Source organism: Flavobacterium sp. 9R, assembly GCF_902506345.1.
Lineage (GTDB): Bacteria > Bacteroidota > Bacteroidia > Flavobacteriales > Flavobacteriaceae > Flavobacterium.
This window is the reverse complement of sequence record NZ_LR733413.1, coordinates 1,976,239-2,033,909: the sequence shown is the minus strand read 5'-3', so window position 1 is coordinate 2,033,909 and position 57,671 is coordinate 1,976,239. Positions and strand designations below refer to the sequence as shown.

The following is a 57,671-nucleotide window of genomic DNA, read 5'->3' as shown; positions in this document are numbered from 1 at the left end:
TGGCCTTAGAAAAATACATCGCCGAAGTTAACAAAGGAAAATAATACATTCAACTTTCAAAATATAAAATCCAAATTCCAATTACTAAACGGAATTTGGATTTTTTTTATACCCTCAAATTTGATTTTAATTTCAAATCTAAACTAAAATCATTATTTTAGTTAAAAATTATAATATGAAAATCAATTCTCTTATAGTTGAAATTGACGGAATCGACAAAGAAATTTTGCGCTACCTGATGGAGGATGCCAGAAAACCTATTTTGCAAATTGCTAATAAAATTGGGATTTCGGGTGCAGCCATTCATCAACGACTGCGCAAATTGGAGCAATCGGGCGTAATTTCTGGGTCAAAATTTACGGTAAGCCACAAAGTATTGGGTTACAACACAATGGCTTTTGTAGGCGTTTATCTAGATAAAGCCGCCCGAAATTCAGAAGCTGTAAAAGATTTAAGAAAAATTCCAGAAGTACTCGAATGCCATTACACCACAGGGAACTGGTCTATTTTAATAAAAATCATTTGTCGAGATAACGAACATTTAATGCAACTTTTGAATTCAAAAATCCAAACGATAGAAGGCGTTTCAAGAACCGAAACGTTTATATCGCTAGAGCAGCAAATAGAACGACAAATACAACTCTAAAAACCTCAAATTTCAAATTCCAAATTCCAAATTCCAAGTAAAATAAAAAATTCCAACCTCAAGACTTCGAGATTGGAATTTGGATGTTATATTTTGGGATTTTTCTTTTACTCTCTTCTGCCTCCCATATAAATGGAAACATAGTATAACAAAGTCGCAATAGATCCCAAAGCTGCTACTACATAGGTTCTAGCTGCCCATTTTAAAGAATCTTCGGCTCCATCATACTCGGCGCGATTGAGCATGTTTTTATTTTTCAACCAAGCCAAAGCGCGATTACTTGCGTCATATTCTACTGGTAAAGTAACAATAGAAAACAAAGTGGTGGCTGCAAAAATCACAATCCCAATCAGCAACAAGCTCGGAAAGGTTTTAATCATTAGAATTCCTGCCAACAAAATCCATTGTACAAATCCAGAAGCAACACTCACAATAGGTACCAACTTAGAACGCATTTGCAACCATTCGTACCCCACAGCATGCTGTACAGCATGACCACATTCGTGCGCCGCAACAGCTGCTGCCGCTGCATTTCGCTGATTGTACACCGCCTCACTCAAATTGACTGTTTTATCTACAGGATTATAATGATCTGTTAATTGTCCTGGAGTCGAAATGACACGAACATCATAAATTCCATTGTCTGTAAGCATTTTTTGAGCAATTTCCGCACCCGACATACCATTTTGCAATTGCAATTTAGAATAGTGCGCAAATTTACTCTTCAATCTTGAACTTACTAACCAGCTGAAAAGCATAATGGCTCCAGCCAAAATCAAATAACCACTTCCCATATTTTTGTCTTTTAGTTTATATTTTTTGTCTCAGTTGTTGATAACAATTTACGAACCAAATTTGAAAAATGCCATTTTGACACGAGTTAAATATTCTATAAAAAAAATCCAAACTCCAATCGCTAAATAGACTGAACCCAAAAGTTTGGACAAATTTATAATTAATTTTGATAATGATGAGCTCGATATTTAGTCGGGCTCATTTTGTTTAAATTGGACTTGGTTCTGTCGTTATTGTAATAGTTTATATATTCATTCAATAAAACTGACAAAGTCCTAATCGGGGCATAAGTAGCTAACTTTGATCGAAGAGAAGGTTCACTTTGTCAGTTTGGTTGTTGATTAAAAGTAATTTAAATTTATTTAGCAAATCTAAAGGATCGCAGCGGCATCCTTTTGTGCAGCGATAGCGGAACAAAAGATATAGCGGAGAGCGGGAACGTTGCTGGCTGTAAATGCCTATTCTTTCGCTCCTGATTGGGATTATGGTTGATTAAATCGTTTCTGTTTTGATATTCCTTTTTTATGAAGAAAAGCTTCTGAGTAACCTTTGTTTTTTCAGAATTTGCAATTACAAAAATTTCTAATCCTACAGCGAAAAAAAAATTAACAGTCGTTTATGAGGGTCGAGTTTTAGGTCATTTTATAAATTTTTTTATTAAAGACAAATTTTTGTAGTGTATTCCTTTGATTTTCAGGTCGTAAAATTAGCATTGTACTATTTATTTTATTATATTTGAGTTAAGAATAATATTATTGCCGTTTGCCTTGATTTTACCAAATTTTTATTTTTTGCTCAAAAAGTCAATTCTAAATTAGTTTTGACTTTAAACGAAGCTTAAAAAATTTTAAATAATCTAATAAAACCTATATATTATGAAAATCACTATTGTAGGAAGTGGCTATGTTGGTCTTGTAACAGGAGCCTGTTTTTCCGAAGTTGGTATTAATGTTACGTGTGTAGATATAGACCGTAATAAAATAGACAAGCTTAACGAGGGAATCATCCCTATTTATGAGCCTGGACTTGAAGATATGATTACCCGAAATATGAAAAAAGGGCGATTACTTTTTACCACAAACATACAAGAAGCCTTAATTGATTCCGAAGTTTTATTTATTTCTGTAGGAACACCACCCGATGAAGACGGTAGTGCCGACTTAAAATATGTATTGGCAGTTGCGAGAGATTGCGGAAAATATATTAATGATTACTTATTGGTTGTAACCAAAAGTACTGTGCCTGTTGGAACTTCTCAGAAGGTAAAAGTAGCACTACAAGAAGAGTTAGATAAGAGAAAGGTTTCCATAAACTTTGATGTTGCTTCCAATCCCGAATTTCTAAAAGAAGGAGCAGCCATTGATGATTTCTTAAAACCCGATAGAATTGTAGTGGGGCTTGAAAGCGAAAGAGCTCAAGAGTTAATGAAGAGTTTGTACAAGCCGTTTACGCTGAATGGTCATCCAATCATTTTTATGGATATCGTTTCTGCAGAAATGACCAAATATGCTGCGAATTCTATGCTTGCCGCAAAAATTAGTTTTATCAACGACATTGCTAATCTTTGCGAAATTGTTGGAGCTGATATTAATAAAGTCCGCAAAGGAATTGGTTCTGACTCCCGAATTGGAAATAAATTTATATATCCAGGTATTGGTTATGGTGGGTCTTGTTTTCCTAAAGATGTACAAGCATTAATCAAAACGGCTGGCGAATACGATTATGAATTGCGAGTATTAAAAGCTGTAGAAGCTGTTAACAATGACCAAAAATTAGTGCTTTTTCATAAAATAATGAAGTATTTTAATGGAGATGTCAAAGGCAAAACCATTGCACTATGGGGGCTTTCTTTTAAACCTCAAACCGATGATATGCGCGAAGCGCCTTCGTTATATATTGTAAAAAATCTACTGAAAGCAGGGGCAATTGTAAAAGCCTACGATCCAATCGCTATTAATGAAGCGAAACATCATTTTGGAGACACCATTTCGTATTACGAAGACCAATACGAAACTCTTATTGATGCCGACTGTTTGGCAATTCTAACCGAATGGCCAGAATTCAAATTTCCAAATCTAAAAATTGTTCAAAAATTACTTCATAGACCTGCAATTTTTGATGGACGTAACATCTACGATAAAGACGAAATGAAACAAAACGGTTTTGATTATTTCTGTATTGGAGTGAATACTTCAAAATAGGTAAGCTCTCGTAAATAGTAATTCGGTTTTAAAAACACAGGTTATGGCAATGAAAAAAATTTTAGTAACTGGTGGTGCCGGTTTTGTAGGTTCACATTTGTGTGAACGTCTATTAAATGAGGGCAATGAGGTCTATTGTTTGGATAATTTTTTTACTGGACAAAAAAAGAATGTGGTTCATTTGTTAGACAACCCCTATTTTGAATTGATTCGTCACGATGTGACTACTCCATTCTTTATTGAAACGGATGAGATTTACAATCTCGCTTGTCCAGCTTCGCCAATACATTACCAACACAATCCTATAAAAACAATCAAGACCTCTGTGATGGGAGCCATTAATATGTTAGGACTTGCCAAACGAGTAAATGCTAAAATATTACAAGCATCGACTAGCGAAGTGTATGGAGATCCGTTGGTACATCCGCAGCCAGAATCGTATTGGGGACACGTAAACCCAATCGGGGAGCGCTCTTGTTATGATGAAGGCAAACGCTGTGCTGAAACATTATTCATTGATTACCACAAACAGAATAATGTTAAAATTAAAATCATAAGAATATTCAATACCTATGGTCCAAGAATGGATCCTAATGACGGAAGGGTTGTTTCGAATTTTATTGTTCAGGCTTTACAAAATCAAGATATCACTATTTACGGAAAAGGACAGCAAACTAGAAGTTTTCAGTATGTAGATGATTTAGTGGAAGGAATGATAAAATTGATGGATACACCAGACCACTTTACGGGGCCCGTAAATGTGGGAAATCCAAATGAATTTACCATTCTTGAATTGGCAGAAAAAGTGATACAACTAACGGGTTCAAAATCAAAACTGATTTACCAACCCTTGCCTTCTGATGATCCTATGATGCGTCAGCCAGATATAACGATTGCCAAAAAAGAGTTAGACTGGTCTCCAAAAATTCAGTTGGATGAAGGTTTAATTGAAACGATAAAGTTTTTTGAATCAATTATTTAGTTGAGTTTTGAGTGCTATTAAAATGTTGCTGTTATGAAATTATACAATCTTCAATTGGTTGAAAAAATGTGTCGAGGCAATCAAGAACAGATTGCAAAGATGGCTGAAGTATTTGTAGAACAAATTATAGATGCTATAAACGAGATAGAAACAGCCTACACAGAAAAGGATTTTATAAAAATCGTTAGACTATCACATAAGATAAAACCAACGTTAGCTTATTTTGGAACAGATCAATTAGCTGAAGAATTCCTTCTTACCGAAGATTTATTGTCTAATGAAATTACTGCACCAGAAGTTGATATGAAAATTGCATCTCTAAAGTTGATTGCACAAGAAGTGGTAGATCAAATGAAAAATGATTTTAATATAACGAATACCTAAAATTATGAAGAAAAAGATATTAGTAGTAGATGATGAAATAAGCATTTGCTTGTTATTGCAAAATTTTCTTTCTCAGGATTATGAAGTTATAACAATACACGACGCTGTGGAAGCCCTTCAATGGCTTGATGAGAGTCTGCCAGATTTAATAATAAGTGATATCCAAATGACAAATATGGATGGTTATGAGTTTTTGACTAAGGTCAGACAACGTGGATTTACCAAACATACGCCTTTTATTATGTTATCGGGTAAGTCAGAAAGTAAAGAGCGAATAAAGTGTTATAGACTGGGTGCTCAGGATTACCTGACCAAACCCTTCAATCCAGAAGAATTGGAAGAATTGGTCAAGAAAAATATCTACCCCATTCATTTTGCCATAGAATGGTGAGAACTTTAGCACTATTTGCAATTTAAATTAAGTCCTTATGAACTCAAATCTAACAATTTTATATATCGGTAGCACTGCAGATTATTTTAATCAAAAAGAATTTGAAAATTGGACTATAACTGTTTTAGAAAATAGTGTCAAGGCTACAAAATACCTACAGTCTACAAAAAAAATAGATGCTATTATTTGTGATTATAATTTGCCAGGCAACAATGGTTTTTTTCTATATGATTGGATTAGGGCACAAAGTGAATACGACGCTATTCCCTTTGTATTGCTTGTTAAAGATTTTAATCCAGATCTCTATAAAACAGCATTTAGAAAGCAAATGGATGATTTTTATGTGATTTCAAGTACAGCAGCAAGTGCTATTCTTAATAGAATTGAGTTCTTATCCCAACATAGAAAACCAAAACACAAAAAAGAAATAGTATTCGATTTCAGTGAGGAAATGTATAAAATGCCGCTTTCAAAACGCATATTCGACATTTTTGTAGCTTCATCGGTCCTTATTGTAGCTTCTCCATTTTTACTACTTGTTATCGCAGCCATTCGACTTGAATCCAAAGGGAAAGTATATTACATTTCAAAACGTGTGGGCAGAAAAACTTTCGATTTTTATAAATTAAGATCGATGCGAACAGGATCTGACGAGTTACTAAAAAAACTAGCAGCCGAAAAAAATCAATATAAAAAAGAAACGACAAAGGCTTCGGACAGCCCGTTGGATATTCCTTGTCCAAAATGTAGTGAACTACCCGATGGAGAAACTTGTTCTCCTATTATGTATTTAGACTCCTATGCAATTTGTGATTATTGGTTCAATGTACAAAAAAATGAAGCCGCCAAAAATAATTCAACTTTTGTGAAAATTGTAGACGATCCAAGGGTTACAAAAGTGGGTAAGTTTATCAGAAATACCAGTATAGATGAACTACCACAGCTTATCAATGTGCTAAAAGGCGATATGTCTATTGTAGGCAACAGGCCGCTACCCGTTTATGAAGCAGAAATGCTAACTGGTGATGAATTATCCAAACGGTTTTTGGCACCACCAGGAATTACAGGTTTATGGCAAGTTGAATTAAGAGGAAAAGGCGGAAAAATGTCCGAAGAAGAACGAATGCGCCTCGATAATGAATATGCGGATCAATTTAAAGGAGATAACTATTCCTTTTGGTACGATATGAAACTCATTTTAAGAACGATTCCCGCATTACTTCAAAAAGGTTCTGTGTAATAAATAAGATTTGATTCTTGTATACTTATGAAAAAACAAATTAAAATAATATCCATTATTAGTGTTTTTGTTTTATGCTTCTATAACACACAAGCTCAAACCGCTCAAAATAAAGATACTTTACTAACTGGTAACGAGTTTCACTTTCCGCCTCTAAAAGTGGTTTTAGATTCTGTATTGAAAAGAAATGCAATGGTCAAGTTTAGAAAGAATCACGTTGGTGTAAAAGAATCTACTCTAGCATCAGAGCGTATTTTTTGGACAAGAAATATTGGTGTACAAGTAGATGGTAGATATGGTACTTTAAATAATTTTTCTAATAATGATGATGGGGTTTCAAATACAGCTTTTTCAACATTGTCCACGCAATACAACTATAGTGTGGGGATGTATCTAAAATTTCCGGTGTTTGATATGTTAAACAGAAAGAATCAACTCAAACTAGCGAGACTAGAAATTGAAGAAGCCAAAAATATGACCAAATTTCAAGAAGATGAAATACGGCAAACGGTAATTAGGATGTACCAAGACGTTATTTTAAAGCAACGATTACTGCAAATACGATCTAAAAACTTTGGTAACGGAAAAGTAAATATGGAAATGGTCGAAAAAGAATTTAGAAACGGTGTGGTACCCGTTGCAGAATATGTGCGAATAACTAGTATTACTTCTAATCTTGAGGCCGATTATGAATCCGCAAAGGCAGAATTTATAATTGCAAAACAATTGCTCGAAGACATGTCAGGACTTGTATTCGATTTAATAAATTAAAAAAGAAAGATGAAAATAATTGATTTTGTACGATTGATTTTAAAGCATCTACTGCTCTTGCTACTGGTTCCAATTGTATTGGCTTCATTGGTTATATTGCTTACTAGAAATCCATCTTTTGAATATTCTTCTCAAACGGTTTTATACACGGGTATCGCGACAGGCTCTTCTATTGAAATGGATAAAACATTCAATTATCAAGCATCGAACGCAGCCTTTGATAACCTGATTAATATTATCAATTCACGTGAAACCCAAGAAGAAGTTGCCGTTAGGTTACTAGCTCAGCATTTGATGCTCCCAGAAGCCAATCCGAGATACATATCCAAAACGTTTTATGACCAATTAAAAAGCAAAGTACCAGCTTCCTTGTATAAATATGTAGTACACGAAAATAAACCAGAGTCTTCTTCAATGGAAATAAATGATCCAGATAAAGCATTATTTCCCCCTGAAATCAATAGAGCGGATTACGAAAAGACGGTTAAAAATTTAATGGCTTTAATGAAGAGTAGCAATACTAATTATGTATATGAACTATTGAACTACGGTAAAGATGACCATTATTCTCTTAAGGCGATTGCTACTGTAACAGCTATGCGAATTTCAAATAGTGATTTGATAAAATTAAGTTATACCGTTAATGATCCAGGGATTTGCCAACAAACACTTGCCATCTATAATCGAGTTTGTATTGTTAATTACAAGCACATTAAAGAAAATAGATCTGATGCAGTGGTAAAATACTTCGAAGCTCAGTTAGAAAATGCTAGACAAAAATTAGCCGCTGCTGAAGATATTCTTCTAGAGTTTAATAAATCTTCTAATATCATCAACTACTACGAACAGAGTAAGGCTGTTGCGGTAGTTAAAGAAGATATGGATGTCGATTACAATAAAAAAATAGCTGATTTAGCTGGGATTCAAGCATCAACTAAACGATTGGAAGAAAAGTTAAAAATTCAAGAGGCCATACAACTTAAGACCAATGCAATTCTGGATAAAAAGAAACAAATCGGAGACCTTAACTACAAAATAGCTTTAATCAAGGCGAGATTCGAATCGACGAATAATGAAAGCGATTTGGCAAAAATAGAAGAGCTAAATAAAAAAGCCGAAGCCTTATCTAATGATATAAAAAGAAATGTTGCTGAGTTGTATTCTTATCAAAATTCTATAGATGGTTTGCCTGTTTCTAAAATTCTTCCAGATTGGATAAATAATGTAGTCGAAGCAGATAATATTAAAGCAAAACTCAATATTATAAACGGACAGAATAAAGAGTTTCAGAAAAAATATGCCAATTATGCTCCAGCTGGCGCGACGATTAAAAGAATTGAAAGAGAGATTTCGGTATCTGAACAAGGCTATTTAGAAATACTTCACGGATTAAATTTAGCCAAACTCAAACTTCAGGACAGTGAGCTAACCTCCAATTTGAAAGCCATTGACCCTCCTTATTATCCTTTATCACCAAACCCTACCAAACGAGCGCTATTAGTTATTGCAGCGGCGATTTTAGGAGGTCTAATTACTTTGGCCATTATTTTTGTGATGGAGTATTTTGATGATACTTTGAAGAATGCTAAAATAGCCAGTAAAAAGTTAGGCTTGAATTCTTTGGGTATGATGCCTAAATTAATAGTAGACCCCGGAAGCATTAATTTACCCTACATTCAAAAAAGATTAATTGAAATCATTACACAAAATGTGTTGCAGTATTTTGTGACACATCCCTCAGAGAATAAAACAAAAACCATCGTTGTCTTTAGCACTCAAAAACAAGAAGGAAAAACGGTAATGGCAGGAAACATTGCCAAAACATTGAAAAATGAAGGCAAAGAAGTCGTGATGCTTACATATGAAGGCGCAAAAAAAACAGTAAAACAACACCCGAAGTTTTCAGGACTAAATAAATTTTTAGGCTATGCAGACCCTAGAATCGATTATGATAATCCATTTTTAGCCGATGTTTCTAGTTATCTAAACGAGACCGAGTATTATACTTATGCAATAAACAATACCTTTTATAACGCTCAAAACTATTCCGACATTTTAAATCAAAATGGCATTACGCTCAATTGTGCTCCCGATTTTGTAATTATTGAATTACCTCCTCTAATTGATTATATCTATCCAACGGAATTATTAAATCAAGCTGATTTGAATATCCTCGTATGCCGCTCTAATCGAGTCTGGTCAGATGCAGACCAATTGGCAATGAAAAATATAGTAGAAACAGCTGCTTCAAAAATTAATTTTATAATTAATGGAGTCCAAATCAATGAAATTGAATCCATTTTAGGGGAATTGCCTAAAAAACGAAGTGTATTGAGAAAGAAATTAAAAGCGATGTTCAAATTTCAATTTTTTTCTAAAGCCCAAATCTAAAATGAACTGATGAAAACGCTCAAAAAGATAGTGCGAGAAGATAATTTTCTGTCCTTGACAGGGAATCTTGTCATTGCCGTTTTAGGCATTGCAGGTTTTGCATTATTAGCGAGAAGTTTGTCTCTGGATGTTTTTGGGCAATGGGTGTTATTTATTACCGGCGGGTCTTTTGTAGAAATGTTTCGCTTTGGCATTACCAATAATGGTTTAATACGTTTTTTATCGGGAGCAGACGCTTCGTCTAGAATGGAACTTATTGGTTCTAATGCCTTAATTGGTTTGGTGGCAACTCTTGCAATAGCATTGATTTTGATTGTGTGCTATGTACTGTTCAATGACGTAATTAGTGCTTCTGGATATCATCTATTTTTTAAATGGTATCCATTATTGGCTTTTCTAAATCTTCCTTGGAATAATGCGCTAGTTGTCTTGCAAGCAGACAGAGCATACGGAAAAATACTGCTGTTAAAATCGGTGAATAGCGGCCTTTTCTTCTTAGTGATTTTAACTAATTTTTTCCTAGAGCTGTTGACATTAGATGAATTAGTAATGGCAATGCTTATCATCAACGCCTTGACTTCCTTCATAAGCATAGTTTTGGGTTGGGACGGTACAAAAAACATTTTCAAAGCCAACAAAAAGACCAATAGCACATTATTAAATTTCGGAAAATATACTACGTTCACCTTAATTGGAACCAACTTGTTGAGAAGCGCCGATACCATAATTATCAGTTTAAGTCCATTAGGGAGTGCCGCTGTCGCTTTGTATAGTATTCCATTAAAATTGACAGAATTACAGCAAATTCCACTGCGAAGTTTTGTGGCTACTGCTTTTCCTAAAATGTCTAAGGCAAGCGTTCAGGGCAAGGTGGAAGAAGTAAGAGATTTGTTCTACACCTACTCTGGAGCTTTAACGTATCTTTTTGCTGGTTTAAGTGTATTCACATTCGTATTTGCTGAATTCTTTGTATTAGTAATAAGTGGAAGACAGTATTTAGAAACGGATCCTCAAACGGGATTTAATGTTGTCAATATTGTTCGAGTATTTTCCATTTATGGGTTGTTATTGCCTATCGATAGAATGACAGGTATTGGTTTGGATAGCATCAATAAACCAAAAATTAATGCCATAAAAGTATTCGTGATGGTTCTAGCGAATATAATAGGTGATTGTATCGCCATTTTTATATTCCAATCGTTGTTGCTAGTGGCAGTTGCATCTATACTTTTTACTTTAATTGGCATTTGGATGGGAATGTATTTTTTAGACAAAGAACTGTCTTTGAGTTATAAAGAAATTTTCTCAAGCGGAATCGATTTTTATAAAAGCCTTATTCATAAAGTAAAGAGAACAAATTTGAAGGAATCATAAACACCTAATAAAAGTAAAGTGAACACGAACAGTAATAATATAAATCCCTTTGATAAAGCATCTGGTTCAGCTAGTTTATCTAGCCCGAAGGGACTTTTGTTATTGCTTGTAACGGTTGTGATCATCGCATTATTAATTGCGAAATTAAAAACAGTAGGAATAGGGCTTTTAATTGCACTACTATTTTTGGTTTTCTACCTGTACAAGTTGTTTTCAAATCCTATTCTGGGATTCTATACTGCTATTGGTCTGAACTTTTTGATACTTGGTTTAACTCGATATATAACTGGATTGCCTCTAGGTTTTGCAATAGATGGCGTAATGATTTTGACTTTTTTAGCGTTAATTTTTTCTAGATTTAGAGAAAAGGTAGATTGGTCTCCTGCCAATAGAGATATTACCATTTTTGCTGGGATTTGGTTATTGTATTGCATATTTCAATTGGTAAATCCAGAAGCCCGAAGTGTTGAAGCTTGGATAGCGGGTAGAGGTCTTGGATTTTATTTCTTTTTCTTTTTAGTGCTCACCTTTTTATTCATCGATACCCACAAAAAGTTAGACACGCTTTTATATATCTGGGGTGTTTTTTCAATAATTGCCAGCCTGCACGGAATGAAGCAGTTGTTCATTGGGGTAGATGAGGCTGAACAAGCTTGGTTAAATGCAGGTGCAGCGCAGACCCATGTGCTTTTTGGTAAATTAAGGGTGTTTTCTTTTTTTAGTGATGCGGGTCAATTTGGAGGAAATCAAGGGTATACAGGTGTTGTGGCTATTATTTATTCGATGACCAAAAAAGGTTTTGCTAAAGCTTTTTTTATAATCGTTGGAATATTAGGATTCTACGGAATGGTAATCTCTGGAACTAGAGGTGCAATCGGTGTTCCTTTGGGTGGACTTATGACCTTTTTCTTCTTAAGGAAAAACATCAAAGTATTGGCATTAGGGGTACTATTTCTAGCAATGGTTTTTGTTTTTTTCAAATACACTACTATCGCTAATGGAAATGACCAAATACGAAGAATGCGAACTGCATTTGACCCCAATGAGCCTTCTTTGCAAGTACGATTGAACAATCAAAAAATACTGAAAGCTTATTTGGCATCAAGACCATTTGGAGGAGGGATTGGGCATGCAGGCGACAAAGCACAACGGTTTTTGCCCAATGCATTTCTTTCTCACGTAGCTACTGACAGTTGGTACGTTTTGATTTGGGCAGAATTAGGAATTGTGGGATTGGTATTCCATTTGTTTGTTTTGTTTTATGTAATTGGAAAAGCATCCTACAAAGTTATGTTTACCATTAGAGACCCAATAACTAAGTTGAAAATGAGTGCGCTAATTTCTGGAATGGCGGGTGTTATGGCAGCTTCTTATGGCAATGCTGTTTTGGGACAAATGCCAACAGCCTTGCTCATATATGCAACTATGGCGATTATATCGAATCCAGAGATTTTTGAAGCCGACCAACAAAAAGAAGAACTTGAGTTGCGTACGGCACAAAATGTATAAAATTGAAATTACTATGTAAAGCTTAACTAATCAATCATTAAACCCAAAAAGCTATGTACTATAGAAATGTGAAAGATTTAAATAATATCATACTTCAGCGATTAAGTATCATTCCTCGTGATTTTGATTTGATTGTTGGTGTTCCGAGAAGTGGAATGCTACCAGCAAATTTATTGGCTTTGTATCTCAATAGGCCTTATACAGATATTCATTCTTTTTTGAATGGGCATATTTATAAAGCAGGTGCCAGAAGCCAGTTTTTTGATATTTCTGAATTTAAAAAAATACTTGTGGTCGATGATAGTATTGCCTCGGGAGCTGCTATGGTTGAGGTTAAAGAAAGCTTGGAACATCTCAAGGATCAATTCAATATAAAATATTGTGCCGTTTATGTCATTCCAGGAAAAGAAAAAATGGTCGATTATTTCTTTGAAGTGGTGCCTTTGCCAAGGTATTTTCAGTGGAATATTCTCAATCATACCACTCTAGAGAAAGCCTGCTTTGACATTGATGGGGTTTTGTGTGCAGATCCTTTGCCAGAACAAAATGACGATGGAGAAAAATACATCGATTTTATTTTGAATGCCCCACCATTGTTTATTCCAGGAAGCAAGATTGGTACAATTGTTACCTCACGACTAGAGAAATACCGCAAAGAAACCGAAACTTGGTTAGCTGCAAACAATATCAAATATAATGAATTGGTTATGCTGGATTTACCCAATATGGAAGCCAGACAGCGAGCCAACAGTCACGGCGACCATAAGGCAAAAGCCTACTTAGCAAAACCTTATGTGCTTTTTGTTGAAAGCGAATACCATCAGGCTGTAGAAATCAATAGGTTGTCCAAAAAGCCCGTTTTATGTACCGCTAATTTCGAAATGATATTCGAATCGGAATCTTTTATGTACAATCTTAAAAGTGGTAAGCACCTTCCTTTCTTGAGAAAATACGCTTTAAAAGCGAGAGATGTACTGAGAAAGTTCAAATAAGTAAATGAATAAAGCACCAACAATTTTTAATTAAAAATTTAAATTATGCTTCTATTTAATATCATACAAATTGTTTTGCTACTCCTTTTGGGTTTTGCAACCTTATATATTTTACTGTTTTCAATAGCAAGCTTATTTTATAAACAACAAAAATATTCCGATAACGGAAATATAAAGAAAATTGCTGTGCTTATTCCAGGTTACAAAGAAGATGAAGTAATTGTAGAAGTGGCCAATGCGGCTTTGCAACAAGAGTATCCGTCTACGCATTATGATGTGGTAATCATTGCAGATTCTTTTCAAGAAGAAACAATTTCAGCCTTAAAAACGTTACCCATAATCGTTATTGAGGTAAGTTTTGAAAAAAGCACAAAATCCAAAGCGTTGAATAAAGCTATGGCAACTCTCGAAAGGGATTATGATATAGCAGTGGTTTTAGATGCTGATAATGTGATGGCAAATGACTTTTTGAAGCAAGTAAATGCAGCATTTGAATCTGGATTCACTGCCGTGCAAGGCCATCGAACAGCCAAAAACACGAACAATTCTTGGGCTATTTTAGATGCTATTAGCGAAGAAATCAATAATAACATTTTCAGAAAAGGGCATCGTGTTTTAGGATTATCTTCTGCAATAATTGGTTCTGGAATGGCTTTTCAATATAATTATTTTAAAACCCTTATGGCAAGCGCTACCGCCGTTGGTGGATTTGATAAAGAAATTGAACTCAAAATGCTAAAAGAGGGACATACCATTGTATACCTCAATGATGCCATAGTTTTTGATGAAAAAATTCAAAAAGCTGAAGTGTTTGGCAATCAACGTCGCCGATGGTTGTCCGCACAATTGCATTACTTTAAGAAAGATATTTTGACTGCCACTAAACATTTATTACTCAAAGGCAATGTCGATTATTTCGACAAGGCAATTCAATTTATTCAGCCTCCTAGGATATTATTGCTCGGAGCCGTTATATTGTGCAGCGCTAGTTTTGTTCTGCTGAACTATTGGTTAGACAACCCAAAAGCGTATTCGAAGTATTGGGTGGTTTTACTAATTGCTTGTGTGTTGTCTTTTGTTTTCTCTGTGCCAAAATCCTTTTACAATCGCAAAACTTTAAAAGCATTAATGAGTTTGCCAAAAGGAATGTTGATGATGTTGTTGTCTCTACTAAAAATAAAAGGAGCCAATAAAACATTTATACATACGCAACATACATCAAGCTCTTCAAAATAAAGTTGTTGTAATTCAATAAGTTGTTTCAAAAAAACTATGGAAACATCAGAAAAATATAATCGTTTAGAAAAACTCGAAGCCATTCGTGGTTTTAGCGCATTATATGTGATGCTTTTTCACGTGCTGCCGCAAAAGATAAATCTATTTGGAATAAATTTGGGCTTTCTTTTTCGTTTTGGGTCAGAAGCGGTTATTTTATTTTTTGTTTTAAGTGGATTTGTAATCAAGTATTCTTGGGAAAAATCAGAAGATAAATCGTTTCGAAACTATTTTGGACGTCGTTTTTTACGAATTTATGTGCCTCTCTTTTTCATCTTTTTGATGGGCTATTTTTTAAAATGTTATGCCACTGGAAATTTAGCCGACCCAGAATGGAGCACTTTGTGGGGTAATATTTTTATGCTACAAGATGTGATTTCTCTGAAGCCCAATGTAATTGTACCAACCTATATGGGTAACGGATTGCTTTGGTCCTTATCGTATGAATGGTGGTTTTATATGCTCTTTTTTGCGCTTACAAAATACATTCGTCCCGAAAAAAAATCGTTTTGGGTAAGCAGTAGTATTCTTATAGCAACTGTTTCGTATGTCGTTTATCCTTTTATTCTAAATAGAATTGTAATGTATTTTGGAATTTGGTGGATTGGAGTAGAATTTGCCTCAATTTATATAAAAGGCGGTTCCTTTAGTTTCAAAGCTGTAAGTTCTTATATTGGTGTTTTAGCAATTGTCATTGCAGTATTGGTACTGAATGTATACTTGAATTTTTCATACACAAAAGTCTATAGCTACCCACTAGTGGCGTATCCTATCGTAGAATTACGGCATTTTGTTTTTGCGTTTTTAGTACTGCTTACTGCTCTGATTTGGAATGCATACAATTGGTTTGGTTTCAATACTATTTTTGGTGTATTCAAGTACTTCGCACCTTTTTCTTATGTAATCTATATTTCTCATCATTACCTAGTTGTCGAGGCTACTTACTTAAAATTTATAAACGATAAAATAGTAGAATATTCACTTTATATTATGGTGATGTTCTTGTTCTCTTATGTCATAGAAGTGGTGGTGTATACCACAATTAAAAATCAGCTCATAGGGTATTTTTCAGTTCAATCAATTAAAAAAGTAGCAGTATGAAAATAGGTATAGAAGGGCAACGCCTTTTTCGTAAAAAGAAGCACGGAATGGATATGGTAGCTTTAGAATTAATCAAGAACCTTCAAGAGCTAGACCATATAAATGAGTATTTCATTTTTGTAAAACCAGATGAAGATTCCTCTGCTCTTAAAGCAACTTCGAACTTTACGATTGTTGAATTGAATGGTGGACCGTATCCAACTTGGGAGCAAATTGCTTTGCCCAATGCTGCCAAAAAATATGGTTGTGATATCTTGCACTGTACTAGCAATACCGCACCTTTTTTTACGTCTATTCCGCTGATAACGATTCTTCACGACATTATTTATATGGAAAGTAGTTATTTGACAATACTGAGAAGTAGTGCGAGTACTTATCAAAAATTTGGAAATATATACAGAAAATTGGTAGTGCCTCGTATAGTGAAGAAGAGCAAAAAAGTGATTACTGTTTCTCACTTTGAAAAAAACAGAATTGGGGAGTTCTTTGGAATAAAAGACGATACAAAACTAGGGGCTATTTATAATGGGGTAAGCGAGCATTTTAAACCCATTACCAATAGAGAAGAACTCAAACGGGTTAAAGAAAAATACAATTTACCAGACCAATTTTTCTTTTTTCTGGGTAATACAGACCCTAAAAAGAACACAAAAGGAACACTAAAAGCTTTTTCCGATTTTTTAAAACATACAGCCTCAAATCATAAACTCGTAATGTTAGATTATGATAAAACAGAACTGAACAGTTTGTTGAATGAAATTAACGACCCCAATCTCATCCATCAAATTGTTTTGACGGGCTACGTAATCAATACTGATTTGCCAGCTATTTATTCTCAATGCGATATCTTTTTGTATCCATCACTACGGGAAAGTTTTGGGATTCCTATGCTGGAAGCGATGTCGTGTAACGTGCCTGTTATTACATCAAACACTTCATCAATGCCTGAAATTGCAGAAGATGCTGCCCATATTGTCAATCCGTTTCAACCAGAAGAAATTACAGATGGACTCATCACCATTCTAAATAATGAAGCCTATCGCCAATCGCTTTGTGAGAAAGGCTTGGAGCGCAGTAAACAGTTTTCTTGGAAAAATATGGCCAAAGAGTATTTGAAACTTTATGAAACCATCCATATCGAACATTCAAAAAAATCTAGACAATGATAAAAGGTAAAGATATAATAGTGGTAGGCATACAAGCCTGGGATATTGAAATAGGTAGTAATTGCAAGAATATAGCGTTGGAGTTTGCCAAACACAATCGGGTTTTATATGTAAATCCGCCTATGGATAGAGCTACAATGAGAAAAGACAAGCATAAAGAAAAAATTCAAAAACGAATCAGAATCAAAAAAGGTCTCGAGCCTGATTTATACGAGATTGGTAACAATCTGTGGAATTTATACCCCAAAAACAGTGTCGAATCCATTAATTGGTTGCCTATTGATAGTGTTTTTAGAATGTTGAACAGGAGAAATGCCCGATTATTTTCAGAAGATATCAAATCGGCGGCCAAGCGATTGAATTTTAAAGATGTCATTCTCTTTAATGACAGTTCGATGTTTTTAGGAAGACATTTGAAGGAATTTTTACAGCCCAAAGTCTATGCTTATTATATGCGAGATTATTTGGTGAAAGTACCTTATTGGCAAAAACACGGAGAACAAATGGAACCCGAAGTGATACAACAAGCAGATGTTTTATTGACGAATTCTGATTTTTTTGCAGATTTTGGTTTACAATACACGGCTTATAGTTATATGGTTGGACAAGGTTGCGATGTCTCTCACTTTAGTGACGATGAGGGTACGATACAAGTACCAGCAGAATTCAAAGATGTACCCTCGCCAATTATTGGCTATGTGGGGTCGCTTACCAGTTTAAGGTTAGATATCAATTTACTTGAATATATAGCCGAGCAAAGAAAAAACTGGAGCATTGTTCTCGTAGGGCCAGAAGACGATGATTTTAAAAAATCAAAATTGCATCAATTGCCAAATGTGTATTTTTTTGGGAGTAAAGATGGCTCAGAACTTCCAGCTTATGTAAAAGGTTTTGATGTAGCCATCAATCCGCAGTTGACCAATAACTTAACGATTGGCAATTATCCAAGAAAAATCGATGAATACCTTGCTATGGGAAAACCAGTTATTGCAACGCAAACCAAAGCAATGGAAATGTTTCGTGAGTATGTGTATCTGGCTTCTTCAAATGAAGAGTACATTACTTTAACCGAAAAAGCTTTGGAAGAAAACTCAAAAACTTTGGCTGAACAAAGAGCCAATTTTGCCAAAAGTCATACTTGGGAAAACAATGTTAGTGCCATCTATCAAGGAATAATTAAAGCAACCAAACACAGGATACAATGGGATTGAAAGAAAAAATAAAATCCAATGAAAAATTGAAAAAACTGGTTCATTGGTCCATACTTATTCCAAAGCAAACAAGACCTAGACTATGGATTAAGTGGTTCGTAAATCCTTTTTATCATAAAAAAGGAAAAGGAGCTATAATAAGATATCAAACAAGATTGGACGTCGTTCCGTGGAATAAATTTGAACTTGGAGAGGACTCTACTATCGAAGATTTTTCAGCCATAAACAATGGTGTGGGTCCAGTAATTATTGGAGATAGGACCAAAATAGGACTCAGCAACACCATTATTGGTCCAGTTACCGTTGGAAATGATGTACGATTGGCGCAAAACATTACCCTTTCGGGCTTGAACCATAACTATGAAGATGTCAATCGTCCCATTCATATTCAGGGTGTTTCTACAGCACCCATAACTATTGGAGATGGCACTTGGATTGGTGCCAACGTGGTGGTTTTGGCAGGAGTAACCATTGGTAAAAATTGTGTAGTCGCAGCAGGTAGCGTGGTCACAAAAGATATTCCAAACTATGCTGTCGCTGTAGGGAATCCAGCACGAATATTGAAACAATACAATCCTGAAAAAGAAATATGGGAAAAGGTCTAGCGCTAGTATAAATTTTAAGCAAGTAAAAATGATAACACTAAAGATACTATTCTGGATTTTGCTATCGGTGATAGTCTACACCTATGTAGGTTATGGCATTTTGTTGTATGCAATTATAAAAATCAGACGGTTTTTTAAGATGGGTGAAAAGCTAGAAATTGACCTTTCCTATGAACCCGAAGTGACCTTGTTTATTGCGGCTTACAATGAAAAGGATTATGTAGCTGCTAAAATGAAAAACACCTTAGAACTCGACTATCCTAAAGAAAAAATCAATATCGTTTGGGTTACCGATGGTTCCGATGATGGCACTCCTGAATTATTGAAAGGATACCCAAACACAACAGTCTATCATTTAGATGAGCGCAATGGTAAAATTGGAGCAATGAATCGAGGGATGGATTTTGTGAAAACTCCCATTGTTATTTTTAGTGATGCCAATACCAATCTCGGGAAAGAATCCATTAGACGCATCGTAAACTTGTTTAGCAATCCAAAGGTGGGTTGCGTTTCTGGTGAAAAACGAATTGTTGACAAAGAAAGCGATGTCGCCTCTGGTGCAGGCGAGGGTATTTATTGGAAATATGAATCGGCATTGAAAAAATGGGATGCCGAATTGTACTCAGTGGTAGGAGCAGCGGGAGAACTTTTTGCTATCCGAACAGCCTTATACCGCCACGTTGAAAAAGACACTTTATTGGATGATTTTATCATATCACTAAGAGTTGCTCAAGAAGGCTATACCATTCAATATGACCCTGAAGCCTATGCTATCGAAACCGCTTCGGCCAATGTGAAAGAAGAATTTAAACGCAAAGTTAGAATCTCTGCGGGAGGCATTCAATCTATTGTGCGACTTCGTTCTTTGCTGAATGTTTTTAAATACGGAACACTTTCCTTTCAATACATATCGCATCGCGTTTTACGTTGGAGTTTAACTCCTTTATGCCTCATTCTTCTTATTCCTGTTTTGTCAATATTAGCCATCAACGAAGGGATTTTCTCTTTTGGTTTGTATTCCACCTTGTTTTGGTTGCAGTTGCTTTTTTATGCCCTTGCCTTGTTGGGTTGGTTTTTAGAAAATAGAGAAACCAGAATCAAGATTTTGTTTGTGCCGTATTACTTTTTTATAATGAATGTATGCGTGGTTTTGGGCTTTTTTAGATATATGAAAAAATCACAATCGGTAAACTGGGAAAGAGCACAACGAGCGAGTTAGTACCGAATGCAATTTGTAAACCATTAGATTTCACTTCAAAAAAAATAAAATTATGAATAGAAGAAAAGCTATCGGCGGAATTTTAGCCCTCACTGGAATTGGGATTGCTTCCTATACGGGAATTCATTTTTTTTATGCGAAATCCAATAGAGGACAACTCCCTAATTACAAGAATTTAATTGCAGCCTTAGTCGATGTGATTATTCCTGCTACCGAAACTCCAGGAGCAAAAGAAGCTAACGTTCAGGATTTTATTATTGACTATATGGAATCGTGTTCTTCGAAAAAAGAATATACTAATTTCTTTAACGGATTAAATGACCTCCAAGAAACGTGTTTGGATACCTACGGCTTCCCTTTTGAAAAATGCACGCCACAACAACAAATAGCAATCGTAAAGGATTTGGATAGTACTTACGAAGGTTCGGGTTTGTTTTCTAAAATTAGAAATAAAATATCGGGTCGTCCTTTTTATACCATTTTAAAAGCATTAACTGTAGAAGGATATTGTACGTCAGAACTAGGAGCGACAAAACATTTAGTGTACGAACCTATTCCTGCAAGATATAAAGCAATCACCATCATACAACCCAACCAAAAAGCTTGGGCAACAAAATAGCTATAGTATGAAAAACCAAACAGAAACAAACACCTTTGATGCTATTGTTGTAGGGTCAGGAATCAGTGGCGGATGGGCAGCGAAAGAGCTCACAGAGGGCGGCTTAAAAACCTTGGTGTTAGAAAGAGGCGGACAAGTTGAACACGTAACGGGCTACACCACTGCTTTTCTGAATCCTTGGGATTTTAAAAATAGAAAGCATCTAACAAATGAAGAACTCGAGGAGCGACCTGTGCAAAGCAGTCATTGTAACGCCACCGACAAGCATTTTTATGTCAATGACAAAGAGCATCCCTATATTCAGGTGGACCCATTTAAGTGGATTAGAGGCTATCAAGTTGGTGGTCGTTCCCTAACTTGGGGTCGACAAAGCTATCGTCTTTCAGATTTGGATTTTGAAGCCAATAAAAAAGACGGTTATGGAGTCGATTGGCCTATACGCTATGCAGATTTGGCTCAATGGTACGACTATGTTGAAGATTATGTAGGTATTAGCGGAAGTTCAGAATCTATATCTCATTTGCCAGATGGTGTTTTTTTGCCACCGATACCGATGAATGCGATAGAACAGCATTTAAAAGAAAAAGTAAAAGAGCATTATTCCGATAGAGTGATTATAAATGGTAGAGTAGCAAATTTAACGCAACCAAAAAAAGGAAGAGGACCTTGTATGTATCGCAATTTATGCAGCCGAGGTTGTCCTTTTGCAGGCTATTTCAGTAGTAACTCTGCAACATTGTTAGATGCACAAAATACAGGGAATTTGACTTTAAGAGCGAATTCTATTGTGAAAGAAGTGCTGTATGATGCCAATACTAAAAGAGCCATTGGGATAAAAATTATTGATGCGCTGTCAAAACAAGAGCACACGTTCTACGCTAAACTAATTTTCTTAAACGCCTCGGCAATTGCCACAGCTGCTATCTTGTTGAATTCTGTTTCGCCCTCTTTTCCTAATGGATTAGGGAATTCAAGCCAACAAGTCGGACACAATTTAATGGACCATATCGTCAATGAAGGCACCTACGGAACTTTTGATGGATTGTTGGATAAATATTACGAAGGAAGGTCGCCTGGAACCATTTATATTCCAAGATTTCAAAACATCAATAAGCAAACGCAAATCCCTGATTTTGTCAGAGGATATGGAATTCAAGGAAAAGGTGAGCGAGAAAATTGGGAATCAAAACCCACACAAGGTTTTGGCGCTTCTCTAAAAACACAACTGCAAACTCCTGGAAAATGGACGGTTTCTCTTGGTGGTCGAGGGGAAGTACTGCCAAATTATGAAAATAAAATTTCTCTTGACACCCAGAATCTAGACCAATGGGGATTGCCATTGGTTAAGGTCCATTTTAAATATGGTGATAATGAATTAGCAATGATGGAACATATGACCAAATCGAGTGAGGAAATTTTAACCAAAGCGGGGTTCAAAAATGTAGGAAGTTATAGAACAAGTCCGCCTCCTGGCTCAGCAGTGCACGAAATGGGAACGGCAAGAATGGGAAATGACCCCAAAACTTCTGTTCTGAACAAATACAATCAAATGCACGATGTGAAAAATGTATTCATTACTGATGGTAGTTGTATGACGTCATCGGCTTGCCAAAACCCTTCTTTAACTTATATGGCGCTTACCGTACGAGCGTGCCGATATGCAATGGAGCAATTTAAATCTAACAAGTTATGAGTTTTTTCAAAAAAATAGTACTCCTGTTGGGCTTGATTTGTCTAGTATTTGGAATGGTATATGTCATAAAACAGCCCAAATATTCCATAAAAACGGAAGGGAAATTATATGTTGTCAATAAAGCAAGCCGAAGCATTACTGTTTTTGATTTACAAAAAGGGGAGGAAATAAAGGAGTTGCCCATTGCAATTGAGCCACACGAAGCAACAGTAGTAACCAACCCGAACAGCATAGTGGTTACAAATTATGGCGCTATTGATGCAAAGGGGAAAAGCATCACAGTCATTGATGCAGAGAAGAATACTATAATAAAGACAATTGATTTGGGTAATAAGAATGCTAGTCCTCACGGTATTATTACTTTGCAAAATCCTAACAAAGTTGCTGTTGTGTCAGATGATGGCAATAATTTATCAGTAGTCAATATTGAAACAGGAAAAGTAGAAAAACAGATTGCCACTCAACAAAAAGTCAGTCATTTATTGGTTAAACATCCCTTTAAGCCTATTGTTTATGTGACCAATATTAGCTCTGGTTCTGTAAGTGTAATTGATATTGAAAATAATAAAGTTGTTCAAATTATCCCTTGCGGAAAGAGCGCAGAAGGCATTGATGTTACTCAAGATGGCTCAGAACTATGGGTTTCAAATAACAAAGAGAATTACGTTTTGGTTATCAATACTTTAACTTATAAAGAAACGACTAGATTGGCAACAGGAAAAGAGCCCTTAAGAGTAAAATTTTCAATTGACGGAAAATATGGTTTGGTTGCTAATGCTAGTGAGGGGACAATTTCAGTTTTTGATACCCAATCAAAGAAGCTTTTTAAAACCATAGTTATTCCAGGTAATAAAAATGTTTTCGAAAAAATCATCTACCGGACTCCTCGACCAGTTGGTATACTAATGCATCCCAACGGATTGTATGCCTTTGTATCGAATCTCACCGCTGGTAGAGTTGAACTTATTGATATGCAAAATTTTACAATTAGCAGTAGTATCAAAGTTGGAAATATGCCAGACGGTTTAGCAATTATAATCTAGTTTTAGTTATGATAAGTAAGAAAGCAAAATATTGGATTTTATCGTTTGCAATTGTATTTATTTGCTTTCAAGCGGCACGTTTTATTGCTAGATTACCATCGTATACCATACAAACCACAGGGAAATTATACATTGTGAGTAAGGTTGGCGAGAGTGTTCACGTATTTGATTTATTTACGGGAAAAGAAATAAAGGAAATTCCTATTGACATCTTATCTCACGAAGCAGTTGTAACTTCGGATGAGAAAAGAGTAGTGCTTACAAATTACGGGTCTAGTGATGGTAATATTTTGAAAATCATAGATGCCAAAAAGAACGAAGTAGAAAAAACTATAGACTTAGATGACAATATAAAAGTTAATGGGATTGTAGCTTTTCCAGAACCCAATAAAGTTGGTGTGATTGATTATGTAACTAATACATTATTAGTAATTAATATTGATACCGATAGTATTGAAAGAAAAATACAAACCCAACAAAAAAAGAGTCATCTTATAGTGTTGCACCCAAGTAAAGCCATTGCTTATGTAACGAACATAGGTTCAAGTTCAGTGAGTGTTATCGACTTACATCTCAATAAAGTGATTAAGGTTATTCCTTGTGGGTTAGGAAGAAAAGGCATCGATATAACTCCTGATGGCTCTGAATTATGGGTTACCAATAATAAAGAGAATACTATTTCGGTAATAAATACCTCGACTTATAAAGTTACCCATACTTTGAAAACAGGTGATGACCCATTAAAGCTTAAATTCTCAACAGACGGGAAGTATTGTTTAGTAGCCAATGCAATAGAAGGTACTGTATATGTGTATAATCAAAAAATAAAAAAGAAGATAAAGACCATTGTATTTCACGGGAAAACAACATTAGTAGAGATACTACTTTATCATACACCACGTCCTGTGAATATCGTAATGCATCCTAACGGATTGTATGCTTTCGTTTCCAACTCCAATGCTAATAAAATTGAAGTGATTGATATGAAAACTTTTGAAATTGTAAGTACAATTGGAACAGGAAGAGTTCCAGATGCTATTGCATTTATAAATTAATATATCCTCTGAGGTCCAATTCAGTGGTGTGTTTTTTAGAATAAGTAGTTCCAAAAAATGGAAAGCATTTCTAATTTATGGATAAGAATGAATTTCTATATATGGGGTAAAGCGCCTAAATACCAGCGTTTTAGATGGATATTTTTTTTGGTGTTGTTTTTGGATACTCAAAAACATCAAAATAAAGCACATTGTAAATTGAGATAAAACTTAACCTAAAAACATTCTAATTTAAAGGATATGAATAATTTAAAAACTTTCATTAAAGATGCACAGCAAAATAGCAATTCAGTATGGATAGTGTTATTTGTTATTATGATTTTGTTAAACTCTTGTAGTAAAGACCCTGAAGATTTTACTACTGACCCTCCTCCAGTTTCTGGTGAAGTTACCATTGATAATCTAAAGGCTTCTTCAACTTTTACTTGGAAAAATACTCAAGATGCCAAAGTAACCCTTCGAACAAAGGACAATCAAGGAAATGCCGTTCCTGGTGTAAAAGTAAGTGTTTGGACCAATTTTGAAGAAGAAAATGGAAAAGAGATTATCAACGGTATAACCAATGAGCAAGGAGAATTTATAGTAGATTATACTTTCGAAGCCGATATTAAAGAAGTTGTTCTAAAAACAGACTTTATTGGTTTTGTTCCAGAAACGAAAGTGCCATTAGAAAATGGAGCAGTTAATTTTACTTTTGGAGGTTCGAGAAATACCCAAAAAAGTCAAAAAACTAGCAGCAAACCCTTTTCTTCTATGCTAGCATCAGCATCTTCTAGCAAAACGAGTGCTAGTATAAAAATTAATTACATCGGGACTTATAATAATAACGGAGTGCCTAATTATTTAATGAGCAAACCAGATGTGATTGATAAAAATTTCTTAATTGATGTCAACAATGCTTTACCCGAAAATATGCCCGTTCCTACCTATCATCCAGAATATCTTTTAGGGAGTAGCCAGCACAATTTAGTGATTTTAGATAAAGCCGAAGTATGGATTACTTTTGTTTCTGAGGGAGCTGGATATAAAAATGCCTTGGCATACTATACTTATGACAGAGATTTTCCACCTAAAACTCCAGCTGATGTTAAAGAATGTAAGGTGATTTTTCCTAATGCCTCATTTGCAGGTTCAGGAGGCGGATTGTATTCTGGGGACAAAGTTTCTTTAGGTGTTTTTGAAAAAAATACAGTAATTGGATGGATGTTGTTGCGTAATGGTTGGAATGATAGAACGGGACAATCAACAGTAGGTGAGGGTTTATTGTACTCTAATTTAGAGTTAAACCCAGAGGCAGATATCAAATACCGTCAACATACGGTTATGTTGTATGATGAAAAAAGAAGTTTGTTCTTACTTGGATTTGAAGACTTAATTCGCCCAGGCGGAGACAATGATTTTAATGATGCTGTTTTCTATGCTACTGCTAATCCAATTAAAAATGTTGAGATATTTGATGTTCAAAAAATAAACCCTGATAGAATAGATACCGATAAAGATGGTATAATCGATAGCTCAGATGATTATCCAAATGACCCGAAACTAGCGTTTAATAACTATTACCCAAGTAGTAACACTAACGGAACCCTTGCTTTTGAAGACTTATGGCCATCAAAAGGAGATTATGATTTTAATGATTTAGTGGTTGATTACAACTTTAATAGAATCACAAATGCACAAAATAAAGTAGTTAGCTTGAAAGGAAAATTCACAGTAAAAGCTATTGGGGCAAGTTATCAAAATGGGTTTGGTTTTTCAATCCCTGGAGTAAGTCCTTCTCAAATCGCATCTGTAAAAGGGACAAAATACACCGAAGGATACATAAAAACAGATGGAAACGGAACAGAAGCTGGTCAAAAAAATGCGACCATAATTGTTTTCGACAATGCTTGGAAACACGGTGCGGGTAATACCAACCCTGGCCAACCATATGTTGCCTCAGAGCCTATTGAAGTCACTATAGATTTAGTCAACCCAATTGATGTTAGTGCCTTCGGAATGGCGCCTTTCAATCCATTTATTATTGTTAATAAAGAAAGAGGGAAAGAAGTTCATTTAGCAAATTACCCGCCAACAGATTTGGCTGACAAAGCCTATTTCGGAACTTCTTTTGACAACACTCAGTCGTCTATAGGGAAATATTACAAAACCAAAGACAATTTACCTTGGGCTATTGATTTTCCTAGTAGTTTTGACTATCCAATTGAAAAAGCGAAAATCGATGCCAGTCATTTGAAATTTATAAATTGGGTTTTAAGCAATGGCGTAGAATACAAAAATTGGTATAAAAACGAAGCTGGATATAGAAACAGTTCCAATATTTTTAACAAATGATAATGATTTGATATAAGACTTCATTTTATCGAAGTACGCAAAAAAAACTCCTTAATTGCTTAAGGAGTTTTTTTTATATTTTAGGATTTTGATCTAGTTTACTTTATTCCATTTCAAATTTTACAGTAACATTTCCTGTTCCTAAAGCAGCTATCAATCCAGAAGTGTTATTGATTTTCCCTAATCTTGTGTAGCTGTATGAGGTATTAAAACCTTCGTAAAATAATACTAAGCAATTATTCCCATAAAGCATCAAATCGCCATTCTGGATGCTTCCGCCCGGTGTTGCATTAGTGGGTAATGTATTTGAAAAATAATAGAATTTTTCATTATTATTCAAATCACTCATAGTAATTGTTAACGGTAATAATGCTTTAAAGGCTTTTGTTGTTGCATTCTCAATTAGGGTTGCAGTGAAAACGGACGTTCCAATTGTGATTCTCATAGTGCTGTTTTTGGGGATGTTATCTTCTGTGTTAGTAGTATTGTTCTTTACTGGTTCAGGATCATTTGCAGTACAACTAGCCATACTAATGGAGATAGTAAAGATAATTAGAACTGTTGTGATTAAATACCTCATAAAGTTAGATGTAGAGATTAAAATGTTCCTGCGTCTATGACATAACGATATCTTGCTTCTTTGTTTACTACTTTATCCCAAGCTGTAGTAATTTCATTTGGATTAAAGATCTCCAATTTTAAATTTAGTCACGTTTCTCCAACAACCGTATGTATTCCGGAAATTTTATATTCTTAAATAATTATTGGATTTTTATCGTTTGAAAATAGTTGTAATGGAATTGCAAATAATAAAACGCTACTTGCAAGTATTGTTTGTAAGATGAATTTTCTTCTTCCTTTATTTGAATTGCTATAGTCCGATTTCATTATTCCAATTTTATATTTTTAAATTCCTCATCCGTTACTTTTTGTAACCAATTCACTAACCCCTTTTCTGTATTCGGATTAATCGCAATGTGAGTCATAGCACTATGTAATGATGCACCATGCCAATGCTCAATGTTGGGTTTGAAAGTAATAACATCGCCTTTTTTCATAGTTTGAACTGCTTCCCCTTTAAGTTGATAAGAGCCTTCTCCTTCAACAACTAATAGAATTTGGCCACTGGGATGACTGTGCCAATTAGTTCTTGCATTTTTTTCAAAAATAACATTATAAATGTTACATTGAAAATACTGATCGTCAACGAGTAAGGCTTTTGCTTTTACATTTCCTGTAAAATATTCAGCTGGTGCCGATTCACCAATTTCAAAAATGCTTTTTTCCGCTTCTTTTTTCATGATTTTTTTGTTTTGTTATTATAACTAATTGTTTATGAGTAAATTATAATCAAAATTACGTTTTTTTTTATCCTCTTGATGCCGTTAAATTAAAAAGCTATCGCAGGTATTCTTTGAAAAAGCTTTCTAATTTGTCAAAAGGAATCATACCTACTTTGTCATACAAATCACAATGTGTTGCACCAGGTACAATTATCAATTCTTTTGGATTTGATGCTATTTTGTATACATCTTCAGAATAGTAACGGGAGTGTGCCTTTTCTCCTGCAATAAGCATAATTGGCCTTGGTGATAACAAATCCAAATTGGTATGCATAGGAAAGTTAAAAAATGATATTGGCGTTGTAGCTGTCCACGCAGAAGTTGAATTAATAGATCTCGGGTGGTATCCTCGTTTGGTTTTGTAATACGAATAAAAATCAACCAAAACTGGGTTTGGATTTTCTGGTAAAGTATCAGGTATGAGCTTTGTTCCTTTTACAATTTCTCCTTTTTCATCAAATGGGATTTCGTGATATCCCAGCGCGTAAGTTCCTTTTTCTGCATCTATCCAACGCTGTTGACTCAGATAATCACTGATTTTATGGCGTTGCTCGTTGGTATAACTGTCCATGTATCCTTTGCTTATACTTCTGGACATATCATACATAGAAGCAGTAGCAATGGCTTTAATTCTTGTATCGCTAGCAGCAGCTGTAATAGCCATTCCGCTTAATCCACATATAGCTAATGCTCCAATTTTATTTCGGTCCACATAATTTTGCAATCCTAAATAGTCTACAGCTGCACTAAAGTCTTCGGTAAAAATATCAGCAGAGGCAACATTGCGAACATCTCCACCGCTTTCCCCAGTAAAAGAAGGGTCAAATGCCAAAGCAACAAAACCTCTTTTTGCCATTTCATTTGCGTATAAACCTGATGATTGTTCTTTGACAGCACCAAATGGTCCGCTAAGAACCAAAGCGATATGTTTTTTAGTTTTATCGATGTTTTTTGGCAAGTATAGATGGCCTGCAATAGAAATTCCATAGCGGTTTTTGAATGTTACATTTTCTTTGCTAACCCCATCACTTAGTGTAAAGGTCAAAATTTCTTTGTCTTCTTTGGTGTCCATATTTTCTTTTTTTAAATTTTGATTGCAGGAGTAGGAAACTAATACTAGTAATACAAAAGCAATGGATTTAGGATATTTCATTGTTGTGATTTTTTGATTTATATTTTTTTTTTAAAATCTTAGCAGGAATACCTCCAACAATAGTGTTGTCTGGGACATCTTTAGAAACAACAGCACCCGCTGCAACTATAGAATTAATACCAATAGTTACTCCAGGAAGAATTGTTGCACCAACACCAATCCAAACTCCTTTTTTAATGTGAATTGGATTTGAAATTGTAGCTCTTCTTTCATTTGGATGTAAAGGATGATTGGTGGTAATAAGATTTACTTTAGGACCAATAAGCACATCGTCTTCAATTGTAATTCCACCTCTATCCATAAAGGTACAGGCATGATTAACAAATACGTTTTTACCAATACTTATGTTTTCTCCAAAATCTGAATAAAAAGGAGGGATTAGAAAAAAAGAATCGTCAACTTTTTTGCCGATGAGTTCGCTAAAAAGGATATTAATCTTTTGTAAATCATCTACAACAAGAGTGTTGATTTGAGTAGTGATTCTTATGGCTTTTTTTATAACCTCGAATAATAAAGGATACTCAGGATCGTCAAGTGAAATAGTTTCACCCGATTGGTCTCGAGTAAAAATGGTATTGAGATTTGTTTTCATTTTGTTTGTATTTGATTGCGGAATGAGAGTTCCACTATGAATAATCAAATACAAATGTATCGTTTAGTTTTACTGAAAGGCTAACAAGAATCAAACCGATAGTTAAGAAAATCAAACTTCGTTGGAGCGAAAACTTTTTGGATTGGTTCCGGTATTCTTTTTAAAAAAATTATTGAAGTAGGTGGGATAGTCAAAACCCAAAGCGTAGCCTATTTCTGAAATATTCCAATCGGTGTGGAGTAGAAGCGCTTTCGCTTCGCTAATAATCCTTTCTGATATATGGGTGGTTGTCGATTTTCCTGTAATGCCTTTAACCGCTCGATTGAGGTAATTGACGTGAAGTGATAGGGCATTTGAGTAATCTTGAGCAGTTTTTAGTTCTAATGGCTTTTCAAAGTTTTCAATTGGAAATTGTCTTTCTAATAATTCTAAGAAAACAGATGTAATTCGTGAATGGGCATTATTGCTAGTAGTATAATTATCAGAGGGCTGCATTTTTAACGCCTCGTGAATTATCAAATTAATGTAATTGCGGATTAAATCGTCTTTGTAAGTATAATCCGTTTGTTGTTCCTCAATCATTTTCTGAAAGAGGGTGTTTAAAAAAGTTCGTTGTTCTTCTGTTATTTTTAAAATTGGTGTACCTCCAATTTTAAATAAAGTCGAGTTTTGTAGGCTCTCAGAGCGATCAGATTTTAAAAACTCTTCTGAAAACAAACAAGTGTAGCCTACGTAGCTAGTTGAGATGGTTTCCCATGAATAAGGAATGTGAGGATTTCCAAAAAACAAAACAGTTCCTTCGGCATTAAAACTTTTGTCGGCATAGTGAATGTTGCTTTCACCAGTCGTCAAGCAAATTTTGTAAAAGTCTTTTCTGCTGTAATTGCGAGTTACATTTCCGTCGCTTTCGATTTGAAAGACATTAAATCCTTTTAGTTTTAATTCGCTATTGAATTTTGAAACTATTCGTGAGTTTTTGTTTTGCATAGTGCAAAGTTATAAAAAACAAACTTTTTACTTGGGTATTTTATTTAATTGAATGGTGGGTTGTTTTTTGCATCCTTAAATCACAACTTTTGAAGTTGATCTGGTCTTTGATAAAAATCTCTAAAATATAGAACAAAAAAAACTCTTTAATTACTTAAGGAGTTTCTTGGTGGGCGATAGCTTGTTCCGATGCTTCGGAAAGGGGTTCGAACCCCCGACCACTTCCGATGCCATCGGAATGCTCTGAATCAGCTGAGCTAATCTTTGTTTAAGTTCAAATTTCAAATTTTAATGCTCTTTGATGAAATATAGAAATAAAAAAAAACTCCTTAATTGCTTAAGGAGTTTCTTGGTGGGCGATGAGGGGTTCGAACCCCCGACCCCCTCGGTGTAAACGAGGTGCTCTGAACCAGCTGAGCTAATCGCCCTATTTTACTAGGTTGCTATCATTTCGTGATTGCGAGTGCAAATATACAACCCTTTTCGGGATGTGCAAGCAAAAATGAAAAAAAATTACAAAATTTCTGCAACTACAAAAGTACTTCCGCCAACGTAGATAAAGTCAGTAGGGGCAGCATTTCTCAATGCTTCTTCGTAGGCTTCTGAAACAGAAGAGTATACTTCTCCGTTCAGCCCAAAAACCTGCGCTTCGGTTTGAAGTGTGGTTTCTTCTAAGCCACGTGGAATATTGGGCTTACAAAAATAATAAATCGCGTTTTTTGGAAACAAAGGCAATACTTCTTTCAAATCTTTGTCGTTGACTACTCCCAAAACGATATGCAATTGGTCAAATTTCTCTTTTTGAATTTGACGCATTACGATTTCCAAACCGTTTTTGTTGTGGGCGGTGTCAGCAATTACTTTGGGTTGCTCTTTCAACTGTTGCCAACGACCTTGTAGTCCTGTGTTTTTTATTACGTTGGCCATTCCCATTTGGAGTTGTTTTGGCGTAACTAATATGGATTTGTTTTCGTTCAAAACGGCTATGGTCTGCATTACCGTTTTCTTGTTGTGCACTTGGTAATCGCCTAATAAATCCGAGGGATAAGTACTCGAAATCAAATCCGAGGCCAAATGAATTTCTGCAAAACAACTTTTGGCTTTGCTAATAAAAACAGGCAAGGTTTCTGGAGTGTATTCGCCAATCACTACCGGAATACTTGGTTTTATGATGCCGGCTTTTTCACCAGCAATAGCCGCTAGTGTATCACCAAGAAATTGAGTGTGGTCCAATCCTATATTGGTGATGATCGAAACTAAAGGCGTAATAATATTGGTAGCATCCAATCGGCCACCCATTCCAACTTCTATAATTGCGATGTCGACTTGTTCTTTTACAAAATAATCAAAAGCCAAACCTACGGTCATTTCGAAGAAACTCATATCCTGTGCTTCAAAAAACGAACGGTGTTGGTTCACAAAATCACAAACAAAGTCTTCTGAAATTTCTTCCCAAGCTTGTTCAGGAGTTGCATTCGAGATAATTTTGATGCGTTCTCTAAAATCGGTGAGGTGTGGTGAAGTGTACAAGCCTACTTTTAATCCCGCTTCTTTAAGTACAGAGGCGAGGAGGTGTGAGGTAGAGCCTTTGCCATTGGTGCCCGCCACGTGTATGCATCGTAATTTTTGCTCGGGATGCCCCAAGTAGTCGGCTAATAAATGTACGTTGGTCAAATCTTTTTTATAAGCCGATGCGCCTTGCAATTGATACATTGGCAACTGATTGTAGAGCCAGTGAAGGGTTTCTTGGTAATTCATTTTATTAAATATCGAAGAGCTTAAAAGAACGTTTATTCTCCCAGTTTAAAATGGATGGTAATGAATCCGATTTGAGCTTCAGGAGCATTAGCGTCTGCGAGCCATTTGTGTTTTTTAGCTGTCATAATCGCAGGTTCAATTAGGCAGGGATTGGTATTAGTGGTTCCTTTAGTTGGTTTTGCGGCAATCACATTCCCGTTTTGGTTTACAGTGATTTGAATGACAACCGTTCCAGTTTCATTGCATTTTGGAATTTCTTTACCACGAGTACTGATTTTCCTGCCATTGAGTCCCCAAGAGTTTCCATTTCCTCCATTTCCATTTCCAGAACCATAATAACTATTTGCATAAGGATTGCCGTTTATGTGTCCTTTGTCTCCTCCTTTCAAGTCATTCCCTTCTCCTTCGCTTGCTTTTCCTGGATTTTTAGGGCCGTTAATCAAGCTAGATAAAGCATCTGTAGTGCTTTTGGAGGGCTTAGGGCTTTCTATGGGTTTTGTTTTAGGAGTGTCTTTGGAGTTTTCTTTTTCTGTTGTTTTCTTTTTATTTTCATTTAATACAATTGCTTCTTCGGTTTCTTGAGTTATCAGTTCTTCTTCTGCAGAAGATTGTTTACTTGTGGATGCTACAGGTTGAGGAGAGGTAGCAATTGGTTTAATTGGTTGTACATCTCCATTGCCAGTTTCAGAAGTGCCAAAATTAATGGTAATACCATTTTCTGGAGGTGGATCTAAAGAGGTTAAACCGAGGAAAAAGAACATAAAAAACAGCATCACAAAAAGGATTGATGTGAAGGTAAATGCTTTTTTTTCTTCTTTTGTTTCTAAATATTTCATAGTAAAAGGTACTATCTTTTTACTTTGGGTTGACTGCCAAAACAACTTTTATTTGATTTCGATTGGCAATGTCTAGAATGGCAACCGCTTTTTCTATGGGTACGCCTTCTTCGGCACGCAAAACAATAGATTTGGAAGTTTCGCCTTTGAGTAGTGAAAGTACTTGTGTTTCAATTTCACTTTCTGCTACTGGTGTTTTGTCTATGTAATAAGTTAGATTTTTAGTAATGCTTACTGATATACTTTTATTGTTGTCTGTTTTTCCTTTTGCCTTTGGTAACACTAAGTCTAATGCGTTTGTGGTGACCATAGTGGAGGTTAACATAAAAAATATTAACAACAAAAAAACAATATCCGTCATAGATGACATATTGAACTCTGCACTAACTTTATTTCTTCCTCTTAAGTTCATAATTCTTTTTTTAGAAAGTTAGGGTTAAGCTGGGTCATTCAATAAATCGAGAAAATCAACCGCGTGTGCTTCCATTTGGTGAACAATTTTGTCGGTTTTAACCACCAAGTGGTTGTAGCCTACATAGGCAATAATACCTACAATCAAACCAACAACGGTTGTAGTCATAGCGGTATAAATTCCTTCTGATAAGGCTCCTACTTCAATTTGTCCACCACCAGTCGCCATTTTGTGAAAAGCTTGAATCATACCAACAACGGTTCCTAAAAACCCAGTCATTGGACCTGCACCTGAAATTGTTGCCAGTAAGCTCACATTTTTTTCTAGTTTGTAAATTTCTAATTTTCCAGCGTTTTCTATTGCGGTATTAATGTCATCAAGTGACTTGCCAATTCTTGAAATCCCTTTTTCTATAAGTTTAGCTACTGGCGAATGGGTTTGCGCACAAAGTAATTTGGCAGTATCAATTTTACCACTTCGAATGTGTTCTCGAATTTGGGTCATAAAAGAAACATCTATTGTTGAGGCTGCTTTTATTGCCATTAAACGTTCAAAATACAGATAGAGAGCAACAAAAAGCATTAAAAACAGAGAAACCATAATGAGTTGGCCGGCTAATCCGCCACTAGTTAATAGTTCAATTATGGATAATGTTTTTTCTGTTGGTACTGTTGCTGGGATACTTGTTGGAGCAGTAGATAAGGTATCGGCTTGTAATGCTAAACTCATACTTTTGGGGTTTAATTTCAAAACGCTAATATATCATAAAAATTGTGATTTTTATGAGCTATTAGCGTTAAGGTATAAACTGTTTTTATCAAACAGCCAAAAATATTTTAAACCAATTGTTTCAAAGCGATTTCGAAAGCCGTCGCGCTGATATTGGTTTTAGCATTGCTTAAAGCGTGTGCTTTTACGATAGCATTTTTGATGGTTTCGGACGTGTCTTGAAAGATGGCTTCGTCGGTCATTTGTACTTTTTTCTCCATAAAATAGGCGAAAACTCTAGCCATTCCACAGTTGGAAATAAAGTCTGGAATCAAGCTTACTTTGTGGTCTACATCTTCCATAATTGGGCCAAAGAAAATTTCTTTGTCGGCAAAAGGAACGTTCGCGCCACAAGAGATTACTTCGAGTCCGTTCGCAATCAAACTGTCAATTTGAGATTGGGTAACCAAACGAGAGGCAGCACAAGGAGTGAAAACTTCTGCGCCAATAGTCCATATTTTTTGGTTTATTTCTTCGAATGGAATCATATTTTCTGAAACCAATTTGTTGCCGTCTTTGTTCAGGAATAAGGTTCTGATTTCTTCGAAAGAGAAACCATTTTCGTTGATTAATCCTCCGTCTCTATCAATGATTCCCACGATTTTGGCTCCCATTTCAGCCAAATAAAAAGCTGCTGCTGAACCTACGTTTCCAAAGCCTTGAACAATCGCTTTTTTACCTTTGATATCGCCACCGTAAATGCTGTAATAATGTCCAACAGCTTGAGCAACGCCATAACCAGTAATCATATCGGCAACGGTGTATTTCTTAGTTACATCAGGGGAGAATTTTGGGTTTTCGATTACTTTGATTACACCTTGGCGCAATTGCCCGATGCGATTGATTTTATCAGCTTCGGTAGGTTTGAAGTGTCCGTTAAAAACGCCTTCTTGAGGATGCCAAACGCCACATTCTTCGGTCATTGGGATTACTTCGTGGATTTCGTCTACATTCAAATCGCCACCGGTTCCATAATAACTTTTTAATAAAGGAGAAACCGCTTTGTACCAACGTTGCAAAACGCCTTTTTTTCTTGGGTCGTTAGGGTCAAAGTTGATACCTGATTTGGCACCACCAATTGCTGGTCCTGAAACAGAGAATTTTACTTCCATCGTTTTGGCCAAAGACAAAACCTCGTTCATATCCAATCCTTTTCTCATTCTTGTACCTCCACCAGCAGCACCTCCGCGTAAGGAATTGATTACAGTCCATCCTTCGGCCTCGGTTTCAGAATCTTTCCAATTGAAGATGATTTCAGGCTGTTTATTTTCGAATTTCTTTAATAAATCTTTCATTAAAAATGGGTGTTATTTTGTTAAGCAAATTTACTTTTTTCGACATACGAAAAAAAAATTTTGGCATTTTTCGAATTATTTGATACCAATCGGTATCTTTGCGTATGAAGTCGTCAGAAATTACAAAAAGCAAGGTGCTACAAGAAGCAATTACTCTTTTTAATACAAAAGGGTATCGGGCTACTTCATTGAGTGACATTACCAATGCCACTGGATTGACGAAAGGTGCTATTTATCGCCATTTTGAAAATAAAGAGCAATTGGAAATTGAAGCGTTTCAAAATATGATGCATTCGATTTTCAATACATTGCAAAAAAGAATCAAAGCAGAAAGCAACACAAGGGACAAGTTGTTCTGTGTTTTGGAGCTATTTCAAGGCTACATTAATAATCCTTTTTTTAGTGGTGGTTGTCCTTTACTGAATGTGTCAACAGAAGTTGATGACACCACAATGGTGCTAAAAGACAAAGCGTTACAAGCTTTAACCGTATTTAGAAATTCTATTGAGACGATTGTTATCAACGGTAAAACACATAAAGAGGTCAATGCTATTGTGAACGAAAAATTGGTAGCCATTGTTATGATTTCCTCGCTTGAAGGTGCTATTATGATGAGCAAATTGCAGGATTCTAATAGTGACATTGAGGCGGTTGTGAAGCATCTAAAAAATTGGATAGTGGCCGATGTATTATTATAAAAAAATTTACTCAAAACGATACCGATTGGTATCAAAAAACACAAAATAAGATGAAATTAAAGAAAGTGATTCAAAAAAATATAGGATTTTACTTTAATATTTTAGCCTATGTTCACCCAAAAATGCTACAGCGAAAAGGTTTCGCACTTTTTTGTAACCCCTTTGCTCACAAAGTGAAGCCACACCAAATGCAATTTTTGGAAAAAGGTATTTCTGAGGTAATTGAGTATGAAAACTATAAAATCCAAACCTATAAATGGGGGAATGGTTCCAAAAAAATACTATTTGTACACGGTTGGGCAAGTCATTCCTTTAGATGGAAAAAATATGTAGAGCAGTTGTTGCAACAAGACTTTACCGTTTATGCGCTAGATGCTCCTGCCCACGGATTGTCTACTGGAAAAATGATTCACGTTGTTTTGTATGCTCAAGTCATCGATATGTTTTTGCAAAGGAAGCCAGATGTTACTGCTATTGTGAGTCATTCCATTGGAGGATTTGCTACAACCTATTATTTAGACCATTACAAGTCCCACAATATTGAAAAAGTGATTATAATGGGCGCTCCTGGTGAAGCCTCTGATTTTTTTGACTTTTATAAAAAAACGCTGGGTTTGAGTTCAAAAACTTTGGAGATAATTGTCAAGGAGTTTGAATTACAATTGGGACAATTGCCTAGCTATTTTTCTACTGCAAAATTTGCTGAGCATCTTACTATTCCAGCTTTAATCATTCACGATAAAGGAGATGAAGCAACGCATCATCATTATTCTATTCGCTTAAACAAACACTGGAAAAACAGCCAACTGGTCTTAACCGAAGGATTGGGTCACGATTTGAAAAGTAAGGAGGTAATTCAGATGGTAGTCAATTTTGTCAACTAGTATACCTAAATAAAAAGTGCCGTTCCTGAAAAAAATCAGTAACGGCATATCCTTTTTTGGGGGCAAAAAAGGCGGATTATGATGCTTTTATTTTACTTTTCCTAAGAGTGCATCTTTAAGTTCTGCATCTACAGGATTGTTCGACAACCAAATTCCGAAAAAGGCTTTTTTGAAATCAAAACCAGGAATTTTTCCTTCTAATTGGTTGTTTTTGTAAACTAAAATCGATTTTTCTGTAGAAGAATAAATCAAATTGAAAGCGTCATTTTCGACAGTAGCTTCTCGATTTAATAGTTTTTCTAATAAATCAAGTTGCGTTTTAAATTTTGGTAAATTTTCTTCACCAATTGATTTTACAATTCCTTTGTGAAGAGATTTGGATAATTTTTGTGAACTCACTAACGAAGAAGTGATTTGCAAACGAATTCCCATATTGGTATCGCTATCTAAAATGTCTTTGGCATCTTCAGACAAAACAGTTAAGTATAATGCTTGTACGTAAACTTCTGTCCAGAATTTAGTTCGAGAGCCGAACCCATTTAATTGTAATTTTTGATTTTCAAAATCGATGGTTCTAGGAACGGTTACACCATTGAGGGAAAATTTTTCTTGTGAGAATACGTTTGAAAATGAAAGGGTTAAAAATAAAACTACGGTTAATGTAATTGATTTTCTCATAAATTATTCTTAATTAAAAAATAGAGTGCAAATTTATATCAAAGGCAAGGTTTTTCAATACTGTTTTTTTGTATTGAAAAAAGTATTGTGTATTCTTTAATAATTTTAAGTTCAATTTATTGTATCGACAATTCTTTGATTTAAAACAAAACGGATTTATTGGGTTTTGTGTTAAATGATTGTTATTTAAAGAATGGAAAAAATGGCTTTTTTTTTCAATTAAAGCTGTTTTTTTTCTTGATTTTTATTTTTTCCTCTTCTCTAAACGTCTAGTAACGAATGATTTTCTGTTTTTTATGAGGCTTTTATTTAGTTAAATCAAAGTTGAAAAATCAAAATTGGAAATAATTTTTTAGTGTTTTACAGAAATAATTGTCAAATGTTTTAGACAAAAGCTAAATTCACGAAATCGTTTGAATTTTTGATATTTAAATTCTACTTTTGGATTCAAAATTTCAATACTTACTAAACAAACTAAATACAACATGGATTTTAATCTTACTGAAGAGCATTTAATGATTCAGCAGGCAGCAAGAGATTTTGCTCAAACGGAATTGCTACCTGGAGTAATAGAAAGAGACGAACATTCTAAGTTCCCAACGGAGCAAGTAAAAAAAATGGCAGAACTAGGATTTTTGGGAATGATGGTAGACCCAAAATATGGTGGCGCTGGATTGGATAGCATTTCTTATGTTTTAGCGATGACAGAGATTGCCAAAGTAGATGCCTCTGCAGCAGTAATTATGTCTGTAAACAATTCATTAGTTTGTGCAGGATTAGAAAAGTATTGCAGCGAAGAGCAAAAAATGAAGTATTTGGTTCCTCTTGCAAAAGGAGACGTTATCGGTGCTTTTTGTTTGTCAGAGCCTGAAGCTGGTTCGGATGCTACTTCTCAAAAGACGACCGCAATTGATATGGGAGACCATTACTTATTAAATGGTACTAAAAACTGGATTACTAACGGAGGAACTGCTTCTACCTATTTAGTAATCGCTCAAACCGATATCGAAAAAGGACACAAAGGAATCAATGCTTTTATCGTAGAGAAAGGTTGGGCTGGATTTGAAATCGGTCCAAAAGAAAAGAAAATGGGAATTCGAGGAAGTGATACGCACTCCTTATTATTTACGGATGTAAAAGTTCCTAAAGAAAACAGAATTGGTGCTGACGGTTTCGGATTTGCTTTTGCTATGAACGTGTTGAACGGAGGTAGAATCGGAATTGCTTCTCAAGCCTTAGGAATTGCAACAGGAGCTTATGAATTAGCGTTGAAATATTCGCAAGAGCGTAAAGCATTTGGAAAAGAAATTTTCAAACACCAAGCTATTGCTTTTAAATTAGCTGATATGTATGTGAAAATTACAGCTGCCAAATTGTTAATTATGAAAGCAGCTTGCGAAAAAGATGCTGGACAAGATATTGCACATTCTGGAGCTATGGCTAAATTATATGCTTCTGAAATTGCATTAGAAGTAGCGAACGAAGCAGTTCAAATTCACGGTGGAAACGGATATGTGGCAGAATACCACGTAGAGCGTATGATGCGTGATTCTAAAATTACTCAAATTTATGAAGGAACTTCTGAAATCCAACGTATTGTGATTTCGAGAGGTTTGGTTTCGTAAACAGAGACTATACTATTTTAAACCATTAAAGAACTAAGACGGTAAGTTCCTATTTTACCTAATCTTAATTCTTTAATGGTTTTTTCGTATAAATAATTTGATACATTTGTTTTATGTATGAAGAATTAAAATATTGGTATCTGCGTGATCACAAGTTGTTTTGGACCTTAAACGGGAGCCAATTGAAACAATTATGCATAATTACAGGTTTTAAAAAAGCCAAAAAGGGAGAGATTATTTATTTTTCTTCTTCTGAATTGCCTCGTGTTTTTTTGCTCAAAAAAGGAAATATCAAAATTGTTTCTGTAGACGAAGACGGCAATGAAACCATTAAAGATATTATTCAAAAAGGGGATTTGTTTGGCGAGTTAGAATTGGATAGCGACAAAAACTCGAATGAATACGCCAAAGCACTAACCGACGAAATTATTATTTGCAGTTTTTTGCTCTCTGATTTCGAGAACTTATTGTTGGAACATCCTTCCTTGGCGCTGTCTTATACGAAGTTTGTAGGCTTAAAAATGAAACGCATCAAAAACAATTATGCGAATTTGATTTCTAAAGATGCCAAAACACGCTTGCTCACTTTTCTAAAAGAATGGGCGGAGCGAGATGGAAAAACCATTGACAATCGCATCGTTATTGAGAATTACCTTACCCAAAACGATATCGCCCAAATTATTTGCACCTCCAGACAAACTGCAACGCAATTGCTCAATGAGTTGGAAGAAAAAGGTATTCTATACTACAGCAGGAAAGAAATTATTATTGAGGATATCTCGCTTTTGTAGTTTTTGAGGGAAAAGTAAAGTACCCGACATTTGGTTTCTTAAAAGTCAAGTAGTTTTGAAGTATTAAATTTTAAACTATGAAAAAATTACTTGTATTAGCGTTTATTTCAATTGTCGGAATCTCAAATGCGCAAAACGAACTTCCAAAAACGGCTTTGGAGATTGCTCCATTATTGATTGGCGAAAAAATCCCAGCTGTTACCTTACTTTCTTCGGAAGGGAAAACGGTAAATCTTCTTGATAGTATCCAAAGACAAAAAACAATAGTAGTGTTTTACCGAGGCGGATGGTGTCCGTATTGCAATATTCAATTAGCAGCATTAGGTCAAAATGAACAAGAGTTGTTGGCGTTAGGTTTTCAAATCATTGCAGTGAGTCCAGATGCTCCCGCGGCATTACTTCAAACAGACCAAAAGGAAAAATTGAATTATTTACTATTATCGGATAGCAAAGGAGAATTGTCCAAAGCGATGGGCTTGGCATTTCAAGCGCCAGAAAACTACAAACCTATTATTACCAAAGGATCCGAAGGAGTAAATACTACTTTCTTGCCTGTTCCTGCAGTTTTCTTTGTCGGAACCAATGGACTGATTCAGTTTGAACACATCACACCTGATTTTAAAAATAGAATTTCTTCGGAATTGTTGGTGGCAGTTGCCAAAGCTTTAAAATAGTTTTTGTAGAGGTGTTTTAGTAAAACTAGTTGAGTTCAATCAATGAAAAACTCCGTCAGCTATTGGCGGAGTTTTTTGTAAAGTTTTTAAACAGATCTATTTTGGGCAATTTTTTTATTATTTTCTTTCAAATGTAAACTAACGGACAAAAGGTAAATAGTCCACTCAATACATTTGTACCATTAGAAAACAACAATTTAAAAATAAACGAAATGAAAAATATACTTGTAATACTGTTATTGGCCTTTACAACGGCTACGACTTTTGCTCAAAGCGCTACTAAACGTGCAGCAGAATTTAATTTAGAAAAAAAGGTAGGGATTCAGGGGTATGATCCTGTGGGGTATTTCAAACTAAACAAAGCAGTAAAAGGCAAAGCAGCTTTGGCGACTACTTACGAAGGGGTTACCTATTATTTCTCCTCTCCAGCCAATAAAGATAGTTTTGTCAAAAATCCAGCGGGTTTTGAACCGCAATATGGAGGTTGGTGTGCTTATGCTATGGGAAGTTCGGGTGAAAAAGTAGAAATCAATCCCGAAACTTTCAAGATTGTAGAAGGCAAATTGTATCTGTTTTATAATGCCTTTTTTAATAATACTTTGAAAAGTTGGAATAAAGAAGAAGCCCAATTGAAAGTAAAGGCTGATTCGAATTGGAAAAAAATCATTAAATAAATTAGTATGAAATCGCCATTGCCAATGGGTTTGCAAAAGTAAACAATGATAAATAAAAGGCGACTCGAGCGTAGCAAATTGGCGAAGCATAAGATATATTACCACTGACAAATAAATTTTACCTATATGAAGACCACTCTTTTACCTTGGATTTTGCGTTTGATAGCCGCTGGGATTTTGCTCCAAACCTTGTTTTTTAAGTTTACTGGGGCACCAGAAAGTGTTTATATTTTCTCCACCTTAGGCATCGAACCTTTTGGAAGAATTGGTTCTGGAGTAGCGGAGCTAATTGCAGCCGTTTTATTGCTGATTCCAAGAACTACTTTAGTAGGCGCTCTGTTGAGTTGCGGAGTAATGTTCGGAGCCATTGCATCACATATTTTGATTCTAGGGTATGAGGTGCAAAATGATGGCGGGACACTTTTTATTTTGGCTTTAATTACGTTTATTTGTTCGGCCGCATTGGTTTTTATTTATAAAAATCAGATTTTTAATCTGTTAAAACTCAAACTTTAATATGTTGACTGCTTCTGTAAAAAATAGTTTGAATGAATTAATTGGCCTTTTGGAACAATTATCTGATACTGATTATACATTTCCTTGTCCTGAACTTAGCGGAGCCACTATTGGAGAACATACGCGTCACATCATCGAAATGTATCAATGCTTGCAAAAGCAATACTATACTGGAGTTGTAAATTATGATTTGAGAGCCAGAAACAAACAAATTCAAACCGATAGTCTTTTTGCCATCACTCAGATTGAGGAAGTAAAAGCCAACTTAGACTTAGAAAATAAACCTTTGGTTTTACAACAAGTAATAGATGGACAAGCGATTACTATCGAAAGCAATTACACCAGAGAACTTTTGTACAATTTAGAACATTGCATTCACCATCAGGCCTTAATAAAAGTTGGTTTGTTGCACTGTCAGGCGATTGCTATCGACGATAATTTTGGCGTGGCACGTTCTACCATTGAGTATAGAAAACAATGTGCACAGTAAGTTTTGTCTGCACCAACGGAAAAGTAATCCTTACTTCGAATAGGGATGAAAAAGTAAATCGCCCAGCAATTGCACCCAAACGCTACTGTTATAACGGAAAAGTAGTGCTGTTTCCCAAAGACCCAAAAGCAGGTGGAACTTGGTTTGCCGTTTCGGAAGGTGGAGTGGTGGTGGTTTTGCTTAATGGTGCAGAAGAAAAACACGAAGTGCAACCCCATTACGGAAAAAGTCGAGGCTTAATTACATTGGAAATTTGTAGTGCAAATGACACTATTCAACAATGGGAAATCCTCGATTTAAGTGCTGTTGAACCGTTTACTTTGGTGGTTTTCGAAAACCAAAAGCTTTTCCAGTTGCGTTGGAATGGAAAAATGAAAACCCAACAAGAATTATCCGTTTCGGAAAAGCATATTTGGTCTTCAGCTACATTGTATACTCCAGAAATTCGAACACTTCGTAAACAATGGTTTGAGGCTTTTATCCAAGAAAATCCTAATCCAACCCCTGAAGAAGTGCTGCATTTTCATCAATCCACCCAAGGCAATAATAAAGAATTCGGGTTAGTAATCGACAGAAACAACGTATTGAAAACAACAAGCATTACTCAAACGGTTATTGAATCGAATAAAGTGACATTAGGCTACAATGATTTATTGCAACAGCAGAGTCAAACCAATACTTTTATCATCATTTAAATCCTCAAAATTGAAATTATTTTTTCATAAACTTTTTCATTGGGAGTATTGGCCATTTCAAGTGGTGTACTTTCCTATTTATTTTCTGTGGACGTATTATGCCATAAGAGCGCGTTCTATTTTTTTCTTTAATGCCGCTAATCCTTCTATTAAAAATGGGGGTTTTATGATGGAATCTAAAAAAGCCATTTATAATTTAATTCCAAAAAATGAGTATCCAGAAACCCTTTTGATTGCTTCGGGAACTTCAATTCCAATGATTTTAAAAAAGATTCAAATGGAACAAATTACGTTTCCATTTATCGCTAAACCAGATATTGGCTTAAGAGGTTCTGGGGTAAAAAAAATTAAAAATTTAGCCGATTTAGAAAATTATGTTGCTCAAGCCGATTTTGATTTTTTGATTCAAAACTTAATTCCATTTTCGAACGAAGTAGGCATTTTTTACGTACGTTTTCCACACGAAAAGTCAGGTAGAATCACTGGAATAGTAGCCAAAGAATTTTTGATTGTCGAAGGTGACGGTGTTTCGACCATTACTCAATTGCTACAAATGAATCCCCGCTATGCTATGCAATTGAAAGCCTTGCAAAAAGAGTATGGGAAAAAACTAGATAAGATTGTGCCTAAAGGGGAGAAGCGAAACTTAGTGCCTTATGGCAATCACGCCCGAGGAGCCAAGTTTATAGATGCAAGCAACTTAATCACTGAGAAGTTGAATGCAACAATAGACAAATTATGTGTTCAAATTCCAGGGTTTTACTTTGGGCGTTTGGACGTTATGTATGACGATTTTGAGGAATTAGAACAAGGAATTAATTTTTCGATTGTTGAGTTGAACGGCGCCGCTAGCGAACCCACTCATATTTATGACCCGAAGCACTCGCTTTGGTTTGCTTGGAAAGAACTAGCTAGACATATTACCTATATGTTCCAAATTAGCGTAGCCAATCATCAATTAGGTTTTCCTTATTTGAGTTATGCTGAAGGAATGCAACAATATCGAATGCATTTGGAACAAAACAAAAAAATAATCAATTTTTAAACGATGCGAATTCTTAAGAATCTTTTTTTTGGTTTTCTTGTTAGCTTCTTAGGGTCGCTTCCTTTGGGGTATCTCAATATTATTGGGGTAGAAGTTTACACTAACTATTTTCTGGAATCTCTTATATTTTACTTAATTGGTGTTTTGTGTATAGAGGCTGTTGTAATCTATTTTACCATCGTTTTTGCCAATCAATTGATTACTAATAAAAAGTGGATGAAAAACATTGACTTTTTTGCCGTTGTATTTTTGGTTGGACTTGCCTTTTTGTTTTTTAAAGGTGCTAGTCCATCGATACAACAATCGGATTATATCAAGGACTATATTCAATATTCTACTTTTGTTATTGGGATGGTTTTGTGTGCTTTCAATTTTCTTCAGATTCCATTTTGGGTTGGTTGGAATTTGTTTCTGCTAAACGCTAATCGTATAGATTTACAAGGAACACTGAAATTGTATTATATTCTGGGTACTTTGGTAGGTACTTTTTTTGGGATGCTTCTGGCAATCGTGGTTTTATCAGAATTATCTACTGTGGATTTTTCCTTCACGCGGTATATTTTACCAGTTGTAGTTCCTGTTTTCTTTTTGGTTTTAGCGGCTTTACAGGCTCGGAAAGTATACATTAAATACATCAAGACGTAAAGTTATTGTTGAAATTCATTTTCTAAAAAGAAATACATAGAGCGGGATTTATTGTCTTTTGCTTATTTTTGCGCTATGAAAAAAATTATTATTACTGGAACGTCTAGAGGCATCGGGTATGAAATGGCGTTGCTATTTGCCAATGCAGGTCATCAAGTGTTGGCCATTTCTAGAAAAACACCTCAAGCGCTAATCGAAAACGAAAATATTACTTGTTTGTCTATCGATTTATCGACCGAAGAGGATTTGTATCAAGTAACAGATTTTCTTGATAGCAGCTGGAAAAATGTGGATGCCATTATACACAACGCTGGCGCTTTATTGAATAAGCCTTTTGCCACCATCACTCAAGCTGATTTTGAAGCCATTTATAGAGTCAATGTTTTTGCAGTTGCAAATCTTACGCGAATCGTGTTGCCTTATTTGCAAAAAGGAAGCCACGTAGTTACGATTAGTTCTATGGGAGGAGTCCAAGGCAGTTTAAAATTTGCAGGATTAGCAGCTTACAGTTCAAGCAAAGGAGCAGTGATTACGCTATCAGAATTATTGGCTGAGGAATATAAAGAACAAGGTATTGCTTTCAACGTATTAGCGCTTGGAGCAGTTCAAACCGAAATGCTTGAAGAAGCTTTTCCTGGTTATCAAGCTCCATTATCTGCTGCTGAAATGGCTCAATACATTTTCGACTTTACGCTTACCGGAAATAAATACTATAACGGAAAAGTATTGCAAGTCACTACAAGTAATCCTTAATTGCTTTAATTCTCAAATCCAAAATTCCAAATTCATAACCCAATTTGTCAGACACCCTTTTAAAATATTTGCCCGAACACGCCGTAAAGCCAGTTTTCGAACTGATTGTTGCGAATCAGGTGCATTTAAAAATTGTTAATGAACGTGTCACTCGCCACGGAGATTATAGGAAGGGAATCAGTGGAAAACACGAAATCACCGTAAATGCTAGTCTGAATAAATACCGGTTTTTGATTACGTTAATTCATGAGATAGCGCATTTGGTAGCTTTTGAAAAATTTGGACGCAACATCAAACCCCATGGAGCAGAATGGAAATATACTTTTCAGCGGTTGATGGTTCCGTTTATTAGACCTGAGATTTTCCCCAATCATTTGTTGCCATTATTAGCGCGACATTTTAAGAATCCCGCAGCGAGTAGTGATACAGACGCTACTTTGGCCTTGGCTTTAAAACAGTTTGACCAACAAAACGATAAAAGCTATATCTTTGAGATTCCTTATGGAAGTGTTTTTAGAATTCATAACGGGAAAATTTTTAAAAAAGGAGCACTTAGAACAAAGCGTTACGAATGTGTTGAAATTAGTTCGAATCGGATGTATTTGTTTAATCCTAATGCCGAAGTAGAATTATTGCCTCATTAAAACAACTAAATAGCACACAGGAATCGTGCTAAAAGACATAAAATACCATGAATAAAAATTATTACGCCATCTTGATGGCTGGAGGAGTAGGGTCTCGTTTTTGGCCAGTAAGTACCACAGAGTTTCCAAAACAATTTCACGATATGTTGGGGACTGGAGAGACGCTGATTCAAAAGACATTTAGTCGATTGTCACAGTTAATTCCAAAAGAAAACATACTGATTCTTACTAATGAAGCATACAATGCTATTGTGCTAGAACAGTTGCCTATGGTGAGTCAAGAACAAATTGTTCTAGAACCTGCAATGCGAAATACTGCACCTTGTATTTTATTTGCTTCGTTAAAAATCAAAAAACTGAATCCTAACGCCGTTGTTGTTGTTGCTCCAAGTGACCACTGGATTGAAGATGAAGTGCAGTTTGTGGCCAATTTGCAGCTTTCTTTTGATTTATGCGAAAGAGAAGAAACGCTAATGACTTTGGGTATTTTGCCTACTTTTCCTAACACAGGTTATGGCTATATTGAATATGATAAATTGGATAGTAGACCTATTAAAAAGGTAGTGCAGTTTCGCGAAAAGCCAGATTATGCCACGGCTAGAAAGTTCATTCAAAGTCGTAATTTTCTATGGAATGCAGGGATTTTTATTTGGAGTATTCCTTCTATTCTAAAAGCTTTCGAAGCTTTTCAACCAGCAATGTTAGCTCATTTTATGCAGGGGTACAGTAGTTATAATACCGCTTCTGAGAATGATTTTATAAAAGAATATTATCCATTGGCAGAAAACATTTCAATAGATTATGCCATTATGGAAAAAGCTAAAAATACTTTTGTTTTATCAGCTACTTTCGATTGGAATGATTTAGGGACTTGGGGGTCATTGTATGATAAATTACCCAAAGACAAACAAGATAATGCAGTGGTAAATGCAACGGTGATTTTAGAAAATGCTTCAAATAATATTATCCGTACTGCTGCTAAAAAACTAGTAGTGATTGATGGATTACATGATTTTATTATTGTAGATAAAGAAGATGTATTGTTGATTTATCCGAAAAGCAAAGAACAAGACATAAAATTGATTGCCAATAAATTAAAGAAGTAAAAAAAAGGCTTGATTATTGAAAATCAAGCCTTTTTTTATCCTTTTAAATAAGCTTCTCTTACCTTTTTGAATAAGTTAGAAGAGTAAACAAAGTCCACAATGGCTTCGTTGTCGGTTCTAAAAATTTCTTCTTTGGTACCTTGCCATTCTTTGATTCCGTTTTTCAGGAAGAGGATATTTTCTCCAATTTCCATCACAGAGTTCATATCATGGGTATTAACAACGGTAGTAATATTATATTCCTCAGTAATTTCTTTAATTAAATTATCAATTACAGTAGAAGTATAAGGGTCTAATCCTGAGTTGGGTTCATCACAAAATAAATACTTAGGGTTATTTACTATTGCACGAGCGATAGCGACTCTTTTTTGCATACCACCGGATATTTCTGAAGGTAGTTTTTTATGAGCATCAATCAAGTTAACTCTTTTTAAAACAAAATCTACACGGTCTTTCGTTTCTGAAGGAGTATTGTGTGTAAACATTTGTAAAGGGAAGGCTACGTTCTCTGCAACAGTCATAGAGTCGAACAAAGCACTGCCTTGAAAAACCATTCCAATTTCTGTTCGTAATTCCCTCTTTTCTTCAGGCAATAATTCGGAGTAAATTCTACCATCAAAAGAAATAGTTCCTTTCTCGGGATAATGAATGCCTAACAAACTTTTTAATAAAACGGTTTTTCCAGAACCACTCTGACCAATGATTAAGTTGGTTTTGCCCGCTTCAAAAAGACAAGATACTCCCTTTAAAACTTTACTCTCGCCAAATGATTTTTCTATGTTTTTGATTTCTATCATGCGCCAAGTAATAATTGAGTTAAAATATAGTTTGATGTGATGATACATACAGATGTCCATACAAAGGAAACCGTACTTGCTTTACCTACTTCGAGTGCGCCGCCTTTCATGTAATAGCCGTGAAACGATGGAATTGTTGCCAATAGTAAGGCAAAAATGATTGTTTTAATGAAAGCGTAAGTGATGTGAAAAGGAATAAAATCCAATTGTACTCCAGTAATAAAGCTTTCGCTTGAAGTAAACCCACCATAAACTGCAGCCATCCAACCGCCAAAAACGCCTAAAAACATACTAATACCAATCAAAAAAGGATACATTAGCAAGGCGATTATTTTTGGGAAAACGAGATAGTTTAAAGAGTTAACTCCCATAACTTCTAATGCATCAATTTGTTCTGTAACACGCATAGTACCAATACTTGATGTTATAAAAGAACCCATTTTTCCCGCCATAATTACTGAAATAAATGTTGGTGCAAACTCTAATATTACAGATTGTCTTGTAGCAAAACCAATCAAATAAGTTGGAATTAACGGATTGGTTAAGTTCAATGCGGTTTGGATAGAAACTACGCCACCAACGAAAAACGAAATGAAACAAACGATTCCCAACGAGTTAATGATGAGGTCGTCGATTTCTTTAAAAATAAGATTCTTCATCACAGACCATTTGGTTTGTTTAATAAAGATTTCTTTAATCATCAGAAAGTATTTTCCGATTTGTGAGATGTAGCGAATTAGCATCATAGGTTGTAAAATAGTACCAAAAATAGTAATTAGTTTTCAACTGCTGGTTAAAACAGTTTTTCTTTCATTTTTTTCCAGCGGTAATTTCTGAAAAATTTAGCTTGCTCCGCTGTTACAAATAATGGTTTTCCGGATGATTTTGCTTTCCAAAAACCCATTATGTAATCTATAAATAGAAGAGGTTTCCCTTTTCGCATGGCCAATTTTAATGATGAAATTGCCGTGATGATAAATCCGTAACCCAAGCTGTAAAAAGCTTCTCCTTGTTTGTATCGAGCGGCTTTATTGTAGCTTGCGCCAGTTGGTTTGAGGTGCTTTACATGCAGACTTTCGTCGGTGACTACTTTCCAATTGTAAAACTTGCATAACAACTCGTCTACAGTATCCCAACCCATAGCCGGTTTTAGCCCACCAATTTGTTGGAAAGTTTCTTTTCGATAAGCTTTTAGCGCACCACGAATATGGTCTTTGTCGGTTAAATTTTCTAATATCCACTCCCCATTTTTTTCGATGTAGCAAAAACCACCCACCATTCCAATGCGTTCATCGGACTGGAAATGTTTAATAATAGTTTCGAAATAATTGGAAGGAAATATTAAATCGGCATCAATCTTTACAATTAAATCATAGTTGTCGTCCAAGGTTTCGAATCCTTTTTCAAAAGCTTGAATGACTTTACTTCCCGGTAGATGTATGTTTTCTGATGATTTGTTGACCAAACTTATGTATGGGTTGTTCTTAGCAAATTCCAATACAACTTCGGCAGTTCTATCTGTTGAATTGTCATTGACCACCACAATTTTTGAAGGCAAAACAGTTTGCGAAATCAGTGATTGCAGTGTCAAACCAATTAAAGCTTCTTCGTTATAAGACGGTATGACGATGTAGTATTTCATAAAAAATAAAATTCCAAAATTTTAAAATTCCAAATTCCTAATGATTGGATGAGTCCAAAATTGGAAATTGGAATTTCATTTTTGTGATTTGTTTTTAGGCTCGTTCAGCGTAAACAATATAGTATCTTGGTGTAAAAAAACGCAATAGCGGACGGAATCCTATTTTTTTTACGGGATGTGTGAATTTTTCTCTTGCGATAATTTTCCAGCCTGTTTTTTCTAGCAACCAGTCCAATTGCCAATCTTCAAATTCGTGGTAATGTCTGTCCCACATATCAGTTTTGCTGCGATAAGCGGGTGAAAACCATAAACGAAGGGGGATTGAAATTAATAATTTGTCGCATTTTACATTTTGTAAAACAGTATAAGGATTCAATAAATGTTCAAAGATTTCGAAGGCAGTAAAAACCGTATAGTCTTCAGTTTGTAAGGCGTTTTGATTGTTGTCTAAATCCTCGCCAGTAGTGTTTTTTACAGTATATCCATTTTCTTCCATAATTTTTGAGAAAGGGTTTGGAACTCCTAAATCAAAAATGGTTTCTTGGGTAGTGATGTGTTTTTGTAAAAATTCTAAAGTATGCTTGAATCGTTTATTGGGAAATGTTTTTTCGTACATAGTTATGGGTGTTGACCTTTTGGAAACAAGGCGCAAATATACAAATTATATGTGTTTTGAAGGCATTGTAAATAGGGTGTTCTCTTTTAACTATTTTGCCACAAATTACACTAATTCAGCACAAATTTGAATGCGTTTTGATTCCACAAATTCATATTTATCGTATTATTTGTAAAATTTACCATCAATTTCAAGAAATTGTTTAAGCAATTTGCGCATTAGTGGCTACTTTTTTTAAATGAATGCCCTGCATTGTATAGCCCAGATAAAAACGAAAAGCCCACAGCACTGCAGTTTAATTTTTGCTGGTGCATCAAAGCGACTAAAAGAAGCTCTTGAGGCGCCTTGTAAAAATAAACTCCAGGGCGAGGACTTGTAGTGGATAGCTGGATTGGCTCCTGAAAAATAGTGATTAGTCCATAGTGATTAGTGATTAGCACAATTTGAGCTAAGGACTTAGGGCTAGTTACTAATGACTACTAGTAGCGATATACAAAGGCATTGACATTCATACCAGCGCCTACTGAGGCAAACATAATAACGTCTCCTTTATGGATTTCGTGGTTTTCGATTTGACCTTTCGTCAATAAGTCGTATAAAGTTGGAACGGTTGCAACACTACTGTTCCCTAGTTCGTTGATGCTCATTGGCATAATGTCTTTAGGCGGTGTTTGTCCATAGAGTTTGTAAAAACGGTGAATGATGGCTTCGTCCATTTTTTCATTGGCTTGATGAATCAATATTTTTTTGACTTGATTGATTTCGATACCGCTTTTGTCCAAACAACTTTTCATTGCAGCAGGAACTTTGCTTAGGGCAAATTCGTATATTTTGCGGCCATACATTTTGATATAGCGCGTGTTGGGATTCAAATCTTGATTGTATGATTTACCAAAAAACAGATAATTGGCTTCGTCTATGGCAAAAGTACCACTTTCGTAAGACAGCATTCCCGTTTCAGAATCTGAGCCTTCGATAATAGCTGCTCCAGCACCATCGGCATAAATCATAGAGTCTCTATCGTGTGCGTCTACTACTCTTGATAGGGTTTCGGCTCCAATAACTAAACAACGTTTGGCCATTCCAGAAGTAATAAAGGCATTGGCTTGCAATACGCCTTCAATCCATCCAGGGCAACCAAAAAGAATGTCATAAGCCACACATTTTGGATTCTTGATTTGTAATTTGTTTTTTACTCTTGTCGCTAGACTTGGGAGCGTGTCTGCTTGAATGGTTCCGTGATTGACATCACCAAAATTATGTGCGTAAATAATGTAATCAATGGTTTCCGGATCAATTTTGGCATCTTCAATTGCTTTTTGTGCAGCAAAATAAGCCAAGTCCGAAGAGTTTAAATGATCCTCTGCATAACGACGTTGTTCAATGCCTGTAATTCCTTTAAATTTATTGATCACTACATCATTAGGATAGGCAAAGGCAGATCCGTCTTCGTTTAAAAAGACATGTTTATCAAAGTCGGTGTTGTGAATTTTTAGAGCTGGAATGTAACTTCCAATTCCTGTTATTTTTATTTTCATCAGGGTATTTTTGGTATAATCCTAGCTAAATTAATCATTAATAAGTAATTCGAGCAATAAAATTTACTATGCGTGCATATAATTATCAAATAACATTTTTTTTGTTGAATTATTGTTTATTTTTTAATGAATTCTGTATTTTTTGGAAAATCTCAATCGATTGAAATCGGGAGTTTCTATTTTTTTTGATTTTATGCACTATTTTTATTTAAAAAAAAGAAAAGCCCGACAAATAAAATTATGTCGGGCTTTATAGTTGTAAAAATTATTGTTTTTTAACTTTCCATATACGCTTCGATAGGCGCACAGCTACAAACTAGGTTTCTATCTCCGTAAGCGTCATCGGCTCTGCGCACAGTAGGCCAGAATTTGTTTTCAGCAATGTAATCCAATGGAAAAGCCGCTTGTTCTCTGCTGTATGGGAAATCCCAAGTTTCAGCTGTTAGCATCGCTAAAGTATGTGGTGAATTTTTCAATACATTATTACTGTCCTCGATAGTTGCTGCTTCGATTTCTTTTCGGATGGAAATCATAGCGTCACAGAAACGATCCAATTCTTCTAAGTTTTCACTTTCTGTTGGTTCGATCATTAAGGTACCTGCTACTGGGAAAGAAACGGTTGGCGCATGGAAACCATAATCCATCAAACGTTTAGCGATATCAGTTACTTCGATTCCTTTTTGTTTGAAAGGACGACATTCCAAAATCATTTCGTGAGCTGCACGACCCATTTCACCAGAATATAACGTGTCATAGTGACCGTTTAATTTTTCTTTGATGTAGTTGGCATTTAAAATTGCGTGTTCCGTTGCTGATTTTAATCCCTCAGCACCTAACATTGAAATGTATCCGTAAGAAATCAAGCAAACTAAAGCAGATCCCCATGGTGCAGCAGAAATAGCGGTAATTGCATGTTCTCCTCCAGTTGGAATTACTGGGTTTGTTGGTAAAAATGGAACCAATTGAGGAGCTACACAAATTGGTCCAACACCTGGTCCACCACCACCGTGAGGAATAGCGAAGGTTTTGTGTAAGTTCAAGTGGCAAACATCCGCACCAATAGTTGCTGGATTGGTTAAACCTACTTGAGCGTTCATATTTGCTCCGTCCATATATACTTGACCACCGTTATCGTGAATGATTTTGGTGATTTCTTGGATAGCACTTTCGAATACCCCGTGTGTAGATGGATAAGTTACCATCAAACAAGAAAGGTTGTCTTTGTGCAGCATCGCTTTTTCACGTAAATCTTCTACGTCAATGTTTCCATTGTCCAAAGTTTTGGTTACCACTACTTTCATACCTGCCATAGCTGCAGAAGCTGGGTTGGTTCCGTGAGCTGAAGATGGAATCAAAGCGATGTTTCTGTGGTGATCTCCACGGGATTGGTGGTACGCACGAATTACCATTAATCCGGCATATTCTCCTTGTGCACCAGAGTTAGGTTGCAAAGTAGTACCAGCAAAACCTGTGATTACATTTAATTGTTGTTCTAATTTGCGCAACATTTCTTGGTATCCTTGAGCTTGATCTAGTGGAGCAAAAGGATGAATGTTATTCCATTGTGGATTGCTAAGTGGCAACATTTCTGAAGCTGCGTTCAATTTCATTGTACAAGAGCCTAAAGAAATCATCGAATGGTTCAATGATAAATCTTTACGCTCTAGCATTTTGATGTAACGCATCATAGCTGATTCAGAATGGTATTTATTGAAAACATCGTGTTGTAAAAACGAAGACGTTCTGTTCAATGCTTCTGGGAAGTGGTTGGTTACTGTTAATTCAGTAATTTCAGGAGCTTGAGTTCCTTTTGCGGCAGCGAAAATGCTAACAATTTTGGCTACGTCTTCGATACTAGTGGTTTCGTTGAATGCAATAGAAACTGTTGCTTCGTCGATATAGAAGAAGTTGATATTGTTTTGTTCTGCTAATGCTTTTATTTTTTGAGCCTCAGCTTTCACTACAATGGTATCGAAGAAAGCGCTGTTGGTTTGCTCGTAACCTAATTTAGTCAATTCGTTTGCTGTTGTTGCAGCCACGGCGTGTACTTTATTAGCGATATAGCGTAAACCTTTAGGTCCGTGGTACACTGCATACATACCTGCCATTACAGACAATAAAACTTGTGCTGTACAGATATTTGAGGTAGCTTTTTCACGTTTGATGTGTTGTTCACGAGTTCCTAAAGCCATTCTCAATGCTCTATTTCCGTTCGCATCAATAGTTACTCCGATAATACGGCCTGGCATAGAGCGTTTGTATTCGTTTTTGGTAGCAAAATACGCTGCGTGAGGTCCACCATATCCTAATGGAATTCCGAAACGTTGTGTAGTACCAATCACTACAGCTGCTCCCATTTCGCCTGGAGGCGTCAATTTTGTTAAACTTAAAATGTCTGCTGCAACGGCTACTTTTATTTCGTTAGCTGCTGCTTTTGAAATAAACTGTGAATAGTCATATACTTGACCGAATTTACCTGGATATTGCAACATAGCTCCAAAAAAGTCTTCCGAGAATTCGAAAGTTTCGTGGTTACCCACTACCAATTCTATTCCGATTGGTGTAGAACGTGTTTGTAAAACCGATAAAGTCTGTGGTAAAATTTCTTCAGAAACGAAGAATTTGTTGGTATTGTTTTTCTTTTGATCGCGGGTTCTTACATCAAAAAGTAAAGCCATAGCCTCAGCTGCTGCTGTACCTTCATCAAGAAGTGAGGCATTGGCGATTTCCATTCCAGTTAATTCAATAACCATAGTTTGAAAATTCAAAATAGCTTCCAAACGACCTTGCGCGATTTCGGCTTGGTAAGGAGTGTAAGCGGTGTACCATCCTGGGTTTTCAAAAATATTTCTTTGAATAACAGCAGGAACAATCGCTTGGTGATATCCTAAACCAATATAAGATTGGAAAACTTTATTTTTATTACCTAATTCTTGAATGTGATTCGCAAATTCATATTCTGTCATTGCGGGATCCAATTGCAGTGGTGCTTTTAGACGAATGTCATCTGGAAGGGTTTCATAAACGAGTCGTTCTATAGAATCAACTCCAATGGTTTTCAACATGTGTTGAAGGTCATTCTCTCTTGGACCAATGTGTCTTAAAGCAAAAGCATCTGTTCTCATTTGTACTAAATAGTGTTTTTTTTATATTCTAAAACAAATTGGTCTGTAGTGTAATGTTTTGGATTACTTTTGATTATACAATCATCAGACTTTTTTTGAATTAAAATAGTAGGTGTTGTTTTTTTGTGGTGCAAAAATAAGTATTATTAATAATTCAAGACGTATTTTGTTGGGTATTTTTTATTGATTTTTCAACTAAAACCGCTATTTGTTTACAATTGATTAATTTTGTTTAATGAAGATTTTCAGACATTTATTTCGTTTTTACATCAATAGCAGTATTCACGTGGGCTTGTCTTGTTTGGCTTTGTTTTGTATTACTCAACAACAGTTATTTTTTTCTTTACCTTTTTCTTTGGCATTATTTGTTTTTTTAGGGACTGTTTTTGCCTACAATTTTGTTAAGTATGAGTCATTAATTAGGAGGAGAAAAAATGCTATTCGAAAAGAATTAAAAGCAATTGCTGTGTTTAGTGGGCTCGTTTTTTTGGGATTGCTTTACTATTGCTTTCAGCTTCGATTCCAGACGCAATTAGGAGTTTTTTTCATTGTAATACTCACCTTATTGTATGCTTTACCTTTTTTTCCTAATCGAAGCAATGCCAGGAATTGGAAAGGCATTAAAATTTATATCGTGTCTTTGTGTTGGGCTCTGACTACTGTTTTTTTGCCTGCTTTAGAAGGGAATTTTTCATTAGATGTTATGGTGTTTGTTTATGGTTTGCAGCGGTTTTTTTTGGTTTTTGTACTCATCCTAATTTTTGAAATCGTCGATTTAAAAAACGATGATCCCTTATTACAAACCGTACCACAGCAAATAGGTGTGGAGCGAACTAAGAACCTAGGTTTTGGCTTGTTGGTTCTTTTTTTAGCTTTGGATTTTTTGAACAGGAACTTTAATTTACTTTCTCTTTTTTTTATCCTAGTCACTGCCTTTTTTTTGGCTTTTGCCAATGAAAAACGTTCTCATTATTATACTTTGTTTTGGGTGGAGGCTATTCCAATAGTGTGGTGGATTTTTTGGATTCTTTACAAGTAAGATTTATTTTAAAAAACCTTTCATTAATTGATTAAATTTGGCTGTTTTCAAAATAAATAGCAATGAAATTTAAAACCCTTTTTTTTGTTCTGTTTTGCACAGTTCATTCGTATGCCATTGATTTCAATGAAATTGTTTCCACTTTTTCAGCTGATAAATCGGCATTGCAACGAAAATTTTCCAACCATCTCTCGGATGCTTATTTTATTCGTTTCACACAATTTTATTCCGATTGGAAAGTAAAATTAGAAACCATAGATTTTAATTCCTTGACCAAAGAGCAAAAAGTAGATTATGTTTTACTTCGCAATTACATCGAAAAAAGCACCTGTTTTCATCAATTAGCACAAAAAGAATTTGATAGTGTAAAATTTGTTGCAGAAAAGGCAAAAGAGATATATGATTTTAATGAAAAAAGAAAATCAGGAATCACCCCAAAATCGAGTCAATTAGCTGGAGTTTTTGATGCTACGGAGAAAGCATTTCGCAATGAGATCAATTCTATAAAAAACACAAAGCCTTTTAGTAACTGGCAAAATGCTGATTTAGCTGCAAAAGTGATTAAGTCGTTAATCAATGCGACAGAAGAATCGTTTGCTTTTTACAATGAATACAATCCTGATTTTATGTGGTGGATGCAGCAACCGCATCAAAAATTAATGAAAACCTTGGGAGAATATGAATCAGCGGTACGTCAAAATTATATAAATTCCTCTGTAAAGGATGATGGTAGTGGAATTATTGGAAAACCGCTGGGTAGAGAAGCTTTACTTAAAGATTTAAAGTTTGAATTTATTGCCTATACACCAGAGCAACTGATTGAAGAAGCCAACAAACAATTTGCCTGGTGCGAAA

The 57,671-nt window shown here is 35.4% G+C and carries 58 protein-coding genes and 2 tRNA genes (2 of these 60 only partly in view); 39 read left to right on the top strand and 21 right to left on the bottom strand.

What is annotated here, in order from left to right:
- Together FLAVO9AF_RS09135 and FLAVO9AF_RS09130 are read left to right on the top strand one after the other, a co-directional pair.
- On the top strand, positions 1-44 hold the end of the coding sequence (locus tag FLAVO9AF_RS09135; protein WP_159687369.1) for a uroporphyrinogen-III synthase. It extends 706 nt beyond the left edge of the window; 44 of the gene's 750 nt are visible here — the last part of the coding sequence; its start codon lies off the left edge, out of view; the stop codon is at positions 42-44.
- Between the two features lie 131 nt (positions 45-175).
- A complete protein-coding gene (locus FLAVO9AF_RS09130; RefSeq protein WP_159687366.1) occupies positions 176-646 on the top strand; it encodes an Lrp/AsnC family transcriptional regulator in 471 nt (156 codons plus the stop codon).
- Between the two features lie 107 nt (positions 647-753).
- Here FLAVO9AF_RS09130 and FLAVO9AF_RS09125 read toward each other — a convergent pair whose 3' ends face one another.
- On the bottom strand, positions 754-1,440 hold the full coding sequence (locus tag FLAVO9AF_RS09125) for a zinc metallopeptidase (protein WP_159687364.1): 687 nt from the start codon (positions 1,438-1,440) through the stop codon (positions 754-756).
- A 161-nt stretch (positions 1,441-1,601) separates the two neighbouring features.
- Positions 1,602-1,721, bottom strand: a complete 120-nt coding sequence (locus FLAVO9AF_RS15780; RefSeq protein WP_370516467.1) for an IS3 family transposase — start codon at positions 1,719-1,721, stop codon at positions 1,602-1,604.
- Between the two features lie 595 nt (positions 1,722-2,316).
- Here FLAVO9AF_RS15780 and FLAVO9AF_RS09115 point away from each other — a divergent pair.
- The 21 genes from FLAVO9AF_RS09115 (at position 2,317) to FLAVO9AF_RS09015 (ending at position 26,997) form a co-directional block, all read left to right on the top strand.
- Positions 2,317-3,642: a UDP-glucose/GDP-mannose dehydrogenase family protein gene (locus FLAVO9AF_RS09115; RefSeq protein WP_159687358.1), complete on the top strand. Its 1,326-nt coding sequence runs from the start codon at positions 2,317-2,319 to the stop codon at positions 3,640-3,642.
- Between the two features lie 49 nt (positions 3,643-3,691).
- Entirely contained in the window at positions 3,692-4,624 is a 933-nt protein-coding gene (locus FLAVO9AF_RS09110) for a UDP-glucuronic acid decarboxylase family protein (protein WP_159691003.1), read from the top strand.
- A 33-nt stretch (positions 4,625-4,657) separates the two neighbouring features.
- The gene (locus FLAVO9AF_RS09105; protein ID WP_159687355.1) at positions 4,658-5,008 is read left to right on the top strand and encodes an Hpt domain-containing protein; all 351 of its coding nucleotides are present in this window, start codon (positions 4,658-4,660) and stop codon (positions 5,006-5,008) included.
- A 4-nt stretch (positions 5,009-5,012) separates the two neighbouring features.
- On the top strand, positions 5,013-5,399 hold the full coding sequence (locus FLAVO9AF_RS09100; protein WP_159687352.1) for a response regulator: 387 nt from the start codon (positions 5,013-5,015) through the stop codon (positions 5,397-5,399).
- A gap of 37 nt (positions 5,400-5,436) precedes the next feature.
- Entirely contained in the window at positions 5,437-6,639 is a 1,203-nt protein-coding gene (locus FLAVO9AF_RS15735) for a sugar transferase (protein WP_159687350.1), read from the top strand.
- A 27-nt stretch (positions 6,640-6,666) separates the two neighbouring features.
- Positions 6,667-7,410 carry a TolC family protein gene (locus FLAVO9AF_RS09090; protein WP_159687348.1) on the top strand — a complete coding sequence of 248 codons (744 nt, stop codon included), beginning with the start codon at positions 6,667-6,669 and terminating at the stop codon, positions 7,408-7,410.
- Positions 7,411-7,419: 9 nt separating this feature from the next.
- Positions 7,420-9,801, top strand: a complete 2,382-nt coding sequence (locus tag FLAVO9AF_RS09085) for a hypothetical protein (RefSeq protein ID WP_159687345.1) — start codon at positions 7,420-7,422, stop codon at positions 9,799-9,801.
- 9 nt (positions 9,802-9,810) lie between these two features.
- The gene (locus FLAVO9AF_RS09080; RefSeq protein WP_159687342.1) at positions 9,811-11,175 is read left to right on the top strand and encodes a lipopolysaccharide biosynthesis protein; all 1,365 of its coding nucleotides are present in this window, start codon (positions 9,811-9,813) and stop codon (positions 11,173-11,175) included.
- A gap of 18 nt (positions 11,176-11,193) precedes the next feature.
- Complete coding sequence (locus FLAVO9AF_RS09075) at positions 11,194-12,684, top strand: O-antigen ligase (RefSeq protein WP_159687339.1); 1,491 nt, start codon at positions 11,194-11,196, stop codon at positions 12,682-12,684.
- Between the two features lie 53 nt (positions 12,685-12,737).
- Positions 12,738-13,676, top strand: coding sequence for a phosphoribosyltransferase family protein (locus tag FLAVO9AF_RS09070; protein ID WP_159687336.1), 939 nt, complete (start codon positions 12,738-12,740; stop codon positions 13,674-13,676).
- 45 nt (positions 13,677-13,721) lie between these two features.
- Entirely contained in the window at positions 13,722-14,912 is a 1,191-nt protein-coding gene (locus tag FLAVO9AF_RS09065) for a glycosyltransferase family 2 protein (protein WP_159687333.1), read from the top strand.
- A gap of 36 nt (positions 14,913-14,948) precedes the next feature.
- Positions 14,949-16,052 (top strand): acyltransferase, encoded by a 1,104-nt coding sequence (locus tag FLAVO9AF_RS09060; RefSeq protein WP_159687330.1) that lies wholly within the window; start codon positions 14,949-14,951, stop codon positions 16,050-16,052.
- Positions 16,049-17,218 (top strand): glycosyltransferase family 1 protein, encoded by a 1,170-nt coding sequence (locus FLAVO9AF_RS09055; RefSeq protein ID WP_159687327.1) that lies wholly within the window; start codon positions 16,049-16,051, stop codon positions 17,216-17,218. Before FLAVO9AF_RS09060 ends, FLAVO9AF_RS09055 begins: the two co-directional genes overlap by 4 nt.
- Positions 17,215-18,429 carry a glycosyltransferase gene (locus FLAVO9AF_RS09050; protein ID WP_159687324.1) on the top strand — a complete coding sequence of 405 codons (1,215 nt, stop codon included), beginning with the start codon at positions 17,215-17,217 and terminating at the stop codon, positions 18,427-18,429. The genes FLAVO9AF_RS09055 and FLAVO9AF_RS09050 overlap by 4 nt, the downstream gene beginning before the upstream one ends.
- A complete protein-coding gene (locus FLAVO9AF_RS09045) occupies positions 18,420-19,034 on the top strand; it encodes a DapH/DapD/GlmU-related protein (RefSeq protein ID WP_159687321.1) in 615 nt (204 codons plus the stop codon). The genes FLAVO9AF_RS09050 and FLAVO9AF_RS09045 overlap by 10 nt, the downstream gene beginning before the upstream one ends.
- 28 nt (positions 19,035-19,062) lie before the next feature.
- Entirely contained in the window at positions 19,063-20,253 is a 1,191-nt protein-coding gene (locus FLAVO9AF_RS09040; protein WP_159687318.1) for a glycosyltransferase family 2 protein, read from the top strand.
- A gap of 52 nt (positions 20,254-20,305) precedes the next feature.
- Positions 20,306-20,872: a gluconate 2-dehydrogenase subunit 3 family protein gene (locus tag FLAVO9AF_RS09035; protein WP_159687313.1), complete on the top strand. Its 567-nt coding sequence runs from the start codon at positions 20,306-20,308 to the stop codon at positions 20,870-20,872.
- Between the two features lie 7 nt (positions 20,873-20,879).
- Positions 20,880-22,565, top strand: coding sequence for an FAD-dependent oxidoreductase (locus FLAVO9AF_RS09030; RefSeq protein WP_159687308.1), 1,686 nt, complete (start codon positions 20,880-20,882; stop codon positions 22,563-22,565).
- Positions 22,562-23,608 carry a hypothetical protein gene (locus FLAVO9AF_RS09025; protein ID WP_159687305.1) on the top strand — a complete coding sequence of 349 codons (1,047 nt, stop codon included), beginning with the start codon at positions 22,562-22,564 and terminating at the stop codon, positions 23,606-23,608. The genes FLAVO9AF_RS09030 and FLAVO9AF_RS09025 overlap by 4 nt, the downstream gene beginning before the upstream one ends.
- An 8-nt stretch (positions 23,609-23,616) precedes the next feature.
- A complete protein-coding gene (locus FLAVO9AF_RS09020; RefSeq protein ID WP_159687300.1) occupies positions 23,617-24,663 on the top strand; it encodes a YncE family protein in 1,047 nt (348 codons plus the stop codon).
- Positions 24,664-24,903: 240 nt separating this feature from the next.
- Positions 24,904-26,997, top strand: coding sequence for an LruC domain-containing protein (locus FLAVO9AF_RS09015; RefSeq protein WP_159687297.1), 2,094 nt, complete (start codon positions 24,904-24,906; stop codon positions 26,995-26,997).
- 103 nt (positions 26,998-27,100) lie between these two features.
- On the opposite strand, the gene FLAVO9AF_RS09010 is transcribed toward FLAVO9AF_RS09015, so the two are convergent.
- The 12 genes from FLAVO9AF_RS09010 to FLAVO9AF_RS08955 form a co-directional block, all read right to left on the bottom strand.
- Positions 27,101-27,577, bottom strand: coding sequence for a cyclophilin-like fold protein (locus FLAVO9AF_RS09010; protein WP_159687293.1), 477 nt, complete (start codon positions 27,575-27,577; stop codon positions 27,101-27,103).
- A 307-nt stretch (positions 27,578-27,884) separates the two neighbouring features.
- Entirely contained in the window at positions 27,885-28,298 is a 414-nt protein-coding gene (locus tag FLAVO9AF_RS09005; protein ID WP_159687289.1) for a cupin domain-containing protein, read from the bottom strand.
- 97 nt (positions 28,299-28,395) lie between these two features.
- Positions 28,396-29,493, bottom strand: coding sequence for an alpha/beta hydrolase (locus FLAVO9AF_RS09000; protein ID WP_370516454.1), 1,098 nt, complete (start codon positions 29,491-29,493; stop codon positions 28,396-28,398).
- A complete protein-coding gene (locus FLAVO9AF_RS08995; protein WP_159687287.1) occupies positions 29,480-30,085 on the bottom strand; it encodes a sugar O-acetyltransferase in 606 nt (201 codons plus the stop codon). Before FLAVO9AF_RS08995 ends, FLAVO9AF_RS09000 begins: the two co-directional genes overlap by 14 nt.
- 111 nt (positions 30,086-30,196) lie before the next feature.
- The gene (locus FLAVO9AF_RS08990; RefSeq protein WP_159687284.1) at positions 30,197-31,072 is read right to left on the bottom strand and encodes an AraC family transcriptional regulator; all 876 of its coding nucleotides are present in this window, start codon (positions 31,070-31,072) and stop codon (positions 30,197-30,199) included.
- Between the two features lie 193 nt (positions 31,073-31,265).
- Positions 31,266-31,335 (bottom strand) — tRNA-Ala (locus tag FLAVO9AF_RS08985).
- Between the two features lie 87 nt (positions 31,336-31,422).
- Positions 31,423-31,500 (bottom strand) — tRNA-Val (locus FLAVO9AF_RS08980).
- An 85-nt stretch (positions 31,501-31,585) separates the two neighbouring features.
- Positions 31,586-32,830: a folylpolyglutamate synthase/dihydrofolate synthase family protein gene (locus tag FLAVO9AF_RS08975; RefSeq protein ID WP_159687280.1), complete on the bottom strand. Its 1,245-nt coding sequence runs from the start codon at positions 32,828-32,830 to the stop codon at positions 31,586-31,588.
- A gap of 32 nt (positions 32,831-32,862) precedes the next feature.
- A complete protein-coding gene (locus FLAVO9AF_RS08970) occupies positions 32,863-33,666 on the bottom strand; it encodes an energy transducer TonB (protein ID WP_159687276.1) in 804 nt (267 codons plus the stop codon).
- Positions 33,667-33,685: 19 nt separating this feature from the next.
- Positions 33,686-34,078 carry a biopolymer transporter ExbD gene (locus tag FLAVO9AF_RS08965; RefSeq protein WP_159687273.1) on the bottom strand — a complete coding sequence of 131 codons (393 nt, stop codon included), beginning with the start codon at positions 34,076-34,078 and terminating at the stop codon, positions 33,686-33,688.
- 24 nt (positions 34,079-34,102) lie between these two features.
- Positions 34,103-34,807: a MotA/TolQ/ExbB proton channel family protein gene (locus FLAVO9AF_RS08960; RefSeq protein ID WP_159687269.1), complete on the bottom strand. Its 705-nt coding sequence runs from the start codon at positions 34,805-34,807 to the stop codon at positions 34,103-34,105.
- Between the two features lie 107 nt (positions 34,808-34,914).
- On the bottom strand, positions 34,915-36,141 hold the full coding sequence (locus FLAVO9AF_RS08955; RefSeq protein WP_159687265.1) for a Glu/Leu/Phe/Val dehydrogenase dimerization domain-containing protein: 1,227 nt from the start codon (positions 36,139-36,141) through the stop codon (positions 34,915-34,917).
- 104 nt (positions 36,142-36,245) lie between these two features.
- On the opposite strand from FLAVO9AF_RS08955, the gene FLAVO9AF_RS08950 reads away from it, so the two are divergent.
- Positions 36,246-36,839, top strand: coding sequence for a TetR/AcrR family transcriptional regulator (locus tag FLAVO9AF_RS08950; protein WP_159687262.1), 594 nt, complete (start codon positions 36,246-36,248; stop codon positions 36,837-36,839).
- Between the two features lie 50 nt (positions 36,840-36,889).
- Positions 36,890-37,723: an alpha/beta hydrolase gene (locus FLAVO9AF_RS08945; RefSeq protein ID WP_159687259.1), complete on the top strand. Its 834-nt coding sequence runs from the start codon at positions 36,890-36,892 to the stop codon at positions 37,721-37,723.
- Between the two features lie 87 nt (positions 37,724-37,810).
- Here FLAVO9AF_RS08945 and FLAVO9AF_RS08940 read toward each other — a convergent pair whose 3' ends face one another.
- Positions 37,811-38,401 (bottom strand): chalcone isomerase family protein, encoded by a 591-nt coding sequence (locus FLAVO9AF_RS08940; protein WP_159687257.1) that lies wholly within the window; start codon positions 38,399-38,401, stop codon positions 37,811-37,813.
- Between the two features lie 485 nt (positions 38,402-38,886).
- On the opposite strand from FLAVO9AF_RS08940, the gene FLAVO9AF_RS08935 reads away from it, so the two are divergent.
- The 12 genes from FLAVO9AF_RS08935 to FLAVO9AF_RS08880 all read left to right on the top strand — a co-directional run bounded on the left by FLAVO9AF_RS08935 (position 38,887) and on the right by FLAVO9AF_RS08880 (position 48,059).
- On the top strand, positions 38,887-40,026 hold the full coding sequence (locus FLAVO9AF_RS08935) for an acyl-CoA dehydrogenase family protein (protein ID WP_159687255.1): 1,140 nt from the start codon (positions 38,887-38,889) through the stop codon (positions 40,024-40,026).
- A gap of 113 nt (positions 40,027-40,139) precedes the next feature.
- Complete coding sequence (locus tag FLAVO9AF_RS08930; protein ID WP_159687252.1) at positions 40,140-40,817, top strand: Crp/Fnr family transcriptional regulator; 678 nt, start codon at positions 40,140-40,142, stop codon at positions 40,815-40,817.
- 77 nt (positions 40,818-40,894) lie between these two features.
- Positions 40,895-41,491 carry a peroxiredoxin-like family protein gene (locus FLAVO9AF_RS08925; RefSeq protein WP_159687250.1) on the top strand — a complete coding sequence of 199 codons (597 nt, stop codon included), beginning with the start codon at positions 40,895-40,897 and terminating at the stop codon, positions 41,489-41,491.
- Between the two features lie 212 nt (positions 41,492-41,703).
- A complete protein-coding gene (locus tag FLAVO9AF_RS08920; RefSeq protein WP_159687247.1) occupies positions 41,704-42,165 on the top strand; it encodes a YHS domain-containing (seleno)protein in 462 nt (153 codons plus the stop codon).
- 126 nt (positions 42,166-42,291) lie between these two features.
- On the top strand, positions 42,292-42,681 hold the full coding sequence (locus FLAVO9AF_RS08915; RefSeq protein WP_159687245.1) for a DoxX family protein: 390 nt from the start codon (positions 42,292-42,294) through the stop codon (positions 42,679-42,681).
- 1 nt (position 42,682) lies between these two features.
- Positions 42,683-43,171, top strand: a complete 489-nt coding sequence (locus FLAVO9AF_RS08910; RefSeq protein ID WP_159687242.1) for a DinB family protein — start codon at positions 42,683-42,685, stop codon at positions 43,169-43,171.
- Entirely contained in the window at positions 43,159-43,866 is a 708-nt protein-coding gene (locus tag FLAVO9AF_RS08905; RefSeq protein ID WP_159687239.1) for an NRDE family protein, read from the top strand. Before FLAVO9AF_RS08910 ends, FLAVO9AF_RS08905 begins: the two co-directional genes overlap by 13 nt.
- A gap of 10 nt (positions 43,867-43,876) precedes the next feature.
- Positions 43,877-44,911 carry an ATP-grasp domain-containing protein gene (locus FLAVO9AF_RS08900; protein ID WP_159687236.1) on the top strand — a complete coding sequence of 345 codons (1,035 nt, stop codon included), beginning with the start codon at positions 43,877-43,879 and terminating at the stop codon, positions 44,909-44,911.
- Between the two features lie 3 nt (positions 44,912-44,914).
- A complete protein-coding gene (locus tag FLAVO9AF_RS08895) occupies positions 44,915-45,556 on the top strand; it encodes a hypothetical protein (RefSeq protein ID WP_159687232.1) in 642 nt (213 codons plus the stop codon).
- A 75-nt stretch (positions 45,557-45,631) separates the two neighbouring features.
- Positions 45,632-46,309 (top strand): SDR family oxidoreductase, encoded by a 678-nt coding sequence (locus FLAVO9AF_RS08890; RefSeq protein WP_159687229.1) that lies wholly within the window; start codon positions 45,632-45,634, stop codon positions 46,307-46,309.
- Between the two features lie 44 nt (positions 46,310-46,353).
- On the top strand, positions 46,354-46,953 hold the full coding sequence (locus FLAVO9AF_RS08885; protein ID WP_159687226.1) for a SprT-like domain-containing protein: 600 nt from the start codon (positions 46,354-46,356) through the stop codon (positions 46,951-46,953).
- 47 nt (positions 46,954-47,000) lie between these two features.
- Positions 47,001-48,059: a mannose-1-phosphate guanylyltransferase gene (locus FLAVO9AF_RS08880; protein ID WP_159687223.1), complete on the top strand. Its 1,059-nt coding sequence runs from the start codon at positions 47,001-47,003 to the stop codon at positions 48,057-48,059.
- A 35-nt stretch (positions 48,060-48,094) separates the two neighbouring features.
- Here FLAVO9AF_RS08880 and FLAVO9AF_RS08875 read toward each other — a convergent pair whose 3' ends face one another.
- From FLAVO9AF_RS08875 to gcvP, 6 genes are all read right to left on the bottom strand, one after another.
- On the bottom strand, positions 48,095-48,856 hold the full coding sequence (locus tag FLAVO9AF_RS08875) for an ABC transporter ATP-binding protein (RefSeq protein WP_159687221.1): 762 nt from the start codon (positions 48,854-48,856) through the stop codon (positions 48,095-48,097).
- Positions 48,853-49,602 (bottom strand): ABC transporter permease, encoded by a 750-nt coding sequence (locus tag FLAVO9AF_RS08870; protein WP_159687218.1) that lies wholly within the window; start codon positions 49,600-49,602, stop codon positions 48,853-48,855. The genes FLAVO9AF_RS08875 and FLAVO9AF_RS08870 overlap by 4 nt, the downstream gene beginning before the upstream one ends.
- Before the next feature lie 47 nt (positions 49,603-49,649).
- Complete coding sequence (locus tag FLAVO9AF_RS08865) at positions 49,650-50,498, bottom strand: glycosyltransferase family 2 protein (protein WP_159687215.1); 849 nt, start codon at positions 50,496-50,498, stop codon at positions 49,650-49,652.
- Between the two features lie 94 nt (positions 50,499-50,592).
- Entirely contained in the window at positions 50,593-51,114 is a 522-nt protein-coding gene (locus tag FLAVO9AF_RS08860; RefSeq protein WP_159687212.1) for a methyltransferase, read from the bottom strand.
- A 479-nt stretch (positions 51,115-51,593) separates the two neighbouring features.
- Positions 51,594-52,652 (bottom strand): 3-oxoacyl-ACP synthase III family protein, encoded by a 1,059-nt coding sequence (locus tag FLAVO9AF_RS08855; protein WP_159687209.1) that lies wholly within the window; start codon positions 52,650-52,652, stop codon positions 51,594-51,596.
- A 275-nt stretch (positions 52,653-52,927) separates the two neighbouring features.
- Positions 52,928-55,777: an aminomethyl-transferring glycine dehydrogenase gene (gcvP, locus tag FLAVO9AF_RS08850; RefSeq protein WP_159687206.1), complete on the bottom strand. Its 2,850-nt coding sequence runs from the start codon at positions 55,775-55,777 to the stop codon at positions 52,928-52,930.
- Between the two features lie 235 nt (positions 55,778-56,012).
- Between gcvP and FLAVO9AF_RS08845 the strand changes: the two genes are divergently transcribed.
- A complete protein-coding gene (locus FLAVO9AF_RS08845; protein WP_159687204.1) occupies positions 56,013-56,816 on the top strand; it encodes a hypothetical protein in 804 nt (267 codons plus the stop codon).
- Between the two features lie 62 nt (positions 56,817-56,878).
- Positions 56,879-57,671, top strand: partial view of a DUF885 family protein gene (locus tag FLAVO9AF_RS08840; protein ID WP_159687201.1) — the beginning only. Its footprint extends 890 nt past the window's final position; the window shows 793 of its 1,683 coding nt (coding positions 1-793); it begins with the start codon at positions 56,879-56,881; its stop codon lies beyond the right edge, outside the window.

Bases quoted from the DNA above. Each gene is read 5' to 3' on its own strand.
- FLAVO9AF_RS09130 (WP_159687366.1), top strand. From the start codon at position 176: ATGAAAATCAATTCTCTTATAGTTGAAATTGACGGAATCGACAAAGAA.
- FLAVO9AF_RS09125 (WP_159687364.1), bottom strand. From the start codon at position 1,440: ATGGGAAGTGGTTATTTGATTTTGGCTGGAGCCATTATGCTTTTCAGC.
- FLAVO9AF_RS09115 (WP_159687358.1), top strand. From the start codon at position 2,317: ATGAAAATCACTATTGTAGGAAGTGGCTATGTTGGTCTTGTAACAGGA.
- FLAVO9AF_RS09110 (WP_159691003.1), top strand. From the start codon at position 3,692: ATGAAAAAAATTTTAGTAACTGGTGGTGCCGGTTTTGTAGGTTCACAT.
- FLAVO9AF_RS09105 (WP_159687355.1), top strand. From the start codon at position 4,658: ATGAAATTATACAATCTTCAATTGGTTGAAAAAATGTGTCGAGGCAAT.
- FLAVO9AF_RS09100 (WP_159687352.1), top strand. From the start codon at position 5,013: ATGAAGAAAAAGATATTAGTAGTAGATGATGAAATAAGCATTTGCTTG.
- FLAVO9AF_RS15735 (WP_159687350.1), top strand. From the start codon at position 5,437: ATGAACTCAAATCTAACAATTTTATATATCGGTAGCACTGCAGATTAT.
- FLAVO9AF_RS09090 (WP_159687348.1), top strand. From the start codon at position 6,667: ATGAAAAAACAAATTAAAATAATATCCATTATTAGTGTTTTTGTTTTA.
- FLAVO9AF_RS09085 (WP_159687345.1), top strand. From the start codon at position 7,420: ATGAAAATAATTGATTTTGTACGATTGATTTTAAAGCATCTACTGCTC.
- FLAVO9AF_RS09080 (WP_159687342.1), top strand. From the start codon at position 9,811: ATGAAAACGCTCAAAAAGATAGTGCGAGAAGATAATTTTCTGTCCTTG.
- FLAVO9AF_RS09070 (WP_159687336.1), top strand. From the start codon at position 12,738: ATGTACTATAGAAATGTGAAAGATTTAAATAATATCATACTTCAGCGA.
- FLAVO9AF_RS09065 (WP_159687333.1), top strand. From the start codon at position 13,722: ATGCTTCTATTTAATATCATACAAATTGTTTTGCTACTCCTTTTGGGT.
- FLAVO9AF_RS09060 (WP_159687330.1), top strand. From the start codon at position 14,949: ATGGAAACATCAGAAAAATATAATCGTTTAGAAAAACTCGAAGCCATT.
- FLAVO9AF_RS09055 (WP_159687327.1), top strand. From the start codon at position 16,049: ATGAAAATAGGTATAGAAGGGCAACGCCTTTTTCGTAAAAAGAAGCAC.
- FLAVO9AF_RS09050 (WP_159687324.1), top strand. From the start codon at position 17,215: ATGATAAAAGGTAAAGATATAATAGTGGTAGGCATACAAGCCTGGGAT.
- FLAVO9AF_RS09045 (WP_159687321.1), top strand. From the start codon at position 18,420: ATGGGATTGAAAGAAAAAATAAAATCCAATGAAAAATTGAAAAAACTG.
- FLAVO9AF_RS09040 (WP_159687318.1), top strand. From the start codon at position 19,063: ATGATAACACTAAAGATACTATTCTGGATTTTGCTATCGGTGATAGTC.
- FLAVO9AF_RS09035 (WP_159687313.1), top strand. From the start codon at position 20,306: ATGAATAGAAGAAAAGCTATCGGCGGAATTTTAGCCCTCACTGGAATT.
- FLAVO9AF_RS09030 (WP_159687308.1), top strand. From the start codon at position 20,880: ATGAAAAACCAAACAGAAACAAACACCTTTGATGCTATTGTTGTAGGG.
- FLAVO9AF_RS09025 (WP_159687305.1), top strand. From the start codon at position 22,562: ATGAGTTTTTTCAAAAAAATAGTACTCCTGTTGGGCTTGATTTGTCTA.
- FLAVO9AF_RS09020 (WP_159687300.1), top strand. From the start codon at position 23,617: ATGATAAGTAAGAAAGCAAAATATTGGATTTTATCGTTTGCAATTGTA.
- FLAVO9AF_RS09015 (WP_159687297.1), top strand. From the start codon at position 24,904: ATGAATAATTTAAAAACTTTCATTAAAGATGCACAGCAAAATAGCAAT.
- FLAVO9AF_RS09010 (WP_159687293.1), bottom strand. From the start codon at position 27,577: ATGAGGTATTTAATCACAACAGTTCTAATTATCTTTACTATCTCCATT.
- FLAVO9AF_RS09005 (WP_159687289.1), bottom strand. From the start codon at position 28,298: ATGAAAAAAGAAGCGGAAAAAAGCATTTTTGAAATTGGTGAATCGGCA.
- FLAVO9AF_RS09000 (WP_370516454.1), bottom strand. From the start codon at position 29,493: ATGAAATATCCTAAATCCATTGCTTTTGTATTACTAGTATTAGTTTCC.
- FLAVO9AF_RS08995 (WP_159687287.1), bottom strand. From the start codon at position 30,085: ATGAAAACAAATCTCAATACCATTTTTACTCGAGACCAATCGGGTGAA.
- FLAVO9AF_RS08990 (WP_159687284.1), bottom strand. From the start codon at position 31,072: ATGCAAAACAAAAACTCACGAATAGTTTCAAAATTCAATAGCGAATTA.
- FLAVO9AF_RS08975 (WP_159687280.1), bottom strand. From the start codon at position 32,830: ATGAATTACCAAGAAACCCTTCACTGGCTCTACAATCAGTTGCCAATG.
- FLAVO9AF_RS08970 (WP_159687276.1), bottom strand. From the start codon at position 33,666: ATGAAATATTTAGAAACAAAAGAAGAAAAAAAAGCATTTACCTTCACA.
- FLAVO9AF_RS08965 (WP_159687273.1), bottom strand. From the start codon at position 34,078: ATGAACTTAAGAGGAAGAAATAAAGTTAGTGCAGAGTTCAATATGTCA.
- FLAVO9AF_RS08960 (WP_159687269.1), bottom strand. From the start codon at position 34,807: ATGAGTTTAGCATTACAAGCCGATACCTTATCTACTGCTCCAACAAGT.
- FLAVO9AF_RS08955 (WP_159687265.1), bottom strand. From the start codon at position 36,141: ATGAAAGATTTATTAAAGAAATTCGAAAATAAACAGCCTGAAATCATC.
- FLAVO9AF_RS08950 (WP_159687262.1), top strand. From the start codon at position 36,246: ATGAAGTCGTCAGAAATTACAAAAAGCAAGGTGCTACAAGAAGCAATT.
- FLAVO9AF_RS08945 (WP_159687259.1), top strand. From the start codon at position 36,890: ATGAAATTAAAGAAAGTGATTCAAAAAAATATAGGATTTTACTTTAAT.
- FLAVO9AF_RS08940 (WP_159687257.1), bottom strand. From the start codon at position 38,401: ATGAGAAAATCAATTACATTAACCGTAGTTTTATTTTTAACCCTTTCA.
- FLAVO9AF_RS08935 (WP_159687255.1), top strand. From the start codon at position 38,887: ATGGATTTTAATCTTACTGAAGAGCATTTAATGATTCAGCAGGCAGCA.
- FLAVO9AF_RS08930 (WP_159687252.1), top strand. From the start codon at position 40,140: ATGTATGAAGAATTAAAATATTGGTATCTGCGTGATCACAAGTTGTTT.
- FLAVO9AF_RS08925 (WP_159687250.1), top strand. From the start codon at position 40,895: ATGAAAAAATTACTTGTATTAGCGTTTATTTCAATTGTCGGAATCTCA.
- FLAVO9AF_RS08920 (WP_159687247.1), top strand. From the start codon at position 41,704: ATGAAAAATATACTTGTAATACTGTTATTGGCCTTTACAACGGCTACG.
- FLAVO9AF_RS08915 (WP_159687245.1), top strand. From the start codon at position 42,292: ATGAAGACCACTCTTTTACCTTGGATTTTGCGTTTGATAGCCGCTGGG.
- FLAVO9AF_RS08910 (WP_159687242.1), top strand. From the start codon at position 42,683: ATGTTGACTGCTTCTGTAAAAAATAGTTTGAATGAATTAATTGGCCTT.
- FLAVO9AF_RS08905 (WP_159687239.1), top strand. From the start codon at position 43,159: ATGTGCACAGTAAGTTTTGTCTGCACCAACGGAAAAGTAATCCTTACT.
- FLAVO9AF_RS08895 (WP_159687232.1), top strand. From the start codon at position 44,915: ATGCGAATTCTTAAGAATCTTTTTTTTGGTTTTCTTGTTAGCTTCTTA.
- FLAVO9AF_RS08890 (WP_159687229.1), top strand. From the start codon at position 45,632: ATGAAAAAAATTATTATTACTGGAACGTCTAGAGGCATCGGGTATGAA.
- FLAVO9AF_RS08880 (WP_159687223.1), top strand. From the start codon at position 47,001: ATGAATAAAAATTATTACGCCATCTTGATGGCTGGAGGAGTAGGGTCT.
- FLAVO9AF_RS08875 (WP_159687221.1), bottom strand. From the start codon at position 48,856: ATGATAGAAATCAAAAACATAGAAAAATCATTTGGCGAGAGTAAAGTT.
- FLAVO9AF_RS08870 (WP_159687218.1), bottom strand. From the start codon at position 49,602: ATGATGCTAATTCGCTACATCTCACAAATCGGAAAATACTTTCTGATG.
- FLAVO9AF_RS08865 (WP_159687215.1), bottom strand. From the start codon at position 50,498: ATGAAATACTACATCGTCATACCGTCTTATAACGAAGAAGCTTTAATT.
- FLAVO9AF_RS08860 (WP_159687212.1), bottom strand. From the start codon at position 51,114: ATGTACGAAAAAACATTTCCCAATAAACGATTCAAGCATACTTTAGAA.
- FLAVO9AF_RS08855 (WP_159687209.1), bottom strand. From the start codon at position 52,652: ATGAAAATAAAAATAACAGGAATTGGAAGTTACATTCCAGCTCTAAAA.
- gcvP (WP_159687206.1), bottom strand. From the start codon at position 55,777: ATGAGAACAGATGCTTTTGCTTTAAGACACATTGGTCCAAGAGAGAAT.
- FLAVO9AF_RS08845 (WP_159687204.1), top strand. From the start codon at position 56,013: ATGAAGATTTTCAGACATTTATTTCGTTTTTACATCAATAGCAGTATT.